Consider the following 53,689-nt stretch of genomic DNA (forward strand, 5'->3'; position numbering starts at 1 on the left):
GCCCTCCGCTGCGAGAAAACCCTCACCGCATTCATGGGATTCGTCCATCTCGCTTGCGCGATGATCTGGATAAAATGAATGCAGACAGCGCCTAGTGCACCCGAGACGAGTGACTGGAACTTCAGCTACGATCTGACGCTGAGCTACAGACTGCAGACGACGTGCTGACCTATGCCACCTATGCAAAGAGCTTCAAGACCGTCGGCATCAACCAGAACGGATTGCCCACGGATGCCGACGGCAACCCGATCCAGGCGGCCGGTCAGATCAAGCCGGAGAAGGTCGACCACTTCGAAATCGGTATCAAGGCGCAGTTCTGGGACCGCCAGGCAACGCTGAACCTCTCTGCCTTCCGCACCGAAATCAGAGACTATCAGGCGACGGTGAACAACGGGCAGTTCGGCGTGCTGCGCGGCTATCTGGCCAATGCCGACAAGGTACGCTCGCAAGGCTTCGAAGCGGATTTCTCGATCCGGCCCAGCGAACGCTTCAATGCTTACGTCAACGGGGCCTACACCGACGCCACATATCGGAAGTTCGTCGATGCACCGTGCCCGCCGGAACTGGCAGGCGGAACCGCAGCTGGATCCAATCCGCCCAGTGCTCCCGGCACGCCCGGCGGATTCAGCCCGGCCAATTGCGATATTTCCGGGCAGCGCCTGCCCGGCGTATCGAAGTGGTCGTTCTCGTTCGGCGCCGAAGCCAATGCGCCGGTCAGCCTGCTTGGCCAGGACGGTGAGGCTTATCTGGGTTACGACGGCAGCTACCGTTCCAACTTCTCGTCCAACGCCTCGCCCTCAGCCTACACTTGGGTCAAGGGCTACAGCATCTCCAACTTCCGGGTTGGTTTCCGCGCTGACGACGGCTTCGATATCTCGGCCTGGGTACGCAACGCCTTCGATGCGAAATATTTCGAGCAACTGTTCGTCGGACCCGGCAGCACCGGCCTGATCGCCGGTCTTCCCGGTGATCCCCGCACCTGGGGCGGAACCGTCAAAGTGGCGTTCTAAAGAGAAAATGCGCCTGTCCGGATGCGCTCCGGACAGGCGCATACCAGGCTGAGGGAACCAAACGCTCCGTTGCGACATTCCCCATGGTGTGGACGGGTAACATTTGCCGACGCGTCAGTTCTTTCCATCATCAGCGGAGACGAAGGACATGCGAGGCTGGATCCTCTTCCACCGCGAACTCGATCCTGCGCTGCCGGAAGTTCCGGAAATCTTCCGTTTTCAGGAAGCTGCCTCTGCGATGGGTCTGGAACTCGAGGTTCTTCAGCCACACGCGTTCGAGCTCGTTGTCGGCGCTGATGATGACTGGGCGGTGAAATATCGGGACGGCCCCATAGACCGACCCGATTTCATCATTTGCCGGACGGGCGCCGAGACGGACTATTTTACGCTTGCACTGCTCCGGCACTTCGAGCGGCGCGGCGTTCGCCTCATCAACGACCCTGCCGCGATCGAACGCGTTGCGGACAAGCTCCATTCGCTCCAGATTCTGATCCGCGCGGGCCTTCCAATCCCGCGGACCATCCTCGGCAGATTTCCAATGGATATCGGCCTTGTTGAACGTGAACTCGGATTTCCGGTCATCGTCAAAACGTTGAAGGGAACACGCGGGGCGGGCGTGCTGAAATGCGAGAATCGCAGCCAGTTCGAGGATCTGGCCGGACTTCTCGAAAGTGCCGACGCGAAAGCCGATTTCATCCTGCAACACTATGTCCGCGCCAGCCACGGACGCGATGTTCGTGTTCTGGTCGTGGGCGGCCGCGTTGTCGCTGCGATGGAGAGGCGGTCTCTTACAGGCAATTTCAAGTCCAACGTCTCTCTGGGCGGCGTCGGCGCGGCATACAATCCGCCGCCGGAGATGGCAGACCTCGCCGTGCAGGCCGCCGATATTCTCGAACTCGACATCGCCGGTATCGACATCCTGTTCGACGAGGACGGCTACCGCATCTGCGAGGCGAACTCGGCCCCCGGTTTTGAGGGGCTGGAACGCGCGTCAGGTCTGGACGTACCCACTGCCATGCTGGACTGGATCATCTCCACGCAGAACGCACCTTCACCCGCTCCGCCGGTCGCGGAAAGCACCGCGCTTGCGGAACTCGCATTCGGCGGGCGCAGCGGCCTGCGTGCCATCAGTGACCGCAGCAAGGGATATCGGCGCTTTGCAAGCGCTGTCGGTATCAGGCTCGTCGGTGCCGGGATTTCCACGCTCACGCAGGCCATTATGCCCTCGGCACTCATCGACGCGAAAGGGCGCACGCACCGAGGGCTGCGCACATTGTTCGAAGGCCGGGTCCGCACCAATCTGGCAGCGCTCGACGCCTGGGAGCAGGAGCGGACGCTTGTCGTCGTTCTTGGCGTTTCGATCTGGGCAGCCATGCTTCCGTGGCTTGCCGGCGCCCACGCGATGCTGAGCGGAGGGCTGTCGGTGCTTGCCCTCGCCTTCCCGGTCCTTTTCCTGGTCACAACGCCTGCCGGTCGTAGCCGCCGCTCGACATCCGGCCGTCTGAAACACCGGAGCGAGCAATGAGCTTTGCAATTCCCTGGTCGGAGCTCGCGCCGTTCCTGCTTATCGGCTTCGCCGCGCAGCTCGTGGACAGCGCGTTCGGCATGGCGTTCGGGCTGGTTTCCAATGCACTGTTGACGTTTCTCGGATTCCCGCCGTCGGCAGCATCGGCAACCTCGCGCACGGTAGAAAGTTTCGCGAGCGGTATTTCCGGGCTCAGCCATGCCCTCCAGCGGAACATCGACTGGCCTCTGTTCGGGCGTCTCGTCATACCCGGCATTCTCGGGGGCCTTGCCGGCGTCTGGTTTCTCTCTGTTATCGACACTCAAATCACCCGCCCCGCCATGCTCGTCTACATGGCGGCAATCGGCGTGTACCTGATCTGGCGGGCGCCGCGGCGACCGCAGACTTTTCGCCGCATGCGATTCGTCGGCCCACTCGGCGCCGTGGGCGGCTTCCTCGACGCCTCGGCGGGCGGCGGTTGGGGGCCGGTCGTAACGGGCAATCTGCTGGCACAGGGGATGACGCCCCGCATGGCCATCGGAACGGTGAACGCCGCGGAATTCTTTGTCGCCGTCACCGTCCTCTCGGCGTTCATAGGGACACTTGGCCTCGCCGCTTTCACGATTGCAACAACCGGACTCCTTGTCGGCGCAATCGTCGGCGCACCGCTCGGCGCCTGGCTCACCGGCCGGATCGCGCCGCGACAACTGCTCATGGGCGTCGGCGCCATCCTGATCGCGATCAGCCTCTACGGGCTGATTTCCCTGATGTTCGAGCCTCTGCCGTCCTTCATGCGACTGTAGGCGAACGAGGCCGGGCTGGTTGCACCTGTCCAAAATACGGCTTGTCTACATATATCTAAAAGTCATATTCTGCTGATGAACAGAAGGAGGATATGATGAAAACGCGGATCACCGAGCTTTTCGGCATTCAGCACCCGATCATTCAGGGCGGTATGCATTTCGTGGGCTTCGCGGAAATGGCGGCTGCCGTTTCGAATGCAGGTGGCCTCGGCATCATCACAGGTCTTACGCAGCGCACCCCCGCCGACCTTGCGAACGAGATCGCGCGCTGCCGTGACATGACCGACAAGCCTTTCGGCGTGAACCTGACCTTCCTGCCCATCGTCAACACGCCCGACTATCCCGGCTATGTGCGCGCGATCATCGAAGGCGGCGTAAAGGCCGTGGAAACCGCAGGAAACAATCCGCAACAGGTGCTGCCCTACCTGAAGGATGCGGGCATCAAGGTGATCCACAAGTGCACCTCGGTGCGCCATTCACTAAAAGCCCAGTCGATCGGCTGCGACGCTGTTTCAGTGGACGGCTTCGAGTGCGGCGGCCATCCGGGCGAGGATGACGTGCCGAACTTCATCCTGCTGCCGCGCGCCGCCGAAGAGCTTGATATTCCCTTCGTCGCCTCGGGCGGGATGGCCGACGGACGCAGCCTCGTCGCCGCGCTCGCGCTCGGCGCCGAAGGCATGAACATGGGCACCCGCTTCATCGCCACGAAAGAAGCGCCCGTACACGAGAAGGTGAAGCAGGCGCTCGTCGCGGCGGGCGAACTCGACACCCGCCTTGTCATGCGCCCCCTGCGCAACACCGAGCGCGTGCTCAACAACGCCGCCGTCGAACGTCTGCTCGCAAAGGAGAAGCAGCTGGGCGACAACCTGAAATTCGAAGACATCATCGAAGAGGTGGCTGGCGTCTATCCGCGCATCATGAAGGACGGCGACATGGACGCGGGCGCGTGGAGCTGCGGCATGGTCGCCGGGCTGATCCACGATATTCCCACATGCAAAGAGCTTATCGACCGGATCATGGCGGAAGCCGACGCGATCATCCGTCAGCGGCTCGCCGGCTTCGCCGCCGCGTAGGTCGTTTCAAAGAGCAGGTGTTTCCGTCTCACGACTTTCCCTATTTTGGAAGCGCTTTCAGGGCCGCCTGAGCAGCGCCTGCACAACGTCGATACCGGCCGACCGGAAGCCGCCTTCGCAGTACATCAGGTAATAACGCCAGATCGTATCGAAGGCGGCATCGAACCCGGGCGGGAGGCGGTTTTGATGCCGCGCGGCGTCGTAGCGTTCGCGCCACTGACGGAGCGTTTCGGCATAGTGCCGGCCGTATCCCTCCGCCCCTTCCCACCGAAAACCCGCGTTTTCCGCAGATGACCGCAGGCGCGGTTCGCTCGGCAGGATACCGCCGGGGAAGATGTAGGTCTGGATGAAGTCCGCGCCGGAGCGGTAGGCCGGGAACACCGCCTCGTCGATGGTGATGACCTGCATCGCCGCGCGCCCTCCCGGTTTCAGGGCGCGGAAGGCAGAGCGCATGAAGGTCTTCCAGTAGCGTGCGCCCACCGCCTCGAACATTTCCACCGACGCCATGTGATCGAAACGGCCGATATCCTCGCGGTAGTCCGCGATGCGCAGGTCCACCTGATCCGAAAGTCCGGCAGCGGCCATGCGGCGCCGGCCATATTCGAGCTGTTCGCGGCTGAGCGTGATGCCGGTGACGTGAACGCCGTATTCCTTCGCCGCAATCTCGGCGAGGCCGCCCCAGCCGCAGCCGATTTCCAGCAGGCGCTCGCCCGGTTTCATCTGCAGCCGGTCGAGCAGCACGCGCACCTTGCGGCGCTGCGCCTCGGCGAGAGTTTCCTCCGGTGATCCGAAGATCGCCGATGAATAGGCCATCGTCTCGTCGAGCCAGGCGGCGTAGAAATCGTTGCCGAGATCGTAGTGGAACTGGATGTTGCGCCGCGCGCCGGTCAATGTGTTGGCCTGCAGCGCCCGCATCAGCCGGTTGACGAGGCGGCCCGGACGCGCGCCCCGCCCCGTGCTGCCGAGTTCGCGGCGGTTCAGCATCATCACTTCGAAGAACGCCGGGACGTCCGGGCTGGTCCAGTCGCCGTCGAAATACGCCCTCGCCCAGCCCGCCGATCCGCCTGCGGCGAGACGCAGCAACGGACGCCAGTTGCCGAGGCGAAGCTCCGCCTGCGGACCCGGTGCGCGGCCACCCAGCCGCTGGACACGGCCATCCGGTTCGATCAGCGTCAGCGTGCCGCGAGCCAGCCCGGCGTCGACGCGTTCGATGAGACGTTGGCGGCTTCCGGCGAACAATCGTGCAGGAACACCGCCGATCCAGAACCGGCGGTCCGCTTCGACGACGCGCGCGCCGCGCGTTCCCGGATGTGTCGCCATCCGTCTCTCCCCGCCGGTGAGTATGCGGCATTTCCATGCGAATTCAAAGCCTAGCGAATCATGGAGAGCGCAGCGAGCGCCCGCTCCCGCGCCGCGCGGTGTCCGATGCGCTTTTCGGGATAGGCGGCGGGCCGCGCGCCGTGCTCGCCGGGGTCGTGGATCACGGCATCGTCGAGCCCGGAGAGTTCCGGCACCCAGCGGCGGATATAGTCCGCCGCGCCGAACTTTTCGGACTGGCTGAGCGGGGCCATGATGCGCACGAACATGTTGGCGTCGATGCCCGTGCCCGCGCTCCACTGCCAGTTGACGCTGTTGCTGCCGTAATCGGCATCGACGAGCGTATCCCAGAACCAGCGCTCGCCCTCGCGCCAGTCGATGAGCAGGTGCTTGACGAGGAAACTCGCCGCGATCATCCGCACGCGGTTGTGCATCCAGCCGGTCGCCCAAAGCTCGCGCATCCCGGCGTCGACGATGGGGTAGCCCGTTTCGCCGCGGCACCAGGCGCGGAAATCCGCCGCGACTTCGGGATCCGCCACGTCTCGCCAGGGGAACGGATCGAACGCGGGCAGGCCGTTCGCCTTGCCGTAATCCGGGCGGGCGAGGATGACGTTTTGCGCGTAATCACGCCACGCAAGCTCGCGCAGGAACGGTTCGGCCCCCGGCCCCGACGCGCGGCGCCAGACCTCGGCGACCGAAATCTCGCCGAAGTGGAGGTGCGGCGACAGATACGAAACGCCTTCCTCCGACGGCAGATTCCGCGTGGCATCATAAGCGGCGACGTTCGGCAGGAACGCCTCCAGCCTCTCCGCAGCGCCGGTTTCGCCGGGTGTCCAGACATCGAAGCCGCCTGCCCAATCGGGACGGGTCGGCAGCAGCGCCCAGTCCTCCAGCCTGTCGGACGCGGGCCACTCTTGCGGTGTTCCAAGGCGTTCGGGCGCCGGAATCGATGCGGCGGGGGGCATCCGGTCGCGCAGGGCGCGCCAGAACGGCGTGAAGATCTTGTAGAGATCGCCCGCCCCCGTCCGCACCTCGCCGGGCGGGAGCAGGCAGACGCCGTCGTGGAGGACGAGATCGACCTTGTCGGCGAGCGCGCGCTCGGCATTGCGCCACCACGGCGCATAATGGCGAAGCGCATGGACCCGCCGCGCGCCGGTTTCGGCGGCGAGATCGGCGAGGACATGCGCCGCCACGCCGCGCCGCAGAACGAGGCGGGAGCCGCGCTTGCGGAGATCGGCGTCGAGGCTTGCCAGGCTGCGGTGCAGCCACCAGCGCTGCGCGCCGCCGATGCGGCGGTGGCGGGGCGTTTCATCATCGAGCACGTAAACGGGGATCACCCACCCCTCGCGCGCCGCCGCTGCGAACGCGGGCTGGTCGGCGAGCCGCAGATCCTCGCGCAGCCAGACGATCGCGCCGCTCATGCTTTTGCCTTCATCACAGCTTGTTCTTCCCTACCCCGAGCACTACTCACAGGCTCAAAATCGCTCCCGAAAACGGCCCGGAGTCGCAACGATAGAATGTCTCGCATCGCTTACGTCAACGGTCGCCTCGTGCCGATCGCCGATGCCACGGTTCACATCGAGGACCGCGGCTTCCAGTTTGCCGACGGCGTCTATGAAGTGGTCGCCGTACTGAACGGCGCCATGCTCGACTGGCCGCAGCACGCCGCCCGGTTCGGGCGCAGCCTGCGTGAACTTTCCATCACCGCGCCGATGAGCGAGGCCGCGCTTTCCATCGTTGCCCGCCGCGTGCTCGCCGCCAACAGGATCCGCGACGGGCTGCTGTATGTGCAGGCGACGCGGGGCGCGGCGCGGCGCGACCACCCCTTCCCCGCCCACGCCGTGCCGACGCTGGTGATGACCGCGCGGCCTTTCGATTTCCGGGTGCGGACCGCACAGCAGAAAACCGGCATTTCCATCGTCACCCAGCCCGAAAACCGCTGGCAGCGCCGCGATATCAAATCGATCGCCCTGCTTCCCAACGTGCTTGCCAAACAATCGGCGCGCAATGCCCGGGCCTTCGAGGCCTGGTTCGTGAACCCGGACGGCACGGTGAGCGAAGGCGCGTCCACCAACGCCTGGATCGTTCGCAAGGACGGCACCATCGTTACGCACCCGGCCTCCGAAAGCATTCTTCACGGCGTGATGCGCGGCACGCTGCTCGCGCTCGCCCGGGAGCACCAGATCCGGGTGGAGGAAGCCCCCTTCACGGTCGCCGACGCGCTGGATGCCGCCGAGGCCTTCATCACCTCGACCAGCGTGCCCTGCCTGCCGGTCATCAGCATCGACGGCAACCCGGTCGGGAGCGGCGTTCCCGGCCCGGTGACGGCCCGGCTCGCCGAAGCGCTTTGGGCCGAGGTCGAGCGCCAGACCGGCTGGCGGCGCTGAACGATCAGCCGTTCCGGCCCGGTTCGACGGGTTCGGGCGGCGCGGCGACGGGCGGTATCGGCGGGATCACGATCCAGAGGCTGCCGGTTTCCTTGGTGACGCGCAGCATATCCTTGCGCATCTTTTCCATCTCCCGCTTCATGCGCTCGGCATCGATGCGGCTGCGCTGCTGCGCGTCCTTCATGCGTTCACGCGCGCGGGCGAGGTGCTGGATCATGCGCTCCTCCTGCGCCCGCATCCCGTTTGCAAACGCGCGGCGATCCTGAAGCGAGAGGCGCTGATAGGCCTTGAGCATCTTTTCCTGGGCGCGCGCATGCTCCTTGATCGCGAGCGCGCGCTCCTCGGCCTGCGCCTTGCGGATCGCATCGATATCGAGCCTTTCGGCCGAGATCAGATCGAGCACCTTCTGCCGCGCCTTGCGCACCTCTTCCGCGTTCGAAGGGATGCGCTGCGCCTGCAGCGCCTGCGCAATGATCGCCGCGCCCTGCGGCGACATCTCGGCGAAGGGCGCTTTCCATTCGAGCCGGTGGCCCTGCTTCTGCGCGCGCGGATCATCGCCCGCAACCGCCGCCGTCGCGCCCAGCACGGCGACAGCCAGCATCGCGCCTGCGAACGCTGCTTTCATAACACCATCTCCTCTTCGGGGGTGGGCGTGAACACGTTCCCCCACACCAGCATGTCGTGCGCCGCCTGCGCATCCTCGCCGAGCGGATCGCCGAGCGCGACCTGAACGGGCGGCGGCGCATCAGGCGCAGCCGGGCCCGGCACGGCATCGGGCCGCGACAGCAGCACGGCGCCGATCGCCAGCGACGCGGCGATCGCCCCGCCGAACGCGGCGCGCATCCACATGCGGCGCGGCGCGCCCGACAGATAAGCCTCCGCAAGCGCCCGGTCCGCCGCCGCATCGGCCTCGGCATCGGTGGCGGGAACCAGTTCGCAGGCCCAGTCGCGCAGCAGACGATCGACGCCGCGCGCTTCGTTCATCGCGGCGGCGAGCGGCGCATCCGACAGAACGAGCCGCTCCGCCGCCGCGCGCTCTTCGGGCGGCCACGCGGCGGGATAGCCGCCGTATGCCGCGATGATTTCGATCACTCTTGCCCGTTCCATCACTTCACCTCTTCGGCGAGCGGCCGCAGCCGCTCCGCAAGTTCGACGCGCGCACGCGCCAACAGTCCCTCCACCGCCTTCGTCGTCGTCTCCAGCGCCTCGGCGATCTCGTTCATCGTCGCGCCCTCGCCGTAAAAGAGCGCGATCGCCGTGCGCTGCCGCGCCGGAAGATGCGCCATCGCGGCGGAAATCTGCCGCGAACGGGCGTTTTGCCCGGCCAGCACCTCCGGATCGGGGTCGTCGCTCGCCCGCTCCGCCACCAGCTCCAGCGGCTGCACCGGCTTCAAGGCCCGCTTCCGATCGATGCAGGCGTTGACGACGATGCGGCGGAACCAGGTTTCCACCTTCGCCTTGCCCGCATCGAACGACGCGGCCTGCCGCCACAGCTTCACCAGCGCCGCCTGCACCGCGTCTTCCGCCTCGGTCCGGTCGCCCAGAACCTTGGTCGCGATGCCGATGGCAGGGCCGTAAAGGCGGCGGGCGAGACGGCGAAAGGCATCCTCGTCGCCGCTCTGCACGGCAACCATGAGCACCCCCGGCTCGTCCGATCGCTCGGCGCCCCTATTCACCTGCAACATCGTGAAAGGATACGCGGGCGACCGCCGGAGTCCCCCGCAGGTTTTTCGCGGCGATCACCGACCGGGCGAAGTTGACGAAGTTGAGAGATGCCACGGGATTTCAGGCGGACGCTCGCCGCCGCCGGTTCGCGCAGCGGCGCGGGCGTCCGGGTCGGGGTGCTGATCGTTATCGGGGGCATCGTCTTCATCGTCGTCATCGTCGGCGGCAAACGGATCGTAGGCAGCGTCGTCGCCGTCGTCCACCTCGTCGATGAGACCGCTATGATAGGCGCGTTCCCACTGATCGGCGGTCCAGTCTTCGCTGTTCGCCGGATCGAGATCGGACGTGTCGATGTCTTCGGGGCGCATCGCGGCATAGGCCCTCCGGCGCTGCGCTTCGGTGAGCGTGTGCATGAGGCCGGGGTCCGCAAGCGCAGGTTTCTGCTGCCCGAGCGGGGCGCGCCGGTGCGCGGCGGCGAACGCGGCTTCGGCCTCTGTATCGCCCGTTTCCACGCAGTCGAGCAGCGCCTCGAAATCGTCCGCGACGGTGGTGACGGTGCGCGCGGCATCGTCGAGCTTCTCCGCCTCGCGATCGAGCCGGGTGAGCATGGCCATCGACAGGCGATTGTCGAAGCGGTGGCGCGTGATGACCTCGTCGCCGCGCTCGACCGTTTCGGTGCAGCCGTGCATGGCGCGCGAAAGCAGCTCGTCCGCCAGCCGCTCGCGCGCATGGCGGAGCGCAGCGGCCCAGCCGAGCGCGAACAGCGCGCCGGACTTGCGCTGACGCAGCGCATAGGCGCTCGCCGGGCTCATCCCGACGGCGCGGCAGGCATCCTGCACGGTGCCGCATTCGGCGAGCTTTTCGAGGAAGAGGCGCTGGCGGTCGGGGGTCCAGCCGTCGTGGCGTTGGGGGGCGGCGCGGGGCGGGAGGGCTGCGGGGGCTTGGGTCATGTGCCGGAGGGAGGCACAGGTTTTCCTATTATGGAAGCGTGGGGGTGTGTGGAGGCGGTCGGTTAAGCCTTGGAAGGGTCTGGGCGCCTCGGCAGAGCCCGCTTGGAGTCGGTCTGACGTCGAAGCGATCGCCCGTGTGTAACAGCCGTCGAGACGTATCAGGTTTGCATTCTATCCCATCTCCGTCACCCCGGCGAAGGCCGGGGCCCATTCGACCGTTGCATGGGTACCGGCCTTCGCCGGTATGCCGCGTGTGTGTGGAGGCGGTCGGTTAAATCTTGGAAGGGTCACGGCGCTTCGGCAGAGCCTGCCTGGAGGCGGTCTGACGTCGAAGCGATCGCCCGTGTGTAACAGCCGTCGAGATGTATCAGGTTTGCATTCTATCCCATCGCCGTCACCCCGGCGAAGGCCGGGGCCCATTCGGCCGTTGCATGGGTACCGGCCTTCGCCGGTATGACGCGTGTGTGTGGGGGCGGTTGGTTAAACCTTGGAAGGGGTCATGGCGCCTCGGCAGAGCCTGCTTGGTCGGTCTGACGTCGAAGCGATCGCTCGTGTGTAACAGCCGTCGAGACGTGTCAGGTTTGCATTCTATCCCATCGCCGTCACCCCGGCGAAGGCCGGGGCCCATTCGGCCGTTGCATGGGTACCGGCCTTCGCCGGTATGACGCGTGTGTGTGGAGGCCGGGTTATTCCTCGCGCTTGTGCGCCTCGACGTGCTTTTCCAGACGCGCAGTCTCATCCTTCGCCGCGCGCTTCTCGGCGAGGGTTCTTCCGTGGAGGTGGCGGTTTTGGGTGGCCTTCACCTCCGCCTCGGCGCGCATCTTCGCCTTGCGCCTTTGGCGGAGGTTTATGAGTTCGGCCATGGGGACTGCCCCCCCCCGTCTCGTCCGGTCAGTCACGCCGTTCGGTGACTTCCCAGGTCTGGCCCTTGCGGATCAGCGCGGAGAGGTCGGCGATCTTGCCTTGCGTCAGCGTCTTCGTCTGTTCGACGAGCGCGCTTTCGTAGCTGGGGGCGGGCGAGCAGAAGATGACACCGAGCGCGATCGGGAAGCCGGGGAACGGCATGTCGATCAGCATCTGCGCGACGCCCTTGTTGGTTTCATCGTGGACGATGACGCCCGCCGCTTCCCAGTTTCCGTCCGCGACCTCGACGACTTCGAGGCGCAGATCCTGGCGGTTGAGCGTGAGGCCCCTGGTGCCGCCCGCGAACAGCATCGGCTTGCCGTGCTCCAGCCAGATCTGGCTTTCCGAGGCGTTCGCCTTTGCGGTGAACGCCTCGAACACCGCATCGTTGTAGACGATGCAGTTCTGGTACAACTCCACGAAGCTGGTGCCCTTGTGCGCGTGGGCGCGCTTCAGGATGCCGGGCATTTCCTTCTGCGAGGTATCGATGCAGCGCGCGATGAAGCGCGCGCCCGCGCCGATGGCGAAGGCGCAGGGGCTCGCGGGGCGATCCACCGAGCCGAAGGGCGACGTGGGCGTGCGCGTGCCGATGCGGCTGGTGGGCGAATATTGCCCCTTGGTGAGGCCGTAGATCTCGTTGTTGAACAGCAGCACCTGGCAATCGAGATTGCGGCGCAGCAGGTGCAGCAGGTGGTTGCCGCCGATCGACAGGCCGTCGCCGTCGCCCGTGACGAGCCACACGTCCAGCTCCGGGTTCGCCAGCTTCACGCCGGTCGCCACCGCAGGCGCGCGGCCGTGGATGGTGTGGAAGCCGTAGGTCGCCATGTAGTACGGAAAGCGCGACGAGCAGCCGATGCCGCTGACGAACACGGTGTTTTCAGGCCGCGCGCCGATTTCCGCCATCGTGCGCTGCACGCCCTTCAGGATCGCGTAGTCGCCGCAGCCGGGGCACCAGCGCACCTCCTGATCGGTGGCGAAGTCGGCGGGCTTGAGCGGGGTCTGGACGTTCATGCGAGGGCTCCCTCAATCGCGGCCTCGATCTCGGCGATCTTGAACGGCTGGCCGGAGACCTTGTTGAGCGGCCTGGCGTCGACCAGGAACTGATCGCGCAGCAGGGTCTTGAGCTGGCCGGTGTTCATCTCGGGGACGAGAATCCGGTCGTAAGTCTTCAGAAGTGCGCCGAGATTTCTGGGCAGCGGCCAGATGTGGCGGATGTGGATGTGCGCGACGCTCGCGCCGTTCGCGCGGGCGCGGCGGACGGCCTGATGGATCGGGCCGAAGGTGGAGCCCCAGCCGACGACGGCGAGCTTTTCGCCCGGTGCGCCGAGGCAGACGTCCTGCTCGGGTATGTCGTTCGCGATGCCGTCGATCTTCGCCTTGCGCGTGTCGGTCATCTTCTGGTGGTTTTCGGGCGCGTAATCGATGTGGCCCGAATTGAAGCTCTTTTCGATGCCGCCGATGCGGTGCATCAGGCCGGGCGTGCCGGGCTTGATCCAGACGCGGGCGAGCTTTTCGTCGCGGGCATAGGGGTTCAGCTCTGTGCCTTCGGCCGGAAGCTCTTCATGGAACGTGACAGGAAACTCTTCGTACGTGCTGATATCGGGCACTTTCCACGGTTCGGCGGCGTTGGCGATGTAGCCGTCCGTCAGCAGCATCACGGGGGTCATGTACTGCACCGCGATGCGGCATGCCTCGATCGCGGCATCGAACGCATCGGACGGCGAGGACGCGGCGATCACTGCGAGCGGCGCGTCGCCGTTGCGGCCGTAGACCGCCTGATAGAGATCGGACTGCTCGGTTTTGGTGGGAAGGCCGGTCGAAGGCCCGCCGCGCTGCGAATTGACGATGATGAGCGGAAGCTCGGTCATGATCGCGAGGCCCATCGCCTCGCCCTTGAGCGCGATACCGGGGCCCGACGACGAGGTGACGCCGAGCTGGCCCGCATAAGACGCGCCGATCGCGGCGCAGATCGCGGCGATCTCGTCTTCCGCCTGGAACGTGGTGACGCCGTACTCCTTGAGACGCGCGAGCGTGTGCAGGATCGAGGAGGCGGGCGTGATCGGGTACGAGCCGAAGAACAGCGGCAAATGCGCAAGGTTCGCCCCGGTGACGAGGCCGAGACTGAGCGCTTCGGCGCCCGTGACGGTGCGGTAAAGCCCCGCCTCGGCCGCGGCGGCATCCACCCTGTAGCGCGCGAACGTGCCCATTTCGGCGGTTTCGCCGTAGGCGTGGCCCGCGTTCAGCGCCGCGACGTTCGCGTCGGCAAGCACCGGATTTTTCGAGAACTTGGTGTTCAGCCAATCGATGAGCGGCTGGCGATCGCGATCGAACATCCAGAGCGCGAGGCCGAGCGTCCACATGTTCTTGCAGCGCAGCGCTTCCTTGTTGCCGAGGCCGAAATCGGCGACCGACTGCATCGTGCGCGCGGAAATGTCGAACGCGACCAGCCGGTAATCGGAAAGGCTGCCGTCGGTGAGCGGATCGACCTCGTAGCCCGCCTTCTTGAGATTGCGGGCGGTGAATTCGCCGCTGTCGGCGATGATGAGCCCGCCGGGACGCAGTGCCGACAGGTTGGTCTTGAGCGCCGCCGGGTTCATCGCGACGAGAATGTCGGGCGCGTCGCCCGCGGTTTCGATCGCGGTGGAGCCGAAATTGATCTGGAACGCCGACACGCCGAAGGTCGTGCCCTGCGGCGCGCGGATCTCCGCCGGAAAGTCCGGGAAGGTGGCGAAATCGTTGCCGGCAAGCGCGCTCGACAGCGTGAACTGCCCGCCGGTGAGCTGCATGCCGTCGCCCGAGTCGCCTGCAAAGCGGACAACGACGGCGTCGCGCGCGATCGCCGCGCCCTCTGCGGGCATGGGGTCTTTGAACTTGGTGGCCATTGGCGATCCCGGGACTGTGTATGCTTTCGCTGGAATCTCTAAGCCTGCAAGGCCGCCTCGGCAAAGTAGATTTTATGTGAGGCTCCCAAGGTCAGGCTTGCTGTCGGCATCCTGTCGATAGCGCGACTTGCGGCGCCGGGGGCGGACGCCGATAGTTCGCGGCGTATCGGCGACACATGGGGAGATTCGAGACATGGCATTCGTTCGTCCAGACGTGCAGGCGTTCCTCGACATGCTGAACGCGCAGCCGGGGCCGAAGCTGCACGAGCTGGATCCCGCCACGGCGCGCCAGATGATGGGCATGATGGTGCAGATGGCCGAAGTGCCGCGCGGCGACATCGCGCGCGTGGAGGACATGTCCATCGACGGGCCGCACGGCGAACGCATCCCGCTGCGCCTCTACAGCCCGCGCCGGGCGGGCGGACCGCCGCAGAGCGTGCTGATGTTCTTCCACGGCGGCGGCTGGGTGGTCGGCGACCTCGAAACCCACGACGGCGTCTGCGCCGAGATCGCGCGCAGCCTCGATATCACCGTCGTTTCGGTGGATTACCGCCTCGCCCCCGAACACGCGTTTCCGGCGGCGGGCGAAGACTGCATCGCCGCGACGCGCTGGGCGGCCGCCTCGCCGCGCGAGATCGGCCACGCCGTGACGAGCATCGTGGTGGCGGGCGACAGCGCGGGCGGCAACCTGGCGGCGATCACCGCGCAGGAACTGGCGGGCACGCTCGCCGTGCCGATCATCGCGCAGTGGCTGATCTATCCGGGCGTGGACATGACGGCGAGCACGGGATCGATGGAGGATTATGCCGACGGATACCTGCTGACCGCCGAGAGCATGGCGTGGTTCATGCGCCACTATATCGGCACCCTCCCCGACCCCGCCGACCCGCGCGCATCGCCGCTGCATTCGCCTGCGCTGGACAGCCAGCCCGCCGCGCTCGTCTTCACCTGCGGGCTCGACCCGCTGCGCGACCAGGGCCGCGCCTATGCCGCGAAGCTGATCGCAAGCGGCGTGCCCACGGTGTTCCGCGAAGCCAAGGGCCAGATCCACGGCTGCCTCACGCTGCGGCAGGCGATCCCCTCGGCGCAGGGCGACCTTGCCGGATGCCTTACGGCGCTGAGGGACATCATCAACGAAGCCGGGGCCGACCTCACCATGATGAAGGCGGCAGCCGAGTGAAAGAACGCGTCCACCCCTCCGGGCTTCCGTATCGGCCGTGTGTCGGGATCATGCTGCTCAATCCGAAGAAGCACGTCTTCGTGGCGAAGCGGATCGATATGATCGCCGAAGCCTGGCAGATGCCGCAGGGTGGTATCGATCCGGGTGAAGACCCGGTGGAAACGGCGGTGCGCGAACTGGGCGAGGAGATCGGCACGAACAAGGCCGAGATCATCGCGGAGAGCGCGGGCTGGTACTGGTACGACCTGCCCGACGAGCTGATCGGCAAGATCTGGAAGGGCCGCTATGCCGGGCAGCGGCAGAAGTGGTTCGTGATGCGCTTCACGGGCACGGACAGCGATATCGACATCGAGACCGAGCACCCCGAGTTCAGCGAGTGGAAGTGGGCTGAGCCCGCCGTGCTTCCCGACCTGATCGTGCCGTTCAAGCGGCAGCTTTATATCGATGTGCTGGAGGAGTTCGCGCCGCTTCTGGCGTAGCGGCGGGGCGGTGCGTCCCTCGACTTCGCTCGGGATGATGGGCGTAGAGTCAAAAGGGTTTTTGCTGTAGCGTCTCACCTTCAATCGGGGAGATTTGCCATGCGTGTATTCGCTCGGGTTCCCTTTGCTTTGCTTGCCCTGCCAGCCCTCGCCGCCATTCCCGCATCGATCCCCGCCTCCGCCGCGCTGACGCCTGAGGCGCTGCGGCTGCTGGACCCCTCCACGGCGTTCGGGCAGGCCTGCGGACAGGGCAAGAAGCGATCGCTGCTGCCGCAGCGCATCCAGTATGCGATGGCGAACACGCTGCCGCAGTTCGACAGCGAACCGCCGCTCTACGAAGGGCTGGGCAGTGTCAACTTCCCGATCACCACGGCGAATGCGGAGACGCGGGCCTTCTTCAATCAGGGGCTGATGCTGGTTTACGGCTTCAACCATCAGGAGGCGATCCGCGCCTTCCGCGCCGCCGCCCGACGCGACCCCGACTGCGCGATGTGTTACTGGGGCGAGGCCTTTTCGCACGGATCCAACGTCAACGCGCCGATGGACCCTTCGACCAACGAAGCGACATGGGCCGCGCTGCAGAAGGCTGTGGCCTTGAAGGACAGAGTGAGCCCGCGCGAGCGCGCGCTGATCGAGGCGCTGCAGACCCGCTACGCCGAGACCCCGCCCGCCGACCGCAGCGCGCTCGACAAGGCGTTTTCCGTGGCGATGATGAAGGTGGCGGCGGATTATCCGCTGGACAACGACATCGGCGTTCTGGCGGCGGAATCGGCGATGACATCGTCGCCTTGGAACTATTGGGAGCCGGGCGGGCTGACCCCCTACCCGCATATCGTGCCCGCGATCCGGCTGGTGGAGCAGGTGATGGCGCGCGACCCGTATCATCCGCAGGCGGCGCATCTTTATATCCACCTGCTCGAAGCCTCCGCGCGGCCCGCGCAGGCCGAAGCGGCGGCGGACCGGCTTGCGAAGCCGCTGGTGCCCTCCGCCGGGCACCTCGTCCACATGCCGGGGCATCTGTTCTACCGTGTCGGGCGCTACGGCGACGCGATCCGCGTGAACATCGACGCCGCGAAGACCGACGAGGCCTATCTCAAATCCTCGCCGCTCGCGGGCATCTACCGGTTCGGATATTATCCGCACAACGTCCACTTCATCGTGAGTGCCGCGCAGATGGCGGGCGACATGGAGACGGCGATTTCGCAAGCGACGAAGCTGCGCGAGATCCTGAACGCGGACGTGACGGTGACGATCCCGTTCGTGCAGCCCGTGGATGCCGCGCCCTATCTCGCCTACGCGCATTTCGCGACGCCCAAGGAGATCATGGCGCTGCCCGCGCCCGACGCGCGGCTGCCCTATGTGCAGGCGATGTGGCGCTATGCGCGCGCCGTGGCGCAGGCGGATGCAAGGAATGACAAGGGGTTCAGGGCCGAACTTGATGCGATGCGTGACATCGGGCGCACGGCGGACTGGAAGCCGCTGACCGACGGGCTGGTGCCTGTTCCCGCGCTGCTGGAGGTCGCCGAGAATGTCGCGCTCGGGCGGCAGGCGATGGCGAAGAAGCGCTACAAGGCGGCGGCCGCCTTCTATCGCAAGGGCGCCGAGGCGGAGACGCGGGTGAACTACACCGAGCCGCCCTACTGGTATTATCCGGTGAACCAGTCGCTGGGCGGCGCGCTCTACATGGCGGGGGACTACAAGGGCGCGGAGGCCGCGTTCCAGAAGGCGCTGGTGCAGTATCCGGGCAATGCGTGGGCGCTGTGGGGGCTCGGCGAGACGCAGGCGCGGACGGGTGACAGCGCGGGCGCGACGGCGACGCGGGCGGCGTTCGCCAAGGCGTGGATGGGGAAGGCGGATTGGCTGACGATGGCGCGGCTTTAGCCCTGCCCTCACCAACTTCGCTGGCCCTCACCAACTTCGCCTACGCCTTTCGGCGAAGGCTTTGTATCCTCTCCCGCGGGCGGGAGAGGAATAAAGAAAACGGCCGGGCCCTTGGTGGACCCGGCCGTTTTTCTTCGTGCTAGGCGTCAGACTCTGTCGCCGAGGGCGCCTTTGACCTTGCCCTTGGCGTTCTGAACTTCGCCCTTGCGCTCCTGCGCAATGCCTTCGCCTTCGAGGCGGGGGTTGTTCGTTGCCTTGCCGACGGCCTGCTTGACGTTGCCTGCCGCCTCGTTGGCGAGGCCTTTCGCGCGATCCTTGAATTCGCCCATGATTTTACTCCTGAAATTGCTCATGCGCCGGGGGATGCGCACCTCAGAAGAATGCTCGGGACCGCTGCGCAGTTCCTCGGTTCGTCGCAAAGCCTCAGATGAGACCGCCGAGCGGGCTCGACGGATCGGCATAGAGCCGCCGCTGCATCCGGCCCGCGCGGTAGGAAAGCCGCCCGGCTTCGACGGCATGGCGCATGGCGCGCGCCATCATCACCGGATCCTTCGCTTCCGCGATCGCGGTGTTCATCAGCACGCCGTCGCAGCCGAGTTCCATCGCCACCGCCGCGTCCGACGCCGAGCCGACGCCCGCATCGACGAGAACGGGCACCTTCGCCTGCTCGATGATAAGGCGGATCATCACCGGATTCTGGACGCCGAGGCCCGAGCCGATCGGCGCGCCGAGCGGCATGATCGCGGCGGCGCCGGCATCCTCCAGCTTCTTTGCGGCGATGGGGTCGTCCGCGCAGTAGACCATGACGTCGAAGCCGTCCTTCACCAGTTCTTTCGTGGCGCGGAGCGTCTGCTCCATGTCGGGGTAGAGCGTCTTCGCCTCGCCGAGCACTTCTAGCTTCACGAGATTCCAGCCGCCCGCCTCGCGCGCGAGGCGCAGCGTGCGCATCGCCTCGTCCGCCGTGAAACAGCCCGCCGTGTTGGGCAGATAGGTGTAGCGTTTCGGATCGACATAATCGGTGAGAAGCGGCTGCGAGCGGTCCGTGAGGTTCACGCGGCGCACGGCAACAGTGACGATTTCGGCGCCCGAGGCTTCGACCGCGGCGGCGTTCACCGCATAATCCTTGTACTTGCCGGTGCCCACGATCAGCCGCGAGGTGAAGCGGCGACCGGCGACTTCCCAGCCGTCATCCTCGCTGCCTCCACCGACGAAATGCACGATTTCCAGGCGATCACCATCCATCAGCAGGACATCGCCGTAAGCGGACTTCGGCACGATTTCGAGGTTGCGCTCCACCGCGACCCGTTTGGGATCGAGATCCAGATCGATGACGAGCGATGCGATGCTGGCCCCGGAGGCAATGCGGCGCAGATCGCCGTTCACGGTGATGCTGATGGTCATCGGTCCTTATCTTCTCAGGCTTCCCTGTCGCGCGGAGCGTCCATATAAGGACCGCTTTCGTCCTAGGCCAGTGCTCGGGAGCATTGGGGGACAAAGGGGCTTCGAATGGCAAAATCGCCGCTGGTGCTGGTCCTGAACGGGCCGAACCTCAATCTGCTCGGCACGCGCGAGCCGGAGATCTACGGCGCCGACACGCTCGACGACGTGGCGGCGATGCTGGAGGACCGTGCGAAGGCGCTAGGGCTGGAGATCGACATGCGCCAGTCGAACCACGAAGGGCACCTCGTCGACTGGATTCAGGAAGCCGGATCGCGCAAGGCGAAAGCCGTGATCCTGAACGCAGGGGCGCTTACGCACACCTCCATCGCCATCCGCGACGCCATCAAGGCGATTGCGGTTCCGGTGATCGAGGTTCATATCTCCAACCCTCACGCCCGCGAAACCTTCCGTCACCTGAGCCATGTGGCACCGGTCGCGAAGGGATCGATCACGGGCCTGGGAATCCACGGATATGCGCTGGCGCTGGACGCCGCCGCACACTTATAACCCCCTCCATAACAACAAGATCGAGGACGCAACGTGACCAATGGCAAGACGGGCATGAACGTCGATACCAAGCTGGTTCGCCAGCTCGCGGAACTGCTGGATGAAACCGGCCTTACGGAAATCGAAGTCGAGGACGAGGGGCGCCGGATTCGCGTCGCGCGGCAGGTGAGCAGCGTCGTCGCCGCCGCGCCGGCCGCCGTCGCGGCCGCGCCCGCAGCGCCCATGGCCGCTCCCGCCGCTGCCCCCGCTGACGGCGACCTGAAGAGCCATCCCGGCGCGGTGAAATCGCCGATGGTGGGCACGGTGTACCTCTCCGCCGACCCGAGCGCGCCGCCGTTCGTGAAGGAAGGCAGCAGCGTTTCGGCAGGCGACACGCTGGTGATCGTGGAGGCGATGAAGGTGATGAACCCGATCGTCGCGCCGAAATCGGGCAAGGTCGTGAAAATCTGCGTGGCGAACGAACAGCCCGTGGAATACGACCAGCCGCTGGTGGTCATCGAATAACGATGTTCGACAAAATCCTCATCGCGAACCGCGGCGAAATCGCGCTTCGCATCCACCGCGCATGCCATGAAATGGGCATCAAGACGGTCGCCGTCCATTCGACCGCCGATTCCGACGCCATGCACGTGCGCCTCGCCGACCAGGCCGTGTGCATCGGACCGCCGAGCGCGACCGAATCGTACCTCAACATCCCGGCGATCATCTCGGCGGCCGAGATCACGGGGGCGGACGCGATCCACCCCGGATACGGCTTCCTCTCCGAGAACGCGCGCTTCGCGGAAATCGTCGAGGAGCACCAGATCGGCTGGATCGGCCCCTCGCCCAAACACATCCGCATGATGGGCGACAAGGTGGAAGCCAAGCGCACCGCCGCGCGCCTCGGCCTGCCGCTGGTGCCGGGCAGCGACGGGCCGATCACCGACCTTTCGGAAGCCGAGACCGTGGCGTTCGAGATCGGCTATCCCGTGCTGGTGAAGGCCGCATCGGGCGGCGGCGGGCGCGGCATGAAGGTCGTCGACAGCCCCGAAAAGCTGGGCACGCTGATCGCGCAGGCGCGCGCCGAAGCGAAGGCCGCGTTCGGCGACGACACCGTGTATCTTGAAAAATACCTCGGCAATCCGCGCCATATCGAATTCCAGGTGTTCGGCGACACGCACGGCAACGCCATCCACCTCGGCGAACGCGACTGCTCGCTGCAACGCCGCCACCAGAAGGTGCTGGAGGAAGCCCCCTCGCCCGCGCTCAACGCCGCGCAGCGCGCGGAAATGGGCGAGATCGTGCGCAAGGCCATCGCCGGCCTCGGCTATCGCGGGGCCGGGACGATCGAGTTCCTGTACGAGGAAGGCCGCTTCTACTTCATCGAGATGAACACGCGGCTGCAGGTGGAGCATCCCGTCACCGAGATGATTACCGGCATCGACCTCGTGCGCGAGCAGATCCGCGTGGCGGCGGGGCTGCCGCTTTCGGTGAAGCAGGAAGACATCCGCTTTGCCGGCCACGCCATCGAGTGCCGCATCAACGCCGAAGACCCGGCGACGTTCACGCCTTCACCCGGCAAGGTGGAGCACTACCACGCGCCGGGCGGGCTTCATGTGCGCGTCGACAGCGCGCTCTACAGCGGCTATCGCATCCCTTCGAACTACGACAGCCTGATCTCCAAGCTGATCGTTTACGGATCGGGGCGCAACGACTGCCTGATGCGGCTGCGCCGCGCGCTGGAGGAATACATCATCTCCGGCCCGAAAACGACGATCCCGCTGCACCAGGCGCTGATCGAAGACCCCGAGTTCCAGAACGGCGACTATACGATCAAGTGGCTGGAAAACTGGCTGGAGACGAAGCGCAGCGCAGAGTGATCATTCGTTTCCAGCAATCGGGCCCGCGCCGCGCGTTTCGGCTGCGCGATAGACGGCATTGCGATCCCGCCGACCGACAGCCACGACCACGACGATGACCTCCGAGTCGCGGACCTCGTAAACGAGGCGATAGCCGATGTGCCGCAGCTTGATCTTGTAGCGATCCCGGCTTCCCGAAAGGCGGGCGGAGGGTACGCGGGGATTTTCAAGACGCTCGATCAGCTTCTTGCGAAAATGCTCGCGCGTCTGGCTGTCGAGCTTGCGCCATTCCTTGAGCGCAGGCTCAAGGAACCCAAGCTCAAAGGTCATCGAGCGCGACTCTGACGACCTTTTCGCCAGCACGCGCGTCGGCAATCGCATTCAGTTCGAGGTCTTCGAGCCGGTCCAGCATGGCTTCGAACGCCTTCGCCGGCACGCAATAAAAGGCCGGTTCGTTCCGGTTCAGGATCGCGACGGGGAAGCCCTCTCCCGCAGCGACCGTGCCCATGGGATTCTTCTTCAGTTCGGATACGCTGGCCGTGGTTTCCGCGAGGACCGTGTGTGTCATGCTCACATTCCATATCTTTAAGAATGCTCTATATAGCACTCTTATTCGGTCTTTTCCATATCCTCCATTCTGTCAGTTTGCATCCTCGGGCGGCGGCTGAGACAGTCCCGCCATCCGAATCGGGGGAGGTCTGCATGGCTTTGGTTTCACGTCGCCGTTTTCTGGAAGCGGGCGGCGCGCTTGCGGCGCTTTCCGCGTGCCGCCAGACCACCGCGCCCAAGGCCGCGCCAAGCACGTGGAGCGACGCTGTTTCGCAGGCGCAGGCGGTGCGCGAGGGCAAGGTGCAGCCCGCCGCGCTCGTCGAGGCGGCGATCAAGCGGCTGGAAAGCGTGAACGGCAAGATCAACGCCGTGAAATTCCCGAACTTCGCGCGCGCGCGCGAAATGGCGGCAAGCGGCGTGAAAGGTCCGCTCGCGGGCGTGCCGACGCTTATCAAGGACAATGTCCACCAGGACGGGCTGCCCTACACGCAGGGCAGCCGCGCGCTCGCGACGATGATCGCCGACAAGACCGACGCCTACCCGGCCGCGATCGAGGCGGCGGGGCTCGTTTCCATCGGCCGCTCGACACTGCCCGAATTCGGCGCGACGGCGACGACCGAACCGCTGCTGACGGGCGTGACGCGCAACCCCTGGAACCTCGACCATTCGACGGGCGGATCTTCCGGCGGTAGCGCGGCTGCGGTGGCGGCGGGCGTCGTGGCGGTGGCGCACGCGAACGACGGCGGCGGATCGATCCGTATCCCGGCAAGCTGCTGCGGGCTTGTGGGCCTGAAGCCCTCGCGGCGGCGGATGGCGGGCGATGCGGCCTCCCCCGATATCGCCACGCACCTGGGCGTCGACGGCTGCGTTTCGCGCACCGTGCGCGACACCGCCGCGTGGTTCCACGCGACACAGGCGCGCGGCGAAGGCGCGGCGTTCCCGGAAGCGGCGCTCGTCACGGGCGCATCGAAAGACCGGCTGCGGGTCGGGCTGCGGCTGGAACACCCTTCGGGCGGCCTCCCCGACGAAGACGTGCAGCGCGTGTTCGGCGAAGCCTCCGCACTTCTCCAGAAACTCGGCCACATGGTGAAGGACGTGCCCGCCCCCTACAAGGGCGACGTGGTGATCCCCGCGTTCATCGCGCTGTGGGAATCGGGCGCAGGGCAGATCGCGGCGGAGATCGCCAAGCGGGCGCCGGGTGTCGACCCCGCGACGATCATGGAACCGCTGACGCTCGGCATGGCCGCGCAGGCGGCGACATATACGCCCGAACAGATGCAGGTGAATTTCGCCGCGCTCGACGAGGCGATGGCAACCTACCGCGCGCAGTTCAAGGACATCGACATCTACGTGACGCCGGTGCTGGGCAAGGCGCCCGTGCCGATCGGCTATATCGCGCCGACGATCCCCTGGCCGGAGCAGCGCGAGAAGTTGATCGCCTACGCAGGCTACACGGGCGTGGAGAACGTGACGGGGGCTCCCTCCATCGGGCTGCCCATCGGCGAATCGAAGGACGGGCTGCCCATCGGCATCCAGTTTGCCGGTGCGCCGGGAGACGAGGCGCGGCTGCTTGCGCTTGCTTATGAACTCGAACGCGAACTTTTATGGTATGATCGCAGACCCGGCATCTGGGCCGGCGAAATCTGAAGCGATCGGAGGCGTGATGCGCGTTATCGTCTGGTACAATCCCCGCTGCGGAACAGCCCGCAATGTGCGCGACTATCTGACCGAGCACGCCATCCCCTTCGACCTGCGCGAGTATCTGGAAGACATCCCTTCCCGCCCCGAAATCGAGGACGTGCTGCGGAAATCGGGCATGGCGGCGCATGAACTGCTGCGCGCGAAGGAGCCGCTCGCCAAGGAGATGGGCCTTCTGGAACCCGGCGTTACCGAAGAGCATATCATCACGGCGATGCACGAGAACCCGATCCTCATCAACCGGCCGGTCGTGATCGACGGAAAGCGGGCGAAACTGTGCCGCCCTTCCGGGGTGATCGCGGAGTTTCTTCCGCCCCCGGACTTGCGGCGTCCCGGTAAAGCGCTGTAAGGCCCCGCACCCATTGAGGTCGGTGAGGGTCTCCCTATGCAACTCGTGATCGTTGAATCCCCGGCGAAGGCGAAGACGATCAACAAGTATCTGGGCTCGGACTACAAAGTCCTGGCCTCGTACGGCCATGTCCGCGATCTGCCGCCCAAGGACGGATCGGTCGATCCCGACCACGACTTCAACATGAAGTGGGAGGTTTCCGCCGACCGGTCGCGCCAGCTGAAGGAAATCGCCGACAGCGCGAAGACCGCCGACACGCTGATCCTGGCGACCGACCCCGACCGCGAGGGCGAGGCGATCAGTTGGCATCTTTACGAGCATCTGAAGGCCAAGAAGGCGCTGCCCGCCAAGGTGCAGCGCGTGACCTTCAACCAGATCACCAAGAGCGCCGTGACGCAGGCGATGGCCGCGCCGCGCGAACTCGACGCGCCGCTGATCGACGCCTACCGGGCGCGGCGCGCGCTCGACTATCTCGTCGGCTTCACGCTTTCCCCCGTGCTGTGGCGCAAGCTGCCCGGCGCGAAATCGGCGGGGCGCGTGCAATCGGTGGCGCTGCGCCTGGTGGTGGAGCGCGAGCGCGAGATCGAGGCGTTCCGGTCGCGCGAATACTGGTCCGTCGACGGCCAGTTCGAGACCGCGACCGGGCAGAGCTTCACCGCGCGGCTGACGCACTGGCAGGGCAAAAAGCTCGACAAGTTCTCGCTGAACAATTCCGCGCTTGCGAACGAAGCGCGCGCGGACGCGGCGGCGGGCGACTATGTGGTCGCCTCGGTCGAGAAGAAGCCGGTGTCGCGGAACCCCGCCCCGCCGTTCACCACATCCACGCTGCAGCAGGAAGCCGCGCGCAAGCTGGGGTTTTCCGCAACGCAGACGATGCGCACCGCGCAGACGCTGTATGAAAGCGGCCACATCACCTACATGCGCACCGACGGCGTCGACATGGCGCCCGAAGCGATCGCCGCCGCGCGCGACGTGATCGCCGAGGATTTTTCGGGCCGCCACGTGCCCGACAAGCCGCGTTTCTATACGACCAAGGCGAAGAACGCGCAGGAAGCGCACGAGGCGATCCGTCCCGTGGAGATGAGCCGCCGCCCTGCGAAAGCCGGTCTTTCAGGCGACGACGCGCGGCTCTACGAACTGATCTGGAAGCGCACGCTGGCGAGCCAGATGGCGGCGGCGAACCTTGAGCGCACGACCGTGGACCTGAAGGACAAGAACGGCCGCGCCGACCTGCGCGCGACCGGCCAGGTCACGATCTTCCCCGGCTTCCTCGCGCTCTATCAGGAAACCGCCGACGATCCCGACGACGAGGACGGCGACGACGGCAAGCGCCTGCCCAAGATCGACAAGGGCGACACGCCCGCCATAAAAGGCGCGCACGCCGACCAGCATTTCACCGAGCCGCCCCCGCGCTATTCCGAGGCCAGCCTTGTGAAGAAGATGGAGGAACTCGGCATCGGGCGTCCCTCCACCTATGCGTCGATCCTGCAGGTGCTGAAGGACCGCGCCTATGTGCGCATCGATCAGAAGCGCTTCCACCCCGAGGAGAAGGGGCGGCTCGTCACCGCGTTCCTCGAACGCTTCTTCGAACGCTATGTGAGCTACGACTTCACGGCCGGGCTGGAGGAACAGCTCGACGAGATTTCCGCCGGGACCATCGACTGGACGGCGGTGCTGCATGCGTTCTGGAAGGATTTCCAGCCGAAGACCGCCGAAATCCTGGAGCTGAAACCCTCCGAGGTGACGACGGCGCTCGACGAATTCCTCGCGCCGCTGCTGTTCCCCGATGCCGGCGACGGCAAGGATCCGCGCGTCTGCCCGGTGTGTGGCAACGGGCGGCTGAGCCTGAAAACCGGCAAGTTCGGCGCGTTCGTCGGCTGCTCCAACTATCCCGAGTGCCGCTTCACACGGCCCTTCGCGAGCGAGAACGGAAGCGGCGGCACAGGCGAAGGCGGCGACCAGCCGCGCCTGCTCGGCGAGGACGCCGGGGAGCCGATCACGATCCGCTCTGGCCGCTTCGGCCTGTTTATCCAGCGCGGCGAAGGCGAGAAGCCGCCGCGCGCCTCGATCCCCAAGGACATGGACGCGGCAACGATCGAACTCGACATGGCGGTGAAGCTGCTCGCGCTGCCGCGCGAGGTGGGGACGCACCCCGAAACGGCAACGCCGATCACCGCCTCCATCGGGAAATACGGCCCGTATCTGTTGCACGACGGCAAGTATGCGCGGCTCACCTCCACCGCCGAGGTGTTCGAGATCGGCATGAACGCCGCCGTCGTGAAGCTCGCCGAGCAGAAGAAGGGCTTCGAACGCAAGGCCCCCGCCGCGCTGAAGGAACTCGGGGCGCACCCGACATCGGGCGCGACGATGAAGGTGATGGACGGCCGCTACGGCGCCTATGTCACCGACGGCACCACCAACGCGACGCTGCCCAAGGGCACCGACCCGCAGGCGCTGACGCCGGAGGCCGCCGCGACGCTGATCGACGAGAAGGCCGCCAAGGGCCCCGCGAAAGGCAAGGGGCGAAAGAAGGCGCCTGCCAAGAGCGGAGCGGCGAAAAAACCTGCGGCGAAGAAAGCCCCGGCGAAGAAGAAGGCGAAATAGCGCCGCTGCGGCTATTCGAGGTGTCGTTCCACGTCCATCCGCTGGTGCAGGATGCGCACGACCACGATGTCGGTTTCGGCGATCCGGTAGATGACGAGGTGGGAGCCGACGGCATATTTGCGGTATGCGCCGGGGATATCAAGCGGCTGCCCGGAACGCTCCCCGCTGCCGAGCCTTTCCAGGCCCGCCATCAAACCGGCATGATAGTCCTGGGCCTGCATGAACGACCAGCGCTGGACCGTGTAGGCGAAGATGTCTTCGAGATCGGCTTCGGCGCGGGGGGTTAGGCGGAAACCTCCGCCCCTATCCGCCATGCCGGGCGCGCATCCGGTTCAGAAAGGCCGTATTGTCGAAGGGGCGCGGCTCGCCCGATGCCTCCCCTTCCGCAAGCGCCATCTGCAACGCACGCACCTTTGCCTCGCGCTCTTCGAGAAGCCGCAAGCCTGCACGCACGACATCGCTTGCCGAGCCGTAGCGGCCGCTGCCGACCTGCGTGTCGATGAAGCCGCTGAAATGGTCGCCCAGCGAAATGGATGTGTTTCGTGCCATGACCTCTCCTTGTGATGCCAATATATACCAATATGTGGTAGTTTCAACAGACTTGACCCTCGCGTCCCCCGCCGCCAAATAAGACCCGCGAGGCCACGTCCTCCCCCTTCATGGGTAGAAGTCCGGGACGGCCCGGCTCTTTTGAAGAGGAGCGCCGTCATGGCCTGGGTGTATCTTGGAATCGCGGGGCTGCTGGAGATCGTCTGGGCCTTTTCGATGAAGCAGTCCGACGGTTTCACGCGGCTTGCGCCGAGCGTCGTCACCATCATCGCGATGATCGCGAGCTTTGCGCTGCTTTCCATTTCGATGAAATCGCTGCCGCTGGGCACCGCCTATACGGTGTGGACCGGGATCGGCGCGGTGGGCGCGTTTGTGGTGGGCGTCGCGGTGCTCGGCGAAAGCATCAGCCCGATGCGCGTGGTTGCCGCCCTGCTGATCGTCGGCGGGCTGGTGCTGATGAAGGTTTCGGAGGGTTAGGGCTTGCCGCCAACGGCCGAAGGCCCGACAGGGGAGAGAATGGCGAAACGACCCTCCCCCGGCCTCCCCACCCGCGAACAGATTCTGGCTTTCGTCGACGAGGCGCCGACGCCGGTGGGCAAGCGCGAAATCGCCAAGGCCTTCGGGCTGACCGCGCAGGACAAGATCCTGCTGAAGGCGATGCTGAAAGACATGGCGAACGAAGGCCTGCTCGACAGCGGGCCGGGCCGGAGCCTCCACAAGAGCGGCGGGCTGCCCAAGGTGACGGTGCTTAAAGTGGTCGGCATCGAAGGCGGGCGCGCGGTCGCGGTGCCCGAAGGCTGGGCGAACGATACGCCTGCGCCGAAGATACGCATCGTCGAGGGGCGGAAGCGCGCGGCGCTTGGCGTCGGCGACCGCGTCCTCGCGCGCATCGAGGAGACCGGGCGCGGACACCTTGCCCATGTTATGAAGAAGATCGGCGCGTCATCCGAAGACGCGCTGCTCGGTGTGCTGCGGCGCGATGCCTCCGGCTGGTTCCTTGTGCCGACGGATAAAAGGCTGCGCTTCGACCTGAAGATCACCGACATCGGCGAAGCCGACGCGGGCGATCTGGTGCTTGCCGAACAATCCGGGCGCGGGGCGCGGGCGACGGGCCGCGTGTTGCAGCGGCTGGGCGATCCGATGGCGCCGCGCAGCTTCTCGCTGATCGCGATCCACGAAAAGGGCATTCCGCACACGTTTTCCGACGAGGCGCTCGCGGAGGCGGAAAAGGCCGCGAAACTGCCGCTGGGCGAGCGCGAAGACCTGCGCGACCTGCCGCTGCTCACCATCGACCCCGCCGACGCGCGCGACCATGACGACGCGGTGTGGGCCGCGCCCGACGACGCCGCCGGAAACCCCGGCGGCTTCAAGGCGATCGTCGCGATCGCGGACGTGAGCTTCTACGTGCGCCCCGGCACCGCGATCGACCGCGAGGCGCGCGAGCGGGGCAACAGCGTCTACTTCCCCGATCAGGTGGTGCCGATGCTGCCCGAGGCGCTCTCCACCGACGCCTGCTCGCTCAACGCGAACGCGGACAAGGCGGTGCTCGCGTGCCACCTGACCATCGCGGGCGACGGCACGGTGAAAGACTGGCGCTTCACGCGCGCGGTGATGCACGGCGTCGCGAACCTTGCTTACGAGACGGTGCAGGACGCGATCGACGGCAAGATCGAACACGAACTGACCGAGAGCGTTCTGAAACCGCTGTGGGCGGCCTGGACTGCGCTGAAAGCCGCGCGCGACAGGCGCGACCCGCTGGCGCTCAACATGCCCGAGCGGCGCGTGATCCTGGACGAGCAGGGCCGCATCGCGGAAATCCGTCTGCGCGAGCAGCTTCCCGCGCATCAGTTGATCGAAGACTTCATGATCGCGGCGAACGTCGCGGCGGCGAAGGCGCTGGAGGCGAAGACCTCGCCGGTCGTCTACCGCACCCACGAGCGGCCGAGCCGCGAGAAGCTGGTGGCGCTCGGCGACTATGTGAAATCGCTGGGACTCAGCCTGTCGCTCGGGCAGGTGGTGACGCCGACGACGTTCAACCGGCTGCTGGCGAAGATCGAAGACCCGGCGCTGCTGGAGCAGGTTTCCACGCAGGTGCTGCGCAGCCAGGCGCAGGCCTTCTACGGCACCGACAACCTCGGCCACTTCGGGCTCGCGCTCGGCAGCTACGCGCACTTCACATCGCCGATCCGGCGCTATTCGGACACGCTCGTCCACCGGGCGCTCGTTCGCGCCTACAAGCTGGGCGACGGCGCGCTGACCGACGAGGAGATGCGCGCCCTGCCCCGCACCGCCGAGCATATCTCGATGACCGAGCGGCGCGCCATGGAAGCCGAGCGCGACACCATCGACCGCTACGTGGCGGCCTATCTCGCGGCGCAGGTGGGCCAGATCGTGCGGACACGAATCAGCGGCGTGACGCGCTTCGGGCTGTTCGCGAGCGTCGAGGGCATCGGGGGCGACGGGCTGATCCCGATGTCGATGCTGGGCGCGGAGCGTTTCCACTTCGACGAGGCGACGAAAACCATCGAAGGGCTGACGACCGGGACGACGTACCATGTCGGGCAGAGGCTGGAGCTGAGGCTTGCCGATGCGAACCCGATCAGCGGCGCGCTGCGCTTCGAATTTCCCGACGGACCGGCACCGCGCGCGGGCCGCGAGGGTCGGCCGGCGCAGCGCAAGGGCCGCCCGCCGCTTCCCAGGGGCGCGGGCAAGGTGCGGCGGAAGCGGTAGGGATGACGGTTAAGGTCAGGCCGCGTCGAGCAGGCGGAACATGCGGTCGAGGTGCGGCTGGAGCGTTGCGACGTTCGCCGGTGTTTCCTCCGCCGCATGAACTTCTGCGGCGAAATCGTTGAAGCCGAAAGCCTTCGCGATCCCCTTGAGCGAATGCAGCTGACGCTGCACCTCGCCGTAGCTGCCCGCGAGCAGCAACAGCTGGATATCCTCCAGCTTGTCGGACAAATCCTGATGCAGCGATTCGAAATCTTCGTCGATCATGTTCGAAGGCTAGTGCGAAAGTCGTTAGAACAGGGTTAAGCACCGCGCCCCGGAATCGCATTCGAATGCACGGCCCCGCTTGACTCTGCCGGCCGGTTTCGGCATTAGCCCGCCCGTAAGCGCGGCGCACAAACGCCGCGTTCTTTTTTGTAAATCGCACGATAAAGCGCAAGGACTGCCGGGCCATGGCCAAACCAACCACCGTCAAGATCAAGCTCGTCAGCACGGCTGACACCGGCTTCTTCTACGTGACGAAGAAGAACCCGCGCACGCAGACCGAGAAGTTCACCTTCCGCAAGTACGATCCCGTCGTGCGCAAGCATGTCGAGTTCAAGGAAGCGAAGATCAAGTAAGGCGGCGCGTCGGGCGCCCTGTAAAGCGTAGGCTTTCAGGCGTACTGGCGGACGGTTTCGATAAAGCGCATCACCGAGATCGGCTTGGCGATATACGCCTCGCAGCCGCCGGCCTTGATGCGCTCTTCATCCCCCTTCATCGCAAACGCGGTGACTGCGACCACGGGGATGTCGCTCAGCGCCGCGTCGCTCTTCAGCCAGCCAGTGACCTCCAGCCCCGAAACTTCGGGCAGCTGGATATCCATGAGAATAAGGTCCGGGCGGTCGGCCCGCACCAGATCCGGCACGCTGCGCCCGTCGCGCGTTTTTATGGTGCGATAGCCGTGCGCTTCCAGAAGGTCGCAGAACAGCTTCATGTTGAGGTCATTATCCTCGACGACGAGGACTGTTTTCTGCATGGTCCCTCTTCGCAAGCCTGCCGCATTTCAGAGCCCCGCGGATCGGCCTGCTGAACAATCGCCTTGGCGAATGGTTTATGCAATCTTAATTGTCCAGAGTTAATGACATCTTACCAAACAGCCCTAACGCGCGAAGATGCCGAGGTGATGGCGCTGCAGGCGCTTGCCTGGATCGCAAGCGATGAACGGCTCGGGCCGCGCCTGCTCGCGCTGACCGGCCTCGATGCGCCGACGCTGAGGGCGCGCGCGGGAAGCGCCGAGCTTCTGGGCGCGACGCTCGATTTCCTTGCCGCGCACGAAGCCGACTTCATCGCCTGCGCCGAAGCGATCGGCGCGGAGCCCGCCCGGCTCGCGGCAGCGCGGGGAGCGCTCGGACGATGACGAAACCGCTGCTGATCTGCGACTGCGACGAGGTGCTGCTGCACTTCGCAGGCCCCTTCCGCACCTATCTCGACGAGGCGCACGCGCTGGAGCTGAATTTCGAGAGCTTCGCGCTTTCGGGCAACATCCGGCGCAAGGCGGACGGCGGCCTTATCGCGCGCGGCGAGGTGAGCGGGCTCGTCGATGGTTTCTTCGCGAACGCCATGGAAGGCCAGCCGGTCGTCGACGGCGCCGTCGATGCGCTGGCGACGCTGTCGGGCCATTACGAGATCGTGATCCTCACCAACATCCGCGATACGTACCGCGACCGCCGCCGCGCGCAGATCGCCGCGCTCGGCATGCCCTTTCCGGTGTATGTCAACGACGGCCCGAAAGGCCCCGCAGTCACCACGCTGATGCGCGAGCACAGCCGCGACGCCGCCGTGTTCATCGACGACTTGCCGCCGCACCACAGTTCGGTAAAGCGGGACGCGCCGCATGTTCACCGCCTGCACATGGTCGCCGATCCGGAGCTGAGGCCCCTGATCCCGGCTGCGGACGATGCGCATGCGCGGATCGATATCTGGTCTGAGGCATTACCGTATCTGCTGAGGCAGGCGGCGCCGTAACAACCTGGAATGCAACGAAGGGGACTATCCTGTCATGAGTATTGAAGCGCGCCTTGCCGAACTCGGAATCACGCTGCCCAAGGCCGCCGCACCCGTCGCGAACTATGTGCCGACGGTGCTGCACGGAAACACGCTGTATATTTCCGGGCAGATCCCGTTCCGCGAAGACGGCACGCTGGTGCTCGGACGGCTGGGCGAGGACATGGATATCGAAGCCGGTCAGGCCGCCGCGCGGCTCTGCGGCATCGGCATTCTTGCGCAGGCGCAGGCCGCGCTCGGCAGCCTGGACCGCATCGAGCGCGTGCTCAAGCTCGGCGCATTCGTTTCGTGCGTGCCGAATTTCTTCGATCAGCCGAGTATTGCCAACGGATGCAGCGACCTTATGGTCGAGGTTCTGGGCGACGCGGGACGCCATGCGCGCAGCGCGGTCGGCGTACCGGCCCTGCCGCGCGGCGTCGCCGTTGAGGTTGATGCCGTTATCGCCGTGAAGGTTTGACACGGAGCCGCCTTTTGAGAAACACGCCCCGCGATCTCGACTTCCTCACCCGCCAGCCCTTCGCGCACAGGGGCCTGCATGGCGTGCAGGGCGCGCCTGAAAACAGCGGCGCGGCGTTCGCGCGTGCGATCGATGCGGGGTTCGGCATCGAACTCGATGTCCGCCTGACCGCAGACAAGGACGCGGTGGTGTTTCACGACGCCGAACTGCCGCGCCTCGTGAACGCGGGCGGGCGCATCGCCGACCTTACCGTCGGCGAGCTGGGCGCGTTCCGCCTTTCGGGCACGGACGAGCCGATCCGCACGCTGCGCGAGGTGCTGAGCGAGATCGGCGGACGCACGCCGACGCTGGTGGAGGTGAAATCGCCGGGGCGGCGCGGATGCGGCAGCCTGTGCCGCGCGGTGCGCCGCGCGCTGGAAGGCGCAAACGGCTGGGCGGCGGTGATGTCGTTCGATCCGCGCATCGTGCGCTGGTTCCGTGAACACAGCCCGCAAACCGTTCGCGGGCTCGTGGTGACGAAGGAGGGAAGCCGCAACGCAGGCGTTCGCGGCTGGCTTTCCCGCCACCTCGCGGTGCGCAGCACGCGCCCGCATTTCCTGGCCTTCGATATCAACGCGCTGCCGTGCAGCTTTGCCGAACGTCAGCGGCGCAAGGGCCGCCCGGTGCTGACCTGGACGGTGCAAGGCGAAGCGCTTCGCGCGCGCGCGCGGGCGAACGCCGACCAGATCATTTTCGAGGGCACGCCGGAACCTGCATGACCGGCGCTCCGGCGGCCTTGCGTATCGTCACCTCGGCCTCCGGCATCCCGGCGGACGCGTGGAACGCCTGCGCCGGGGACAATAACCCGTTCACGCTGCACGCCTTCATCTCCGCGCTTGAGGATTCGGAAAGCGCGTCGGCCGCCGCCGGGTGGCAGGCGGTGCATGCCGTGCTCGAAAGCACCGAGGGCGACATTCTCGGCATCGCGCCCGCCTACGCCAAGTCCCACTCGCAGGGCGAGTACGTGTTCGACCAGGGCTGGGCCGATGCGTTCCAGCGCGCCGGGGGGCGTTATTATCCCAAATATCAGATGGCGGTGCCGTTCACGCCCGCGACCGGCCCGCGCCTGCTGCTGAAGGATGCCGCGCATGCGCCCGTGCTGATCGCCGGAATCGAAGACTTCTGCGAGCAGCAGCAGATCTCGTCTGCCCACGCCACGTTCATCGCGCCCGAGCAGGTGCCGCTGTTCGAAGCCGCGGGCTGGCTGATCCGCCACACCGAGCAGTTTCATTGGCACAATGCCGGATACGGCAGCTTCGAGGATTTTCTCGGCACGCTCGCCTCTCGCAAGCGCAAGACGATCCGGCGGGAACGGCGCGAGGCTGCGGAATGCGGGCTGCGCATCGTGGCCGTGACCGGCGCGGACCTGCGCGAGGCGCACTGGGACGCGTTCTGGCATTTCTATCAGGACACGGGCAGCCGCAAATGGGGCCGCCCCTATCTGACCCGCGCCTTCTTCAGCCTGCTCGGCGAACGCATGGCGAACCGCGTGCTGCTGGTGCTGGCGATGGACGGCGATACGCCCGTGGCGGGGGCGCTGAACCTGATCGGCGGGGACTGCCTTTACGGGCGCTATTGGGGCGCCGCGATCGATCTGCCCTTCCTGCATTTCGAACTGTGCTATTATCAGGCCATCGACTACGCGATTGCGCATCGCCTCGCCCGCGTGGAAGCAGGCGCACAGGGGCCGCACAAGCTCGCGCGCGGTTATGCGCCCGTGGTGACGACATCGGCCCACCACATCCTGCATCCCGGCCTCAGGCGGGCGATCGAGGCGTATCTGGAGAGCGAACGACCGGCGATCGCCGCCGACATCAGCGCAATGGCGGCCTTCACGCCCTATCGGCGCGGCTCGTAAGGCCGCACGCAGGCGCGGCCCGCCTGCTTTGCCGCATAGAGCGCAACGTCTGCCGCCTTGGAGAGCTCGGTCGCCGTCGCCGCATGATCGGGATACAGCGCGACGCCGACGCTCGCCGTGCTTTCGCCCGGATCGCCGCCGCTCGTCCCCGCGTATATCGCCTTCTCCGCAAGCGTCATCACATCATCGCCGTGCCGCCCGGCATCGGGAACGATGATCGCGAATTCATCACCGCCGAGGCGCGCGACACAGCCGTTGCTGAACGCATCACGCAGGCGCCGCGCCGTGCGCCGCAACAGCGCATCGCCCACATCGTGGCCGAAACTGTCGTTGACGCCCTTGAAGTGATCGAGATCGACGAGCATCAGCGCCATGCGTCCGCCGCGCGCATCGGTTTCGCGCATCGTCGCCAGCAACAGCTCCTGAAAGCGGCCCCGGTTCGGCAACTCGGTGAGCACGTCGTGCGCCGCGAGCCAGCGCAGCCGGTCATCGCGTTCGCGCTGTTCGGTCATGTCGGTTCGGGTGCCGATCATGCGCAGCGCGCGCCCGTTCGCATCGCGCTCCACCACGCGGCCACGCTCCGCGACCCACACCCAGCCGCCATCCTTGCCGCGCAGGCGATGTTCCAGGTTCACCATCGGCTGATCGCCTTTCAGACAGGCGGTCATCGCGCGATGGAGTTCGGCAAGATCATCGGGGTGAACATAATGGGCGATGCCTGAGGCGTGCCCCTTCACCTCGCCCTTGGCATAGCCCTGAATGCCGAGCGCACTGTCGCTGAGCCATACGTCGCCCGACGTTATGTCCCAGTCCCACACGCCGACGCGCGTGCCGTCGAGCGCGAGCGAGAGACGCGTTTCGAGACCTTGCAGCGTTTCCGTCGCCGCGCGGCGCTCGCTGACATCGATAACGGCGCCGACATAGCCGTCGTAGGCCCCGTTTTCATTGAAACGGGGGGCGCCCATGTTGAGCACCCAGGCGATCGAGCCGTCCGCCCGCTGCGTGCGGTATTCCACCGCATAGCGTTCCCGCCGATCGGTGGCGGTGACCAGTTCCTCGACGACGCGGCGGCGGTCATCAAGGTGAACCGTGGTGATCCAGTTGCCGAGGTCGTGCTGGTTGGTGCCGGTGAGATCGTACCAGTTGTCGCTGATGAAGGTGACGTTGCGGCGCTCGTCGGCCATCCAGATGACCATCGGCAGCGATGCGGAAAGTTGACGAAGCTGGGTCTCGTAGCGTTGGCGAAGTGCCTTTTCGCGCGCCAGCTCTGCGCGCAGCACAAGAAGCTCGTCTTCACGCGAATCGGAAGACTTCGGCGGAAATGCTTTGATTTCCGATACTTTTCCGGACAATTGCGTCGCCAAGGCGCCAGTCCCCCTGCTGCTCATGACAGCAAGTATACCAAACAGTCATTTCGCTTTTATTTGCAAGCCCCAGGCGTTTGATTTCGCAGGCTTCCAGTGATTCGGCGATCCGCTAGTGGCGCGTCTGCATCAGGAATGCGCGGGCCCCGCGCTGCGCCGCCGCGACTTCCGCGGGCGTCATCGACGCTGCGACCTCGCTGCGATCGAGCTGTGCGCGCTCGTCCCCCGACATGGCGGCAAGGTTGAACCACTTGTGCGCCTCGACGAGATCGATGTCGACGCCGCTGCTGCCGACCGCATACGCGACGCCAAGCTCGTAATACGCATCGGGCTGGCCGGCCATTGCCGCCGCCATCTGCGCGTGGAGAAACTGGACTTCAGTGACCGGATGACTTGCCATTCGAAAATCCCCCTCGATGAGGGACATTTGGCGCGGCTTGTTCAAGAAATGGTTAACGCCGAAAATCTGGCTGAATCCCTTCAAAATCAGCCGAACAGGGAATTGGCCCGGCGGAAGGCGAACGCCTCCTGACGGCCGCGCCGGTCCAGACGGACGCGTCCCGGCGGCATCGTGACCACGGCGCGCGTGCCCCGTCCCGGCGACGACAGCAGCTTGAAACTGCCTTCGTGAAGCTCGGTGAGCGCCTTGACGAGCGGCAAGCCGAGGCCGCTGCCCGCCAGCATGCCCGTGTCATCCTGCCCGCGCGCGAAGGGCTTCATCGCCGTTTCGATCGCGCGGGGCGACATGCCCGGCCCGCTGTCGCGGACCTCGATGAGCATGCGTTCGGCGCGATCGACCCGCGCCGCGATCGTGAGCCTGACGTTTTCGCCGCCGTACTTGAGCGCATTGTTGGCGAGATTGACGAGTATCTGGCGGAGCATCCGCGCATCGGCATGAAGCAGCGGCAGATCCGCAGGCATCTCCACGGCAACGCCTGCGCCGCGCGCCTCCGCCATCGTCGCCAGCATCCGCAGCACCGATGTCGCAAGCTGCCGGATATCGACGTCGGTTTCATCGAGCGGCGCAGCGTCCGCCTCTATGCGCGCGAGATCGAGGACGGAATCGAGCGTGGAAAGCATGCCCTGCGCGGCTTCCCAGATCACCGCGTTCTGGCTGGCCGCCGCATGCGTGCGGCCGCATTCGAGGCCGAGCGCCACGAGTTCGCTATAGCCGCTGATGGCGTTGATCGGCGTTTTCAGTTCATGGCTGAGATTGGCCGCGAGCATCCGCCGGTCGCGGCGCAGGCGGCGGACTTCGTCGCGCGCGGTGCGGGCCTCCCGATCCGCGATCTCGACAGCGCGCGCAAGCGCCTGCGCCAGCCGCGCGCCGGAAATGCGCCCGACCGGCTCCGAGCCCATCACCACGGCGACCCCGCCGGTGAGACACAGCGCGATATCGGGACCGGACAGGAGCGCGGCAGGCCGGATCGACGTATCGACGGCCCGGCCGGGAAGATCATCCCCCGGGGGTTCCATGGCGTCAGTCAGCCAGTCCTGCATCCAGATGCTCCGCTGCAACGGCCGGAATCCGCACGATAGCGGGTCTCCGCCGGGCTCCCTGCAACGGGGTTAATCGTTATTGATAAACCCTAATGAAAAGTTAACGCGGGCGGATTCAGGCGGTTTCTACGGCCAGATTGTCGATAAGACGCGTCGAGCCGAGCCGCACCGCCGACAGGATGCGCGCCGGGCGTTCCAGCGAACGCACCGGCTCCAGCGTTTCGGCATCACGAAGCGCCACGTAATCCGGCACGAGCCCGGCCGCGCGGAGCGCAGCCTCCGCCTCGGCCAGCGCGGCTTCGACCGCCGTTCCGGCGCGAACGGCGTCGCGCGCCGCGATCAGCGTCTTTGGGAACAGCGCGGCGCGGGCGCGCTCGTCGGCCGAGAGATAGGCGTTGCGCGACGACAGCGCGAGACCGTCCGCCTCGCGCACGGTGGGCACGCCGACGATCTGCGTGGCGATGTCGAGGTCGGCGGCCATGCGGCGGACCGTCAGCAGCTGCTGATAGTCCTTCTCCCCGAACATGGCGAAATCGGCCTGTGCCTGGTTGAGCAGCTTCGAGACCACGGTTGTCACCCCGTCGAAGTGGCCGGGGCGGTGCGCGCCGTCGAGATCGGCGGTGAGGCCCGCGACATGGACGCCGGTGGCGAACCCCGCCGGGTAAACATCCTCCGGCGCGGGCGCGAACAGCAGGTTGCACCCGGCCCCCGCGAGCGCGGCCGCATCTTCCGCCTCGCGGCGCGGATAGCGGGAGAAATCCTCGTTCGGACCGAACTGCTTTGGGTTCACGAAAACGCTGGCGACGACCCGGTCGGCGCGGGCGAAGCCCGCCGCGACGAGCGCCAGATGCCCCGCGTGAAGCGCCCCCATCGTGGGCACCAGCGCGACGCTGCGGCCCGCTGCCCGCCACTCGCGCACGCGCGCGCGAAGCGCCGCGACTGTCCGCACGGTTTCGAAAGCCTCCGGAATCTTGCCTCTCCTCGATTGACTCCCCGGCGCCCGTGAATGAAACAGTCCGCCGTTAAACGGAATCCAGCCATCGGGGGCGCGTTCGTTTTATGGCCAAAGCCCATGTCATCGTTCTTGGCAATGAAAAAGGCGGGACAGGCAAGTCCACGACCGCAGTGCACATCGCTGTCGCGCTGATGCACAGCGGCCGCAAGGTCGCCGCGATCGACCTCGATTCGCGCCAGCGCACCTTCACGCGCTACATGGAAAACCGGCAGGCCTTCTCCGACGGTCATGGGCTGGGGCTGAAGACGCCGCGCCTGCAGGTGATCGACGACAACGACAGCCACGGCGAAACGCTGCTGCGCACCACGCTCGACGCCTGGGCGCCGGTGGTGGACGTGATCGTCGTCGATACGCCGGGCCGCGACAGCCCGCTCTCGCGCGTCGCGCTCGGCCGCTCCGACACGCTCATCACGCCGATGAACGACAGCTTCGTCGATTTCGATCTCATCGGGCAGGTCGACCCCGACACGTTCAAGGTCAAGCGCCCGAGCTTCTATGCCGAGCTGATCTGGGACGCGCGGAAGGCGCGCGCGAAGTCGGACGGCGGCACTGTGGACTGGGTGGTGCTGCGCAACCGCATGTCCTCGCTCGCGGCCAAGAACATGATTCGCGTGGGCAGCGCGCTCGACGAGCTTTCCAAGCGCATCGGCTTCCGAATCTCGCCGGGGCTTTCCGAACGCGTCATCTACCGCGAACTTTTCCCGCGCGGACTGACGCTGCTCGACATCGGCGTGATCGACGACGTGAACATGAGCCACATCGCCGCGCGCAACGAGCTGCGCGAGCTGGTGAACAGCCTGGCCCTGCCCGAAGCCGAGGAAGCGCAGAGCCTGGCCAGCTGATGATCGTGGTTCTCGCCCTCGCGGCGGGTGCTCTCGGCGCGCTGTGGTATGCCGGTGCGCTGACACCGGCACGGCTGCGCTGGATCGGCCTGGCCGCCGCCGCCACCCTCGCGCTGCGCTTGCTGATGACCGGACAATGGCTCGGCGCGCTCGCCGTTGCAGGCGTGACGGCCTGGCTGGCGCTGGACCGGCTGCCCCGCCGCCGCAGTTCCGACATGTCGCCCCAGGAAGCCGGACGCCTGCTCGGCCTCTCGCCCGAAGCGGGTGCGGTGGAGATCAATGCGGCGTGGCGGCGGCTCATCACGGAGGCACACCCCGACAAGGGGGGATCCGCCGAAGCCTCGGCACGGATCAACGCGGCGAGGGATACGCTCCTGAAACATCTTCGCGATACGAAGCGTTGACGCGATACAGTCGCGACTCTCACAGCAAGGGCAGTATTTTGGGCAGTATCCTGGACCGGCACGACTTCCACCCGACTTCGCTTCGCGAATACGACATCCGCGGCATCATCGACGAAACCCTTGGCGAGAACGACGCCTACGCCATCGGGCGCGGGTTCGGGACGCGGGTGCGCCGTGCGGGCGGAACCAGCGTCGCCGTGGGCTACGACGGACGCCATTCCTCACCGTCGCTCGAAGCGGCGCTGGTGCGGGGGCTTGAGGATGCGGGCTGCGAGGCGCTGCGCATCGGCCTGGGGCCGACACCGATGCTCTACTTTGCGGTGCACCACCTCGACGCGGGCGGCGGCGTGATGATTACGGGAAGCCACAACCCGCCCAACTACAACGGCTTCAAGATGATGATCGGCCACGGGCCGTTCTACGGCGCCGACATCACCGGGATCGGCACGATGGCGGCGGCGGGCGACTGGGAAAGCGGAACGGGATCGAACCGGACGGTGGACGTGTCGCAGGCCTATGTGGACCGCATGCGCGTCGATGTCCCCGCGCGCGGTTATCGAATCGCGTGGGACACGGGGAACGGCGCCGCCGGACCGATCGTGGAGCGCTTGACCGCCGTGATGCCCGGCGAGCACCATCTGCTTTTCACCGACGTCGACGGTGACTTCCCGAACCATCACCCGGACCCGACCGAGGAAAAGAACCTCGAAGACCTCCGCCGTGTCGTCGCCGAAAAGGGCCTCGATTTCGGGCTCGCCTTCGACGGCGACGGCGACCGCATCGGCGCCATCGACAGCACCGGGCGCATCATCTGGGGCGACCAGCTGCTGATGATCCTGGCCGAAGACGTACTCCGCGATGTGCCCGGCGGCACGATCATCGCCGACGTGAAGGCAAGCCAGGCGCTTTACGATCGCGTCGCAGAACTTGGCGGCAAGCCGTTGATGTGGAAGACGGGCCATTCGCTCATCAAGGCGAAGATGAAGGAAACCGGCGCGCCTTTGGCGGGCGAGATGAGCGGGCATATCTTCTTCGCGCACCGCTATTACGGCTTCGACGACGCGATCTATGCTGCGGTGCGGCTGATCGGCGCGGTGGACCGCAGCGGCACGTCGCTCACCGAGCTGCGCGGCGCGATGCCCGCGATGGTGAACACGCCGGAGCTGCGCTTCCCCTGCCCCGAAAGCCGCAAGTTCGCGGTGATCGATGAAGTCCTCGCGCGGCTTGAGGCCAGCGGCGCAAACGTGAACCGCACCGACGGCGCGCGCGTCAACACGCCCGACGGCTGGTGGCTGCTGCGCGCCTCCAACACGCAGGATGTTCTGGTTGCGCGCGCGGAGGCTGTGTCTGAGGCGGCGCTGGAGCGGCTCGTCGCCGCGATCAACGAACAGCTCTCCGCATCAGGTCTCGCGACCTTGACCGGACACTGAGCAGCCCTCACATTTCACTTATGTTGCAGTGCACAAAAGTGCCTTGACGGATCGAGGTGTCGCCCCTATGTTGCAGTGCAGCATAAGGTGCGCGCGGAGATCACGATGGCTGAAGCAGCAAAAGTGGAAGTGAAAGTGGAACCCGTCACCGCGGCGCCGGCGAAAGCCGTCGTCGCGCCGAAGGCAGAGCCCGCGCCGGCCGCAAAGCCGGTCGCCAAGGTTGAAACGAAGCCGGCACCGAAAGCCGCTGCAAAGCCGAAGGCAAGCCCCAAGGTCGTAGCGAAGCCGGTGAAGCCGGCCGCTGCCAAAATCCAGGCGAAGGCTGCGAAAGCACCGACACCGCCGAAGTCGACACCCAAACCCAAAACTGTGGCCGCCGCAGCTGTATTCGCGAAGGCCAGCGTTCCCCCGAAGCAGAAGGCAATCATCATGACCATGAACGACACCGTAAAAAAGCAGGCCGAAACCGCGATGGCGCAGGGCAAGGCTGCCGTCGACCAGTTCCAGACGAAGACGCGCGAAGCGATGGAAAAGAGCACGAAAGCCGCCGAGGAAATGGGCAGCTTCACGCGCGAAAACGTCGAGGCGTTCGTCGAATCCGGCAAGATCGCCGCCAAGGGCTTCGAAACGCTGACGCAGTCCGCGCTGGAGCTTGCCAAGAAGAACGGCGAAGCCGCCACGACGGCCTTCAAGACGTTCTCCTCGGCCAAGAGCGCCAACGAACTGCTTCAGCTGCAGAGCGATTTCGCACGCAGCCAGTTCGACAAGTTCATTGCCGACAGCAGCAAGATGACCGAAGCGTTCGTGAAACTTTCGAACGACATGTTCGAGCCGATTTCCGGCCGCTTCGCGGTTGCGGCCGACAAGCTGAAGACGGTCGCCGTCGCCAAGTAAGCGACACAGCGGACACGTTGGAATACGAAGGGCGGTCGCGATTGCGGCCGCCCTTTTCGTTCATGGTCTTGTTATCGCGGCCCCAACTGCAATATTATGGGCCTGTGCGAAACCTCGTGAGTGAGCGGATGAATGACTGATCGCGAGTCAGACGACCGGAACGGTTCCGGCACCGACACCGGCGTCGCGACGAAGACCAAGCCCAAGACCAAAAAGCCTGCGCTTTACAAGGTCTTGATGCTGAACGACGACTATACCCCGATGGAGTTCGTGGTGGAGGCGCTGCGGCGCTTTTTCCGCATGTCCACCGAAGACGCGACCCGGGTGATGCTGCAGGTTCATCACAAGGGTGTGGGCCTGTGCGGCGTATTCACGTATGAAGTGGCGGAAACCAAGGTGAACCAGGTTCTCGATTTCGCACGACAGAATCAGCACCCTTTGCAGTGCACGCTTGAAAAAGCCTGAAACGCCTTTGTTTCATTGAAATTTTGATTGCAGTCAATGAGATAATCCATTGGCGACGGCTTTGGATTTCCTCCACGATGCCCTGATGAAAGGAAACACCATGTCCGACACAGAATCCAATATCGGTATCGCCGCAGAGGGCCGTGCCAAGATCGCCGACGGCCTCGCGCACGTTCTGGCCGACACCTATTCTCTCTATCTGAAGACCCACAATTTCCACTGGAACGTGACGGGTCCGATGTTCAACTCGCTGCACGCGATGTTCATGACGCAGTACAACGAGCTGTGGCTCGCGACCGACGAGATCGCCGAACGCATCCGCGCGCTCGGCCACTTCGCGCCGGGCGGCTACAGCGCATTCGCGAAGCTGACCAGCATCAAGGAAGCGCCCGAGCAGCCGCCCGAGGCGATGGAAATGGTCAAGCAGCTCGCCGAGGGCAACGAAGCCGTCGCACGCACGGCGCGCAAGATTTTCTCGACCGTGGAAGACGCGGGCGACGAGGTTTCGGTCGATCTGCTCGTCGGCCGGATGCAGTATCACGAAAAAACCGCGTGGATGCTGCGCTCGACGCTCGGCTGATCGCCCTGCCCTATTGATTCGGGTGAGTTGACGCGCTCGGCGCCTCGCCCGAATCTGGGCGCGCGGTTGCCCCCGGTCGGCACCGGAGGAGACATCGCGATGGACCTGTCGTTCAGCCCGCAAGACGCTGCCTTCCGCGAGGAGGTGCGCCGCTTCATCGAGGATAATTACCCCGAGCCGCTGAGAGGCAAGCTCGACGAGGGCGAGGAGTGGTCGAAGGAAGACTATCTCTCGTGGCACCGCATTCTGGGCAGAAAAGGCTGGGTCGCACCCGCATGGCCCGCCGAATACGGCGGACCGAGATGGAGCGCGACGCAGCGGTACATCTTTTCCGAGGAACTGGCACGCGCCGACACGATCCCCATCCTGCCCTTCGGCATCAGCATGGTGGCGCCCGTGATCTACACGTTCGGCACGCCCGAACAGAAGGCGCGCTTCCTGCCGCGCATCCTTTCGGGCGAGGACTGGTGGTGCCAGGGCTATTCGGAGCCGGGCGCGGGCTCCGACCTCGCCTCGCTGCGCACCAAGGCCGAGCGCGACGGCGACCATTATGTCGTTAACGGCCAGAAGACGTGGACGACGCTTGCCCAGCACGCCGACTGGGGCTTCTTCCTCGTCCGCACCGATGCTTCGGTGAAGGCGCAGGAGGGGATTTCCTTCCTGCTGATCGACATGAAAACGCCGGGTATCACCGTGCGCCCGATCATCACGCTCGGCGGCGAGCACGAGGTGAACGAGGTGTGGCTGGAAAACGTGCGCGTGCCGGTCGAGAACCGCGTGCATGACGAGAACAAGGGCTGGACCTGCGCCAAGTTCCTGCTCGCGCACGAGCGCACCGGCATCGCGGGCGTCGCGCGATCGAAGCGGGGCATCGAGAAGCTGCGCGCGATCGCGGCGGCGGAACTGGACGGCGACCGGTCGCTCATTGAAAACCCCTTCTTCAGGCGCAAAATCGCCGAACTGGAAATCGATCTCGCCGCGCTGGAATTCACCGAGCTGCGCGGGCTTGCCGCGCTCGCGGCGGGCAAGCCGCCGGGAGCGGAATCCTCGCTGCTGAAGATCAAGGGCACCGAAATCCAGCAGCGCATCACCGAACTGACGCTCGAAGCGGTGGGCCACTACGGCGCGCCCTGGTTCCGCGACTTCGGCGACAACGAACACGCCATCGGGCCGGACTATGCGCTGCGCGCGGCACCGACCTATTTCAACATGCGCAAGACCTCCATCTACGGCGGATCGAACGAGATTCAGCGCGGCGTCATCGCGAAGATGGTTCTCGGGCTTTAGGGGGGCGGACAATGGATTTCAGCTACACCGAAACGCAGACGATGGTGCGCGACACGCTCGCGCGCTTCCTTGCCGACCGCTACGACCACGAAGCGCGCATGAAGATATCGCGCGGCGAGGGTTGGTCGCCCGGCATCTGGCGCGCCTTCGCGGAGGAACTCGGCATCCTCGCGGCGCCGTTTTCCGAGAGCCTCGGCGGGCTCGGCGGCGGCGCGGTCGAGAACATGATCGTGATGGAAGAGCTGGGCAAGGCGCTGGTGCTGGAACCCTATCTCTCCACCGTGGTGATCGGCGGTGGCTTCGCGCGCGAGACGGGCCGCAACGACCTGATCGAGGCGATCATCGCGGGCATGATGACGACAGCGTTCGCGTGGGCCGAACCCAGGGGCCGCTTCGATCCGGCGAACGTCGCGACCGCCGCGAAAAAATCGGGCGGCGGATGGACGCTTTCGGGGCACAAGGCCGTGGTGCGCGACGCGCCGTTCGCGAGCCACCTGATCGTCACCGCGCGCACGGGCGGCGGGCAGCGTGAGCAGGCCGGCGTGAGCCTGTTCCTGATCGAGAACGGCGCGAAGGGCGTGGTGCGGCGCGATTATCCGACCGCAGACGGCGGGCGCGCCTCCGAGGTCTATTTCGAAAACGCCGAGGTGCCGGGCGACGCGCTGCTCGGCGAGGCGGACGGCGCGTTCCCGCTCGTCAGCCGGATCATCGACGAGGCCACCACTGCGCTTTGTGCCGAAGCCGTGGGCGTGCTGCGCGAACTCCACCGGCAGACGCAGGACTATGCCCAGCAGCGCAAACAGTTCGGCCAGCCGATCTCCAAGTTCCAGGTGCTCCAGCACCGCATGGTCGACATGTTCATGGAGGCCGAGCAGGCGGCATCGATGGCGCTGATGGCGACGCTGAAACTCCCCGACCCCGCCGCCGTTTCAATGGCCAAGGCGAAGATCGGCAAGGCGCTGACGCTGAGCGGACAGGAAGCCATCCAGATCCACGGCGGCATGGGCATGACCGACGAACTCGCGGTCGGCCACTACTTCAAGCGCGCGACGATGATTGAAAGCCAGTTCGGGAATACGGACTGGCATTTGCAGCGTTATGAGGCGCTGGCGTTCGGGGAGGCAGCGTAACGCGGCGCCCTTTCTGCCTCTTCAAGCACGACAAAATTGTTTTAAAACCCGTTGTGCGATAACCGATTCAGGTCAATTGCCGACGTTGCAAGATAATACTACCCTTCCGAGCAATTAAGTTCTTTTGATGAGAGCGGCCAGTGAAAGTCTATATCGCCATTCGCGACTGGGTAGATCGTCAGTGGCGCGCCCCGGGATTACGGTTCAAAATACTACTCTTGCCAGCAATGTTACCGCTGCTGCTGATCCCCGTGACCGGAAACACCCCTACATTGACCATGACGGTGTGCGTTTGGTTTATAGGTTGGAACCTCTTTGTATTCTGGCGCTATTGGATTTTCCTGAAGGTTGTATCGCGCAAAGCTGACGAACAATATGATAAGGTTGGAAAATTCAATTTAGCAAACGAGTATCACGACACAGAAAGCGCTACTGCTGCAGGCGAGAGGAAACGACGGGGCTGACTGCACTCACTTTCCGGCCCTTGGTCGCGCGTGCAGTTCTTTTTTGCGGGGCATCAAATGTGCGCTCCTCGCCATAAGTCGCCAACGACATAATCGCCATCAATCCTCGATCGCGGCGTAGACCATCGTCTTGAGTTCGCGGCGGACGGGGTAGGACGATGAGGGGATGAGCTGGGTCATGAAGATGCAGATGAGGTCTTCGACCGGGTCGATCCAGAATGCCGTGGAGGCGGCGCCGCCCCAGAAATAGTCGCCGGCCGAACCCGCGATCATCGTTTTTGCCGGGTCCATCGTCGTCGCGAAGCCGAGGCCGAAGCCGATGCCGTTGTAGTTCGCTTCCGAGAACAGCGAGACCGACAGCGCGGGCAGGTCGACGCCGCCGGGCAGGTGGTTCGCGGTCATCAGGTCGAGCGTCTTGCGGCTGATGTAGCGGCGGCCGTCCGCCGCGCCGCCGCTGAGCAGCATCTGCGCGAACTTCAGATAGTCCTGCGCGGTGCCGACGAGGCCGCCGCCGCCCGAGACGAACGCGGGCGGTTTCAGGAAGCTGGAAAGCGCGGGATCATCTTGCAGGATCGTGCGCCCGCTCGGCGTCAGCGCGTAGCAGGCGGCGAGGGGGTGTTCCGCGCCCGCGCGCACCTGAAAGTCCGTGTCGACCATGCCGAGCGGGGTCAGCAGGCGTTCGCGCAGGTAATCCTCGAAGGCCTGCCCGGAGATGCGCTCGATCAGGTAGCCGAGCACGTCGGTCGCCACCGAATAGTTCCACTTCTCGCCGGGCGAGAATTCCAGCGGCAGCCCGGCCAGCCCCGCGATCATCCGATCGAGCGTGATCGCGCCCTTCTCGATCTCGCCGATCCCGCGCGTTCGGTAGGCGGCGTCGACGTCGGTGCGGTTCTGGAAACCATATGTGAGACCCGCGGTGTGACGCAGCAGATCGATGACGAGCATCGGACGGGCGGGCGCGGTCGTCTCGAACCCGGCCGTTTCATCGCCGCCCGCATAAACGCGAAGGTCGCGCCATTCCGGGATATGAAGATGGACGGGATCGTCGAGCGCGATGCGCCCCTCCTCCACCAGCATCATGAACGCGACCGAGGTGATCGGCTTCGTCATCGAATAGATGCGGAAGATCGTGTCTTCGGCAAGCGGCGTGCCGCGTTCGCGATCGGCAAGCCCGCGCACGCCGAGATGGGCGATCTCACCCCTGCGCGCGACGAGCGTGAGCGAACCGGGAATCTTGCCGGACGCCACGTATTTCCGTTCGAGGAAATCATCGATCCGCGCAAGGCGCTCAGGCGACATGCCGTGTCCCCGACCCATTCCCGTCTCCTTCGCCTTTTACGGTCGGCACCGTACACGGATGCACTCGCCAATGTCATCGGTTTCGCGTATCCGGCCCGGCTGCTTTGGACACCGGATCGATCGACATGCTGAAGACAAGAATACCCGCGCGCGGAAGCCTTTCCGAATTGCTGGCGCTCGCCTCGCCGGTGATCCTGTCGCGCCTCGGCATCATGATGATGGGGCTGACGGACGCGATCGTCGTGGGGCACTACAGCTCGATCGAACTCGGCTATCACGCGCTCGGCTGGGCGCCGACGATGATCGCGCTGACGACCGGCGTGGGCCTGCTGGCGGGTGTGCAGGTGCTGACAGCGCAGCGTATCGGTGAAGGCCGCCCGCAGGACGCGGGGGCCGTGCTGCGGCGCGGGTTGCTGTTCGCAGCCGTCGTCGGCGTGGCTTTCGGCGCGGCCCTGTGGTTCGGCGCCGCCCCCGCGATGCACGCCATCGGCCTAGACCCCGCGCTCGCCGAGGGCGCGGCGGCGGTCGCACGAACCTTTGCACTGTCGATACCCGCCTATCTGCTCTCGATCGCGCTGATCTACTGGCTTGAAGCGCTGGGCCGCCCGGGGCCCGCCGCAGCGCTGATGTGGGGTGCCAACATCGTCAATCTCGCGGCGAACCTCTGGCTCGTGCCGGGCACGTCGCCCTTTGCGATCGAAGGCGCGGTGGCATCGGCGGCCGCGACGTTCATCGCGCGCACGGCGCTCGTCGTGGGGCTTGCCGCCTATCTCGTGATGTGGGCCGACGCCCGCCGGAAATACGGCCTCTTCGCCGCAGCGCCCGGCGCGCCGGGGTGGAAGCCGCTGATCTGGATCGGCGGCGCGTCGGCGGCGTCGCTGTTCGTCGAAACCAGCGCCTTTGCGGGGATGAATGCCATCGCGGGCCTGCTCGGCGGGCTGGAGGCGGCGGCATGGGCGGTGGTCTTCAACGTCTCGGCGATCGTCTTCATGGTGCCGCTCGGTTTTGCCTCCGCGACTGCAGTGCTCGTGGGGCGCGGCTACGGCGAGCGCTCTCCCGACGCCGTACGCCGGTCCGGCCTGCTGGGGTTTGCTGCGGCCGGATCCGTGCTCGTCGTGATCGCGGCGGTCGTGGCGCTGCTGCCCGAAACGATCGTCAGCGCCTATACGGCCGATCCGTCGCTGATCGTGCTTGCCGTGCCGGCACTCGCACTGGCTTCCCTGTTTTTCGTCGCGGACGGGCTGCAGGTCGTGGCCGCCAACGCGCTGCGCGCGCGCAATGACGTCTGGCTGCCCACGCTCACCCACACGATCAGCTACGCAGGCGTGATGCTGCCGCTCGGCTATGTGCTGGGGCTGCCGATGGGCATGGGGCTGGTGGGGCTCGCCTGGTCGGTGGTGATCGCCAGCCTGTTCTCGGCGGGCTTCCTGCTCACGCGCTTCTGGTGGCTCTCGCGCCGTTCATTCGTCCCGCAGGCGGAGGCTCTCCAAAGCCTCGCGTAAAAGCGGCGGCAGCGGTTCGCTGCCGTGTTCACCCCGGTGGACGAGCACCGAATCGCAAAGCCCGATGCAGACGCCGCGCTGGAACAAGGCAAGGCCGAGGCGGTAGGACGAACCGCCGATATGCACCACGCCGACGCCGATCTGCGCCGGATCGGGCCAGTGCCCCTCGGCGAGATAATCGATCGCAAGGTGCGCGATGAAACCCCGGAAGCGATCAAGCCCCGGCCGGTGGTGCAGATCAAAATGAAAGCGGACGCGCCCTTCCTCGTAGAAGCGCGCGACGGCGACATTGTTGAGATGGTTGTTGAGATCCATGTCGCCGAAGCGCGGCACCATGTCGATCCGAAACGGATAGGCGCCCAAATCGCGGCGGCGCGGATTGTCTCTCATGCGTGCGTCATTCCTTGGCTGTAGAGCCGGCGAGACATGGCAGGTTGAACGCGGCGGGTCCGCCCTTCATTCCGGGAGGGTGGTGTCTACCAGACGATTTCGCAAGGGAATGCGCTGAGCGCCGGGTCGCGGCTCACGATCGGCATGCCTTCGATTTCGGCCTGTGCCGCCAGCATCCGGTCGAATGGGTCGCGATGTGCAGAATCGTACGTTTCAGCGCGGATGGCATGGACCATGGTGATGGGCAGTGCGATGAAACCGTCGGCGGCAAGAAGCTCGGTGAAACGCGCTGCGGCCATCTCCAGACCCGGCAGCTTGCCGAGCCGTGCCTTCGTCGCCACTTCCCAGGCGCTTGCCACGCTGACGACGATCTCGTTTGCGGAATCCGCGATGCGGTCGCGCGCCGATGACGGGAGCGCGGCGTCATCCGTCCACCACCAGAGCAGCGCATGCGTATCGAGGAGGAGCTTCACCGCCCTTCCCATGCGGCCAGTTCGTCATCCGTCAGCGGATCGAAGAATGTCTCCGGCAGCCGGCCCTTCAGGCGCCCGGGTTGCCGCGCGCCCATATCCGCCGCGAGCGGCATGAGGCGGGCGTACGGCTTCCCCGCCTTGGCGAGGATGATTTCCTGACCCGCGTGCGCGCGATCGAGCAGCTTCGAGAGATGCGTTTTCGCTTCGTGGACATTGATGACGACAGCCATCATTCAGACTTAGCTTAGTCCGAAGACTTAGTCAATCTGAGCAAGCAGCCGCTCGACGATCGCATCCGCCGCCGCTTCCGGCGTCATCTGCGTCGTGTCTATGCGGATTTCCGCATTTTCCGGGGCTTCGTAAGGGCTGTCGATGCCGGTGAAGTTGCTCAGTTGTCCGGCGCGGGCCTTTTTGTAGAGGCCCTTCACGTCGCGCTTCTCGGCCTCCGCGAGCGGCGTATCGACGAACACCTCGATGAAGTCGCCTTCGGGCAGCATCGCGCGGACCATCTGCCGCTCGGCGCGGAACGGCGAGATGAAGGCGGTAAGCACGACAAGGCCCGCGTCTGTCATCAGTTTCGCGACCTCGCCGACGCGGCGGATGTTCTCCACGCGGTCGGCCTCGGTGAAGCCGAGATCCTTGTTGAGGCCGTGGCGCACATTGTCGCCGTCGAGCAGGAAGGTGTGCTTGCCGAGCGCGAACAGCTTCTTTTCCACAAGGTTCGCGATCGTCGACTTGCCCGCGCCCGAAAGGCCGGTGAACCAGAGCAGCTTCGCCTGCTGGGCCTTCTGCGCGGCATGCGCCTCGCGCGTTACGTCCGCCGTCTGCCAGTGGATGTTCTGCGAGCGCCTGAGCGCGAAGTGGATGAGCCCCGCGCCGACGGTGGCGTTCGTCATCCGGTCGATGAGGATGAAGCCGCCGAGTTCGCGGCTTTCGGCATAAGGCGCGAACGGGATCGGCTTGCCGAGCGCGATGTTGACGACGCCGATCGCGTTCAGGTCGAGCGTCTTCGCGGCGAGCTTTTCGAGCGTGTTGACGTTCACCTCGTACTTCGGCTCGGTGATCGTCGCGGACACGGTGGTGGTGCCGAGCTTCAGCCAATAGGGACGGCCGGGCAGCATCTTCACGTCCGACATCCACACGACGGTCGCTTCGAACTGGTCCGCGACTTCGAGCGGTGAGTCCGCCGAAACGATCACGTCGCCGCGCGAACAATCAATCTCGTCGGCAAGCGTCAGCGTGACCGATTGGCCCGCAACAGCTTCATCGAGGTCGCCGCCCGCCGTGACGATGCGCGCGACGCTGGAGGTCTTGCCCGAAGGGACGACGCGCACGGCATCGCCCGGCTTCACGCTGCCCGCTGAAACGAGACCTGCGAAGCCGCGAAAATCGAGATCGGGACGGTTCACCCACTGCACGGGCATCCTGAGCGGCCCGGCCTGACGCGCGGCGGCATCGACCTCGACCGTTTCGAGATGTTCGACGAGGCTCGGGCCTTCGTACCACGGCGTGTTCTCGCTGCGGCTGCCGATGTTGTCGCCGCCCAGACCGGAAATCGGGATCGCCTTGAAGCGCGTGACGCCGATCTCGGTTGCGAACGACCGGTATTCGAGCACGATACGGTCGAAGACGGCGCGGTCGTAGCCGACAAGATCCATCTTGTTGATGGCGAGCACGAGGTGGCGGATGCCGAGCAGGTGCGCGAGGTAGGAATGCCGCCGCGTCTGCGTGAGCACGCCCTTGCGCGCGTCGATGAGAATGACGGCGAGGTCGGCAGTCGACGCGCCCGTCACCATGTTGCGCGTGTACTGCTCGTGGCCCGGCGTGTCGGCGACGATGAACTTGCGCTTGTCGGTCGCGAAAAAGCGGTAGGCGACGTCGATGGTGATGCCCTGCTCGCGCTCGGCGGCGAGGCCGTCCACCAGCAGCGCGAAATCGAGCGCGCCGCCCTGCGTGCCGACGGTCTTCGAATCCGCCGTGAGCTTGGCGAGCTGATCCTCGAAGATCATCTTGGAATCGTAGAGCAGCCGGCCGATCAGCGTCGATTTGCCGTCGTCCACGCTGCCGCAGGTGATGAAGCGCAGCAGCGACTTGTTCTCGTGCTGCTCCAGATACGCCTCGATATCGCGCTCGATGAGGTCCGAGGAGCCGTAAACTTCGAGGGCCATCAGAAATACCCCTCCTGCTTCTTCTTTTCCATCGAGGCGGCCTGATCGTGATCGATGGCCCTGCCCTGCCGCTCCGACGTCGTCGTCAGCAGCATCTCCTGGATGATCTCCGGCAGCGTCGCCGCCGTGCTTTCGACAGCGCCCGTCAGCGGATAGCAGCCGAGCGTGCGGAAGCGGATCGAGCGCATCTCGGGCGTCTCGCCGTCGAGCGGGAAACGGTCGTCATCGACCATCAGCAGCAGACCGCCCCGCTTCACCGTGGGGCGCGGCGCCGAGAAATATAGCGGCACGATGGGGATGTTTTCGCGGTGGATATATTGCCAGATGTCCAGCTCGGTCCAGTTCGAGATCGGGAACACGCGGATGCTCTCGCCCTTGTTCTTGCGGACGTTGAACAGGTTCCAGAGTTCGGGGCGCTGGTTCTTCGGATCCCAGCGGTGCGTGGCGGTGCGGAAGCTCATGATCCGCTCCTTGGCGCGGCTCGCCTCCTCGTCGCGGCGGGCGCCGCCGAAGGCCGCGTCGAAGCCGTGGTGATCGAGCGCCTGCTTCAGCCCTTCGGTCTTCCACATATCGGTGTGCAGCGAGCCGTGATCGAACGGATTGATGCCCTGCGCCTGCGCCTCCGGATTGTGCCAGACGAGCAGTTCCATGCCCGCATCCGCCGCAGCCTTCTCGCGCAGATCGTACATGGCGCGGAACTTCCACGTCGTGTCGACATGGAGCAGCGGGAACGGCGGCGGCGCCGGATAAAAGGCCTTCTTCGCCAGATGCAGCATCACGGCGGAGTCCTTGCCGATCGAATAGAGCATCACCGGCTTCTCGCACTCCGCGACGACCTCGCGGAAGATGTGCAGGCTTTCGGATTCCAGGCGGTCGAGGTGGGTCAAGGGCTTCATAGCACGGCTCTATGCGCGAACTGCCCTTACCAAACAAAGTACAAAGTCTTTTGCGCGGCCTAGCCCAGTTTTCAGCTCGGTCCGAACGTTGTCACAAAACTGTAATAATTCATTTACACGACTGTCATAAAACTGTAATGTTCGATTCAAGATGAGTTTACCGAGTCGAGGGAGGTTCGCCATGAAACTTGCTTTTGCTGCTGCCGCCGCCGCGCTCCTTGCAGGCTGCACCACGTCACCCACGCAGCAGGCCGAAATCGGCTACACGCCGGGCGCGCTCGGCTATGCCGCGATGATGAAGGGGGACTTGCAGAAGGCCGAGACGCAGTTGATGCGCACCGATGCCGACGATCCCGCCCGCCTGCTCAATCTTGCGCAAATCTACCGCATGACCGAGCGCGACCTCGCGGCGCGCGACCTCTATGCGAAGGTGCTCGAGAACGACGACATGCAGCTCGTGCTTTCGAACGGACGCGTCGTTTCCGCGCACACGGTCGCGAAATCGGCGCTGCAGACGACGGCAACCGCCGCGCGTAACTAAAGCATCGTGCGGAAAAGTGGGAACCGGTTTTCCGCAAAAACGATGCGTCCACAAAGATTTAGAGCGGGCAGCGTGCTGCCCGCTCTAACGGCAGCCGATCAGGCCGAACACGGGGACCACGACGGAGCCGCTCGCGGACTGCCAGGTCAGCGTGCCTTCGGGAATGATCGCCCCCGAGAGAAGACCTTCGCGCTGCTCGATGCGGACTTCGATGACGAGGCTGCGCCCGGCGCCCGCGAAGCGCTGCAAAGGCGCGTGCCGGGCGATCGCATCGCCTTCCGACGACGTGCGCGCGAGCGCGATCACGTCTCCTGAATCGACAACACGCGCGCTGGGCGGCTCGTCCAGAA

General features: G+C 65.6%; 61 protein-coding genes and 1 pseudogene (1 of these 62 cut by a window edge). 33 read left to right on the plus strand and 29 right to left on the minus strand.

Annotation, left to right across the window (positions count from 1 at the left end):
* Positions 1–93 precede the first annotated feature (93 nt).
* The 4 genes and pseudogenes from GGQ98_RS07315 to GGQ98_RS07330 all read left to right on the plus strand — a co-directional run.
* A pseudogene (locus GGQ98_RS07315) lies at positions 94–1,010 on the plus strand (TonB-dependent receptor); the annotation flags it as partial.
* Between the two features lie 148 nt (positions 1,011–1,158).
* Entirely contained in the window at positions 1,159–2,535 is a 1,377-nt protein-coding gene (locus GGQ98_RS07320; RefSeq protein ID WP_184067308.1) for an ATP-grasp domain-containing protein, read from the plus strand.
* Complete coding sequence (locus GGQ98_RS07325; RefSeq protein ID WP_184067311.1) at positions 2,532–3,317, plus strand: sulfite exporter TauE/SafE family protein; 786 nt, start codon at positions 2,532–2,534, stop codon at positions 3,315–3,317. Before GGQ98_RS07320 ends, GGQ98_RS07325 begins: the two co-directional genes overlap by 4 nt.
* 95 nt (positions 3,318–3,412) lie before the next feature.
* Complete coding sequence (locus GGQ98_RS07330) at positions 3,413–4,390, plus strand: NAD(P)H-dependent flavin oxidoreductase (RefSeq protein ID WP_184067314.1); 978 nt, start codon at positions 3,413–3,415, stop codon at positions 4,388–4,390.
* Between the two features lie 57 nt (positions 4,391–4,447).
* Here GGQ98_RS07330 and GGQ98_RS07335 read toward each other — a convergent pair whose 3' ends face one another.
* Together GGQ98_RS07335 and GGQ98_RS07340 are read right to left on the minus strand one after the other, a co-directional pair.
* Positions 4,448–5,710: an SAM-dependent methyltransferase gene (locus GGQ98_RS07335; protein ID WP_184067316.1), complete on the minus strand. Its 1,263-nt coding sequence runs from the start codon at positions 5,708–5,710 to the stop codon at positions 4,448–4,450.
* A 50-nt stretch (positions 5,711–5,760) separates the two neighbouring features.
* Positions 5,761–7,128, minus strand: a complete 1,368-nt coding sequence (locus tag GGQ98_RS07340) for a cryptochrome/photolyase family protein (RefSeq protein ID WP_184067319.1) — start codon at positions 7,126–7,128, stop codon at positions 5,761–5,763.
* A 96-nt stretch (positions 7,129–7,224) separates the two neighbouring features.
* On the opposite strand from GGQ98_RS07340, the gene GGQ98_RS07345 reads away from it, so the two are divergent.
* Positions 7,225–8,094: a D-amino-acid transaminase gene (locus tag GGQ98_RS07345; RefSeq protein ID WP_184067322.1), complete on the plus strand. Its 870-nt coding sequence runs from the start codon at positions 7,225–7,227 to the stop codon at positions 8,092–8,094.
* A gap of 4 nt (positions 8,095–8,098) precedes the next feature.
* Here the strand turns inward: GGQ98_RS07345 and GGQ98_RS07350 are convergent, their stop codons facing one another.
* The 7 genes from GGQ98_RS07350 to GGQ98_RS07380 all read right to left on the minus strand — a co-directional run bounded on the left by GGQ98_RS07350 (position 8,099) and on the right by GGQ98_RS07380 (position 14,494).
* Positions 8,099–8,719: a hypothetical protein gene (locus tag GGQ98_RS07350; RefSeq protein ID WP_184067325.1), complete on the minus strand. Its 621-nt coding sequence runs from the start codon at positions 8,717–8,719 to the stop codon at positions 8,099–8,101.
* Positions 8,716–9,201 carry a hypothetical protein gene (locus GGQ98_RS07355; RefSeq protein WP_184067328.1) on the minus strand — a complete coding sequence of 162 codons (486 nt, stop codon included), beginning with the start codon at positions 9,199–9,201 and terminating at the stop codon, positions 8,716–8,718. The genes GGQ98_RS07350 and GGQ98_RS07355 overlap by 4 nt, the downstream gene beginning before the upstream one ends.
* Complete coding sequence (locus GGQ98_RS07360; protein WP_184067331.1) at positions 9,201–9,770, minus strand: sigma-70 family RNA polymerase sigma factor; 570 nt, start codon at positions 9,768–9,770, stop codon at positions 9,201–9,203. Before GGQ98_RS07360 ends, GGQ98_RS07355 begins: the two co-directional genes overlap by 1 nt.
* Positions 9,771–9,833: 63 nt before the next feature.
* Positions 9,834–10,709 carry a hypothetical protein gene (locus GGQ98_RS07365; RefSeq protein ID WP_184067334.1) on the minus strand — a complete coding sequence of 292 codons (876 nt, stop codon included), beginning with the start codon at positions 10,707–10,709 and terminating at the stop codon, positions 9,834–9,836.
* Positions 10,710–11,395: 686 nt separating this feature from the next.
* On the minus strand, positions 11,396–11,572 hold the full coding sequence (locus tag GGQ98_RS07370; protein ID WP_184067337.1) for a DUF4169 family protein: 177 nt from the start codon (positions 11,570–11,572) through the stop codon (positions 11,396–11,398).
* 28 nt (positions 11,573–11,600) lie between these two features.
* Positions 11,601–12,623 (minus strand): 2-oxoacid:ferredoxin oxidoreductase subunit beta, encoded by a 1,023-nt coding sequence (locus GGQ98_RS07375; protein WP_184067340.1) that lies wholly within the window; start codon positions 12,621–12,623, stop codon positions 11,601–11,603.
* The gene (locus tag GGQ98_RS07380; RefSeq protein WP_184067343.1) at positions 12,620–14,494 is read right to left on the minus strand and encodes a 2-oxoacid:acceptor oxidoreductase subunit alpha; all 1,875 of its coding nucleotides are present in this window, start codon (positions 14,492–14,494) and stop codon (positions 12,620–12,622) included. Before GGQ98_RS07380 ends, GGQ98_RS07375 begins: the two co-directional genes overlap by 4 nt.
* 193 nt (positions 14,495–14,687) lie before the next feature.
* Here GGQ98_RS07380 and GGQ98_RS07385 point away from each other — a divergent pair, with 193 nt between their 5' ends.
* The 3 genes from GGQ98_RS07385 (at position 14,688) to GGQ98_RS07395 (ending at position 18,034) form a co-directional block, all read left to right on the plus strand.
* The gene (locus tag GGQ98_RS07385) at positions 14,688–15,674 is read left to right on the plus strand and encodes an alpha/beta hydrolase (RefSeq protein WP_184067346.1); all 987 of its coding nucleotides are present in this window, start codon (positions 14,688–14,690) and stop codon (positions 15,672–15,674) included.
* Positions 15,671–16,153, plus strand: a complete 483-nt coding sequence (locus tag GGQ98_RS07390) for an RNA pyrophosphohydrolase (protein ID WP_341534158.1) — start codon at positions 15,671–15,673, stop codon at positions 16,151–16,153. The genes GGQ98_RS07385 and GGQ98_RS07390 overlap by 4 nt, the downstream gene beginning before the upstream one ends.
* 99 nt (positions 16,154–16,252) lie before the next feature.
* Positions 16,253–18,034, plus strand: a complete 1,782-nt coding sequence (locus GGQ98_RS07395; RefSeq protein ID WP_243451751.1) for a tetratricopeptide repeat protein — start codon at positions 16,253–16,255, stop codon at positions 18,032–18,034.
* A gap of 146 nt (positions 18,035–18,180) precedes the next feature.
* Here the strand turns inward: GGQ98_RS07395 and GGQ98_RS07400 are convergent, their stop codons facing one another.
* A complete protein-coding gene (locus GGQ98_RS07400) occupies positions 18,181–18,363 on the minus strand; it encodes a CsbD family protein (RefSeq protein WP_184067352.1) in 183 nt (60 codons plus the stop codon).
* A 94-nt stretch (positions 18,364–18,457) separates the two neighbouring features.
* A complete protein-coding gene (thiS, locus tag GGQ98_RS07405) occupies positions 18,458–19,435 on the minus strand; it encodes a sulfur carrier protein ThiS (RefSeq protein WP_184067355.1) in 978 nt (325 codons plus the stop codon).
* 105 nt (positions 19,436–19,540) lie between these two features.
* Here thiS and aroQ point away from each other — a divergent pair, with 105 nt between their 5' ends.
* Genes aroQ through accC form a run of 3 tightly spaced genes read left to right on the plus strand, consistent with a single transcriptional unit; the run spans position 19,541 to position 21,840 of the window.
* Positions 19,541–19,981, plus strand: a complete 441-nt coding sequence (gene aroQ / locus GGQ98_RS07410; protein WP_184067358.1) for a type II 3-dehydroquinate dehydratase — start codon at positions 19,541–19,543, stop codon at positions 19,979–19,981.
* Positions 19,982–20,035: 54 nt separating this feature from the next.
* On the plus strand, positions 20,036–20,485 hold the full coding sequence (gene accB / locus GGQ98_RS07415; protein WP_184067531.1) for an acetyl-CoA carboxylase biotin carboxyl carrier protein: 450 nt from the start codon (positions 20,036–20,038) through the stop codon (positions 20,483–20,485).
* A 2-nt stretch (positions 20,486–20,487) separates the two neighbouring features.
* Positions 20,488–21,840 carry an acetyl-CoA carboxylase biotin carboxylase subunit gene (gene accC / locus GGQ98_RS07420; RefSeq protein WP_184067361.1) on the plus strand — a complete coding sequence of 451 codons (1,353 nt, stop codon included), beginning with the start codon at positions 20,488–20,490 and terminating at the stop codon, positions 21,838–21,840.
* On the opposite strand, the gene GGQ98_RS07425 is transcribed toward accC, so the two are convergent.
* The gene (locus tag GGQ98_RS07425; RefSeq protein WP_184067364.1) at positions 21,841–22,149 is read right to left on the minus strand and encodes a type II toxin-antitoxin system RelE family toxin; all 309 of its coding nucleotides are present in this window, start codon (positions 22,147–22,149) and stop codon (positions 21,841–21,843) included.
* On the minus strand, positions 22,139–22,387 hold the full coding sequence (locus GGQ98_RS07430; RefSeq protein WP_184067368.1) for a type II toxin-antitoxin system Phd/YefM family antitoxin: 249 nt from the start codon (positions 22,385–22,387) through the stop codon (positions 22,139–22,141). The genes GGQ98_RS07425 and GGQ98_RS07430 overlap by 11 nt, the downstream gene beginning before the upstream one ends.
* A gap of 134 nt (positions 22,388–22,521) precedes the next feature.
* Here GGQ98_RS07430 and GGQ98_RS07435 point away from each other — a divergent pair, with 134 nt between their 5' ends.
* Genes GGQ98_RS07435 through topA form a run of 3 tightly spaced genes read left to right on the plus strand, consistent with a single transcriptional unit; the run spans position 22,522 to position 27,019 of the window.
* Complete coding sequence (locus GGQ98_RS07435) at positions 22,522–24,015, plus strand: amidase (RefSeq protein WP_184067371.1); 1,494 nt, start codon at positions 22,522–22,524, stop codon at positions 24,013–24,015.
* A gap of 16 nt (positions 24,016–24,031) precedes the next feature.
* The gene (locus GGQ98_RS07440; protein ID WP_184067374.1) at positions 24,032–24,415 is read left to right on the plus strand and encodes an ArsC/Spx/MgsR family protein; all 384 of its coding nucleotides are present in this window, start codon (positions 24,032–24,034) and stop codon (positions 24,413–24,415) included.
* Between the two features lie 36 nt (positions 24,416–24,451).
* Positions 24,452–27,019, plus strand: coding sequence for a type I DNA topoisomerase (topA, locus tag GGQ98_RS07445; RefSeq protein ID WP_184067377.1), 2,568 nt, complete (start codon positions 24,452–24,454; stop codon positions 27,017–27,019).
* 11 nt (positions 27,020–27,030) lie between these two features.
* Here the strand turns inward: topA and GGQ98_RS07450 are convergent, their stop codons facing one another.
* Positions 27,031–27,333, minus strand: a complete 303-nt coding sequence (locus GGQ98_RS07450) for a type II toxin-antitoxin system RelE/ParE family toxin (RefSeq protein ID WP_184067381.1) — start codon at positions 27,331–27,333, stop codon at positions 27,031–27,033.
* Positions 27,323–27,568 carry a type II toxin-antitoxin system ParD family antitoxin gene (locus tag GGQ98_RS07455; RefSeq protein ID WP_184067383.1) on the minus strand — a complete coding sequence of 82 codons (246 nt, stop codon included), beginning with the start codon at positions 27,566–27,568 and terminating at the stop codon, positions 27,323–27,325. Before GGQ98_RS07455 ends, GGQ98_RS07450 begins: the two co-directional genes overlap by 11 nt.
* A gap of 159 nt (positions 27,569–27,727) precedes the next feature.
* On the opposite strand from GGQ98_RS07455, the gene GGQ98_RS07460 reads away from it, so the two are divergent.
* Together GGQ98_RS07460 and rnr are read left to right on the plus strand one after the other, a co-directional pair.
* Positions 27,728–28,045 carry a DMT family transporter gene (locus tag GGQ98_RS07460; RefSeq protein WP_184067386.1) on the plus strand — a complete coding sequence of 106 codons (318 nt, stop codon included), beginning with the start codon at positions 27,728–27,730 and terminating at the stop codon, positions 28,043–28,045.
* 39 nt (positions 28,046–28,084) lie between these two features.
* Positions 28,085–30,298 carry a ribonuclease R gene (gene rnr / locus GGQ98_RS07465; RefSeq protein WP_184067390.1) on the plus strand — a complete coding sequence of 738 codons (2,214 nt, stop codon included), beginning with the start codon at positions 28,085–28,087 and terminating at the stop codon, positions 30,296–30,298.
* Between the two features lie 15 nt (positions 30,299–30,313).
* Here the strand turns inward: rnr and GGQ98_RS07470 are convergent, their stop codons facing one another.
* Positions 30,314–30,562 carry an Hpt domain-containing protein gene (locus GGQ98_RS07470; protein WP_184067393.1) on the minus strand — a complete coding sequence of 83 codons (249 nt, stop codon included), beginning with the start codon at positions 30,560–30,562 and terminating at the stop codon, positions 30,314–30,316.
* A gap of 185 nt (positions 30,563–30,747) precedes the next feature.
* On the opposite strand from GGQ98_RS07470, the gene rpmG reads away from it, so the two are divergent.
* Positions 30,748–30,915, plus strand: a complete 168-nt coding sequence (gene rpmG / locus GGQ98_RS07475) for a 50S ribosomal protein L33 (RefSeq protein WP_157174781.1) — start codon at positions 30,748–30,750, stop codon at positions 30,913–30,915.
* Between the two features lie 35 nt (positions 30,916–30,950).
* Here the strand turns inward: rpmG and GGQ98_RS07480 are convergent, their stop codons facing one another.
* Positions 30,951–31,313, minus strand: a complete 363-nt coding sequence (locus tag GGQ98_RS07480) for a response regulator (RefSeq protein ID WP_184067395.1) — start codon at positions 31,311–31,313, stop codon at positions 30,951–30,953.
* A 102-nt stretch (positions 31,314–31,415) separates the two neighbouring features.
* Here GGQ98_RS07480 and GGQ98_RS07485 point away from each other — a divergent pair, with 102 nt between their 5' ends.
* Genes GGQ98_RS07485 through GGQ98_RS07505 form a run of 5 tightly spaced genes read left to right on the plus strand, consistent with a single transcriptional unit; the run spans position 31,416 to position 34,695 of the window.
* Positions 31,416–31,694, plus strand: coding sequence for a DUF3572 family protein (locus GGQ98_RS07485; RefSeq protein WP_184067398.1), 279 nt, complete (start codon positions 31,416–31,418; stop codon positions 31,692–31,694).
* Positions 31,691–32,302: an HAD family hydrolase gene (locus GGQ98_RS07490; RefSeq protein ID WP_184067401.1), complete on the plus strand. Its 612-nt coding sequence runs from the start codon at positions 31,691–31,693 to the stop codon at positions 32,300–32,302. Before GGQ98_RS07485 ends, GGQ98_RS07490 begins: the two co-directional genes overlap by 4 nt.
* A gap of 34 nt (positions 32,303–32,336) precedes the next feature.
* Entirely contained in the window at positions 32,337–32,798 is a 462-nt protein-coding gene (locus GGQ98_RS07495; protein WP_184067404.1) for a RidA family protein, read from the plus strand.
* A 14-nt stretch (positions 32,799–32,812) separates the two neighbouring features.
* Entirely contained in the window at positions 32,813–33,556 is a 744-nt protein-coding gene (locus GGQ98_RS07500; RefSeq protein ID WP_243451752.1) for a glycerophosphodiester phosphodiesterase family protein, read from the plus strand.
* A complete protein-coding gene (locus GGQ98_RS07505) occupies positions 33,553–34,695 on the plus strand; it encodes a GNAT family N-acetyltransferase (RefSeq protein ID WP_184067410.1) in 1,143 nt (380 codons plus the stop codon). Before GGQ98_RS07500 ends, GGQ98_RS07505 begins: the two co-directional genes overlap by 4 nt.
* Here GGQ98_RS07505 and GGQ98_RS07510 read toward each other — a convergent pair.
* From GGQ98_RS07510 to panC, 4 genes are all read right to left on the minus strand, one after another.
* Positions 34,677–36,047: a diguanylate cyclase domain-containing protein gene (locus GGQ98_RS07510; protein WP_184067412.1), complete on the minus strand. Its 1,371-nt coding sequence runs from the start codon at positions 36,045–36,047 to the stop codon at positions 34,677–34,679. The two genes, GGQ98_RS07505 and GGQ98_RS07510, sit on opposite strands and share 19 nt — an antisense overlap.
* 124 nt (positions 36,048–36,171) lie before the next feature.
* Positions 36,172–36,459, minus strand: coding sequence for an SEL1-like repeat protein (locus GGQ98_RS07515; protein WP_184067415.1), 288 nt, complete (start codon positions 36,457–36,459; stop codon positions 36,172–36,174).
* An 86-nt stretch (positions 36,460–36,545) separates the two neighbouring features.
* Positions 36,546–37,559, minus strand: a complete 1,014-nt coding sequence (locus GGQ98_RS07520) for a sensor histidine kinase (protein ID WP_184067418.1) — start codon at positions 37,557–37,559, stop codon at positions 36,546–36,548.
* A 115-nt stretch (positions 37,560–37,674) separates the two neighbouring features.
* Positions 37,675–38,508, minus strand: a complete 834-nt coding sequence (gene panC, locus GGQ98_RS07525) for a pantoate--beta-alanine ligase (protein WP_341534159.1) — start codon at positions 38,506–38,508, stop codon at positions 37,675–37,677.
* A 110-nt stretch (positions 38,509–38,618) separates the two neighbouring features.
* Between panC and GGQ98_RS07530 the strand changes: the two genes are divergently transcribed.
* Genes GGQ98_RS07530 through pgmG form a run of 3 tightly spaced genes read left to right on the plus strand, consistent with a single transcriptional unit; the run spans position 38,619 to position 41,250 of the window.
* Positions 38,619–39,416: a division plane positioning ATPase MipZ gene (locus GGQ98_RS07530; protein ID WP_184067420.1), complete on the plus strand. Its 798-nt coding sequence runs from the start codon at positions 38,619–38,621 to the stop codon at positions 39,414–39,416.
* Entirely contained in the window at positions 39,416–39,820 is a 405-nt protein-coding gene (locus GGQ98_RS18330) for a J domain-containing protein (RefSeq protein ID WP_184067423.1), read from the plus strand. The genes GGQ98_RS07530 and GGQ98_RS18330 overlap by 1 nt, the downstream gene beginning before the upstream one ends.
* Positions 39,821–39,858: 38 nt before the next feature.
* Positions 39,859–41,250, plus strand: coding sequence for a phosphoglucomutase/phosphomannomutase PgmG (pgmG, locus tag GGQ98_RS07540; RefSeq protein ID WP_243451753.1), 1,392 nt, complete (start codon positions 39,859–39,861; stop codon positions 41,248–41,250).
* Positions 41,251–41,315: 65 nt separating this feature from the next.
* Here the strand turns inward: pgmG and GGQ98_RS07545 are convergent, their stop codons facing one another.
* Complete coding sequence (locus GGQ98_RS07545) at positions 41,316–41,687, minus strand: hypothetical protein (protein WP_184067426.1); 372 nt, start codon at positions 41,685–41,687, stop codon at positions 41,316–41,318.
* Between GGQ98_RS07545 and GGQ98_RS07550 the strand changes: the two genes are divergently transcribed.
* From GGQ98_RS07550 to GGQ98_RS07575, 6 genes are all read left to right on the plus strand, one after another.
* Entirely contained in the window at positions 41,680–42,144 is a 465-nt protein-coding gene (locus tag GGQ98_RS07550; RefSeq protein WP_184067428.1) for a phasin family protein, read from the plus strand. The genes GGQ98_RS07545 and GGQ98_RS07550 overlap by 8 nt on opposite strands.
* A gap of 132 nt (positions 42,145–42,276) precedes the next feature.
* Positions 42,277–42,609, plus strand: coding sequence for an ATP-dependent Clp protease adapter ClpS (gene clpS / locus GGQ98_RS07555; RefSeq protein WP_184067431.1), 333 nt, complete (start codon positions 42,277–42,279; stop codon positions 42,607–42,609).
* Between the two features lie 100 nt (positions 42,610–42,709).
* On the plus strand, positions 42,710–43,189 hold the full coding sequence (locus GGQ98_RS07560) for a Dps family protein (protein WP_243451754.1): 480 nt from the start codon (positions 42,710–42,712) through the stop codon (positions 43,187–43,189).
* Positions 43,190–43,288: 99 nt separating this feature from the next.
* Positions 43,289–44,476, plus strand: a complete 1,188-nt coding sequence (locus GGQ98_RS07565; protein WP_184067434.1) for an acyl-CoA dehydrogenase family protein — start codon at positions 43,289–43,291, stop codon at positions 44,474–44,476.
* Positions 44,477–44,487: 11 nt separating this feature from the next.
* Positions 44,488–45,606 (plus strand): acyl-CoA dehydrogenase family protein, encoded by a 1,119-nt coding sequence (locus GGQ98_RS07570; protein ID WP_184067437.1) that lies wholly within the window; start codon positions 44,488–44,490, stop codon positions 45,604–45,606.
* Between the two features lie 140 nt (positions 45,607–45,746).
* On the plus strand, positions 45,747–46,070 hold the full coding sequence (locus GGQ98_RS07575) for a hypothetical protein (RefSeq protein ID WP_184067440.1): 324 nt from the start codon (positions 45,747–45,749) through the stop codon (positions 46,068–46,070).
* A 99-nt stretch (positions 46,071–46,169) separates the two neighbouring features.
* Here GGQ98_RS07575 and GGQ98_RS07580 read toward each other — a convergent pair whose 3' ends face one another.
* Positions 46,170–47,387: a serine hydrolase domain-containing protein gene (locus tag GGQ98_RS07580; protein WP_184067443.1), complete on the minus strand. Its 1,218-nt coding sequence runs from the start codon at positions 47,385–47,387 to the stop codon at positions 46,170–46,172.
* Between the two features lie 107 nt (positions 47,388–47,494).
* Here GGQ98_RS07580 and GGQ98_RS07585 point away from each other — a divergent pair, with 107 nt between their 5' ends.
* Positions 47,495–48,871: an MATE family efflux transporter gene (locus GGQ98_RS07585; protein ID WP_184067446.1), complete on the plus strand. Its 1,377-nt coding sequence runs from the start codon at positions 47,495–47,497 to the stop codon at positions 48,869–48,871.
* Here GGQ98_RS07585 and GGQ98_RS07590 read toward each other — a convergent pair.
* From GGQ98_RS07590 to cysD, 5 genes are all read right to left on the minus strand, one after another.
* Complete coding sequence (locus GGQ98_RS07590; RefSeq protein WP_184067449.1) at positions 48,830–49,261, minus strand: acyl-CoA thioesterase; 432 nt, start codon at positions 49,259–49,261, stop codon at positions 48,830–48,832. The two genes, GGQ98_RS07585 and GGQ98_RS07590, sit on opposite strands and share 42 nt — an antisense overlap.
* A gap of 86 nt (positions 49,262–49,347) precedes the next feature.
* Complete coding sequence (locus GGQ98_RS07595) at positions 49,348–49,734, minus strand: PIN domain-containing protein (protein ID WP_184067452.1); 387 nt, start codon at positions 49,732–49,734, stop codon at positions 49,348–49,350.
* Entirely contained in the window at positions 49,731–49,967 is a 237-nt protein-coding gene (locus tag GGQ98_RS07600) for a type II toxin-antitoxin system Phd/YefM family antitoxin (protein WP_243451755.1), read from the minus strand. The genes GGQ98_RS07595 and GGQ98_RS07600 overlap by 4 nt, the downstream gene beginning before the upstream one ends.
* Before the next feature lie 24 nt (positions 49,968–49,991).
* Entirely contained in the window at positions 49,992–51,902 is a 1,911-nt protein-coding gene (gene cysN / locus GGQ98_RS07605) for a sulfate adenylyltransferase subunit CysN (protein ID WP_184067455.1), read from the minus strand.
* Complete coding sequence (gene cysD, locus GGQ98_RS07610) at positions 51,902–52,798, minus strand: sulfate adenylyltransferase subunit CysD (RefSeq protein ID WP_184067458.1); 897 nt, start codon at positions 52,796–52,798, stop codon at positions 51,902–51,904. The genes cysN and cysD overlap by 1 nt, the downstream gene beginning before the upstream one ends.
* 181 nt (positions 52,799–52,979) lie before the next feature.
* On the opposite strand from cysD, the gene GGQ98_RS07615 reads away from it, so the two are divergent.
* Positions 52,980–53,339 carry a tetratricopeptide repeat protein gene (locus tag GGQ98_RS07615; protein WP_184067460.1) on the plus strand — a complete coding sequence of 120 codons (360 nt, stop codon included), beginning with the start codon at positions 52,980–52,982 and terminating at the stop codon, positions 53,337–53,339.
* An 84-nt stretch (positions 53,340–53,423) separates the two neighbouring features.
* Here GGQ98_RS07615 and GGQ98_RS07620 read toward each other — a convergent pair whose 3' ends face one another.
* On the minus strand, positions 53,424–53,689 hold the 3' portion of the coding sequence (locus GGQ98_RS07620) for a hypothetical protein (protein ID WP_184067463.1). 199 nt of this gene lie beyond the right edge of the window; only the last 266 of its 465 coding nucleotides appear in the window; its start codon lies off the right edge, out of view; it ends in the stop codon at positions 53,424–53,426.

This window comes from Sphingosinicella soli, assembly GCF_014199685.1.
Classification (GTDB): Bacteria; Pseudomonadota; Alphaproteobacteria; order Sphingomonadales; family Sphingomonadaceae; genus Sphingosinicella; species Sphingosinicella soli.

Excerpts from the sequence above, each read along its gene's own strand:
- GGQ98_RS07460 (WP_184067386.1), top strand. The coding sequence starts at position 27,728 with ATGGCCTGGGTGTATCTTGGAATCGCGGGGCTGCTGGAGATCGTCTGG.
- GGQ98_RS07370 (WP_184067337.1), bottom strand. The coding sequence starts at position 11,572 with ATGGCCGAACTCATAAACCTCCGCCAAAGGCGCAAGGCGAAGATGCGC.
- GGQ98_RS07580 (WP_184067443.1), bottom strand. The coding sequence starts at position 47,387 with ATGGGTCGGGGACACGGCATGTCGCCTGAGCGCCTTGCGCGGATCGAT.
- GGQ98_RS07425 (WP_184067364.1), bottom strand. The coding sequence starts at position 22,149 with ATGACCTTTGAGCTTGGGTTCCTTGAGCCTGCGCTCAAGGAATGGCGC.
- GGQ98_RS18330 (WP_184067423.1), top strand. The coding sequence starts at position 39,416 with ATGATCGTGGTTCTCGCCCTCGCGGCGGGTGCTCTCGGCGCGCTGTGG.
- GGQ98_RS07355 (WP_184067328.1), bottom strand. The coding sequence starts at position 9,201 with ATGGAACGGGCAAGAGTGATCGAAATCATCGCGGCATACGGCGGCTAT.
- GGQ98_RS07330 (WP_184067314.1), top strand. The coding sequence starts at position 3,413 with ATGAAAACGCGGATCACCGAGCTTTTCGGCATTCAGCACCCGATCATT.
- GGQ98_RS07440 (WP_184067374.1), top strand. The coding sequence starts at position 24,032 with ATGCGCGTTATCGTCTGGTACAATCCCCGCTGCGGAACAGCCCGCAAT.
- GGQ98_RS07375 (WP_184067340.1), bottom strand. The coding sequence starts at position 12,623 with ATGAACGTCCAGACCCCGCTCAAGCCCGCCGACTTCGCCACCGATCAG.
- cysN (WP_184067455.1), bottom strand. The coding sequence starts at position 51,902 with ATGGCCCTCGAAGTTTACGGCTCCTCGGACCTCATCGAGCGCGATATC.
- GGQ98_RS07545 (WP_184067426.1), bottom strand. The coding sequence starts at position 41,687 with ATGGTCATGATGATTGCCTTCTGCTTCGGGGGAACGCTGGCCTTCGCG.
- GGQ98_RS07590 (WP_184067449.1), bottom strand. The coding sequence starts at position 49,261 with ATGAGAGACAATCCGCGCCGCCGCGATTTGGGCGCCTATCCGTTTCGG.
- GGQ98_RS07365 (WP_184067334.1), bottom strand. The coding sequence starts at position 10,709 with ATGACCCAAGCCCCCGCAGCCCTCCCGCCCCGCGCCGCCCCCCAACGC.
- thiS (WP_184067355.1), bottom strand. The coding sequence starts at position 19,435 with ATGACCATCAGCATCACCGTGAACGGCGATCTGCGCCGCATTGCCTCC.
- GGQ98_RS07495 (WP_184067404.1), top strand. The coding sequence starts at position 32,337 with ATGAGTATTGAAGCGCGCCTTGCCGAACTCGGAATCACGCTGCCCAAG.
- GGQ98_RS07490 (WP_184067401.1), top strand. The coding sequence starts at position 31,691 with ATGACGAAACCGCTGCTGATCTGCGACTGCGACGAGGTGCTGCTGCAC.
- GGQ98_RS07470 (WP_184067393.1), bottom strand. The coding sequence starts at position 30,562 with ATGATCGACGAAGATTTCGAATCGCTGCATCAGGATTTGTCCGACAAG.
- GGQ98_RS07570 (WP_184067437.1), top strand. The coding sequence starts at position 44,488 with ATGGATTTCAGCTACACCGAAACGCAGACGATGGTGCGCGACACGCTC.
- GGQ98_RS07340 (WP_184067319.1), bottom strand. The coding sequence starts at position 7,128 with ATGAGCGGCGCGATCGTCTGGCTGCGCGAGGATCTGCGGCTCGCCGAC.
- GGQ98_RS07435 (WP_184067371.1), top strand. The coding sequence starts at position 22,522 with ATGGCTTTGGTTTCACGTCGCCGTTTTCTGGAAGCGGGCGGCGCGCTT.
- GGQ98_RS07615 (WP_184067460.1), top strand. The coding sequence starts at position 52,980 with ATGAAACTTGCTTTTGCTGCTGCCGCCGCCGCGCTCCTTGCAGGCTGC.
- topA (WP_184067377.1), top strand. The coding sequence starts at position 24,452 with ATGCAACTCGTGATCGTTGAATCCCCGGCGAAGGCGAAGACGATCAAC.
- GGQ98_RS07530 (WP_184067420.1), top strand. The coding sequence starts at position 38,619 with ATGGCCAAAGCCCATGTCATCGTTCTTGGCAATGAAAAAGGCGGGACA.
- GGQ98_RS07485 (WP_184067398.1), top strand. The coding sequence starts at position 31,416 with ATGACATCTTACCAAACAGCCCTAACGCGCGAAGATGCCGAGGTGATG.
- rnr (WP_184067390.1), top strand. The coding sequence starts at position 28,085 with ATGGCGAAACGACCCTCCCCCGGCCTCCCCACCCGCGAACAGATTCTG.
- GGQ98_RS07395 (WP_243451751.1), top strand. The coding sequence starts at position 16,253 with ATGCGTGTATTCGCTCGGGTTCCCTTTGCTTTGCTTGCCCTGCCAGCC.
- GGQ98_RS07385 (WP_184067346.1), top strand. The coding sequence starts at position 14,688 with ATGGCATTCGTTCGTCCAGACGTGCAGGCGTTCCTCGACATGCTGAAC.
- GGQ98_RS07325 (WP_184067311.1), top strand. The coding sequence starts at position 2,532 with ATGAGCTTTGCAATTCCCTGGTCGGAGCTCGCGCCGTTCCTGCTTATC.
- GGQ98_RS07350 (WP_184067325.1), bottom strand. The coding sequence starts at position 8,719 with ATGAAAGCAGCGTTCGCAGGCGCGATGCTGGCTGTCGCCGTGCTGGGC.
- GGQ98_RS07520 (WP_184067418.1), bottom strand. The coding sequence starts at position 37,559 with ATGCAGGACTGGCTGACTGACGCCATGGAACCCCCGGGGGATGATCTT.
- GGQ98_RS07565 (WP_184067434.1), top strand. The coding sequence starts at position 43,289 with ATGGACCTGTCGTTCAGCCCGCAAGACGCTGCCTTCCGCGAGGAGGTG.
- GGQ98_RS07600 (WP_243451755.1), bottom strand. The coding sequence starts at position 49,967 with ATGATGGCTGTCGTCATCAATGTCCACGAAGCGAAAACGCATCTCTCG.
- GGQ98_RS07400 (WP_184067352.1), bottom strand. The coding sequence starts at position 18,363 with ATGGGCGAATTCAAGGATCGCGCGAAAGGCCTCGCCAACGAGGCGGCA.
- GGQ98_RS07550 (WP_184067428.1), top strand. The coding sequence starts at position 41,680 with ATGACCATGAACGACACCGTAAAAAAGCAGGCCGAAACCGCGATGGCG.
- GGQ98_RS07455 (WP_184067383.1), bottom strand. The coding sequence starts at position 27,568 with ATGGCACGAAACACATCCATTTCGCTGGGCGACCATTTCAGCGGCTTC.
- GGQ98_RS07430 (WP_184067368.1), bottom strand. The coding sequence starts at position 22,387 with ATGACACACACGGTCCTCGCGGAAACCACGGCCAGCGTATCCGAACTG.
- GGQ98_RS07450 (WP_184067381.1), bottom strand. The coding sequence starts at position 27,333 with ATGGCGGATAGGGGCGGAGGTTTCCGCCTAACCCCCCGCGCCGAAGCC.
- GGQ98_RS07345 (WP_184067322.1), top strand. The coding sequence starts at position 7,225 with ATGTCTCGCATCGCTTACGTCAACGGTCGCCTCGTGCCGATCGCCGAT.
- clpS (WP_184067431.1), top strand. The coding sequence starts at position 42,277 with ATGACTGATCGCGAGTCAGACGACCGGAACGGTTCCGGCACCGACACC.
- cysD (WP_184067458.1), bottom strand. The coding sequence starts at position 52,798 with ATGAAGCCCTTGACCCACCTCGACCGCCTGGAATCCGAAAGCCTGCAC.
- aroQ (WP_184067358.1), top strand. The coding sequence starts at position 19,541 with ATGGCAAAATCGCCGCTGGTGCTGGTCCTGAACGGGCCGAACCTCAAT.
- GGQ98_RS07335 (WP_184067316.1), bottom strand. The coding sequence starts at position 5,710 with ATGGCGACACATCCGGGAACGCGCGGCGCGCGCGTCGTCGAAGCGGAC.
- GGQ98_RS07560 (WP_243451754.1), top strand. The coding sequence starts at position 42,710 with ATGTCCGACACAGAATCCAATATCGGTATCGCCGCAGAGGGCCGTGCC.
- GGQ98_RS07505 (WP_184067410.1), top strand. The coding sequence starts at position 33,553 with ATGACCGGCGCTCCGGCGGCCTTGCGTATCGTCACCTCGGCCTCCGGC.
- GGQ98_RS07585 (WP_184067446.1), top strand. The coding sequence starts at position 47,495 with ATGCTGAAGACAAGAATACCCGCGCGCGGAAGCCTTTCCGAATTGCTG.
- accC (WP_184067361.1), top strand. The coding sequence starts at position 20,488 with ATGTTCGACAAAATCCTCATCGCGAACCGCGGCGAAATCGCGCTTCGC.
- GGQ98_RS07380 (WP_184067343.1), bottom strand. The coding sequence starts at position 14,494 with ATGGCCACCAAGTTCAAAGACCCCATGCCCGCAGAGGGCGCGGCGATC.
- GGQ98_RS07320 (WP_184067308.1), top strand. The coding sequence starts at position 1,159 with ATGCGAGGCTGGATCCTCTTCCACCGCGAACTCGATCCTGCGCTGCCG.
- accB (WP_184067531.1), top strand. The coding sequence starts at position 20,036 with ATGAACGTCGATACCAAGCTGGTTCGCCAGCTCGCGGAACTGCTGGAT.
- GGQ98_RS07515 (WP_184067415.1), bottom strand. The coding sequence starts at position 36,459 with ATGGCAAGTCATCCGGTCACTGAAGTCCAGTTTCTCCACGCGCAGATG.
- rpmG (WP_157174781.1), top strand. The coding sequence starts at position 30,748 with ATGGCCAAACCAACCACCGTCAAGATCAAGCTCGTCAGCACGGCTGAC.
- GGQ98_RS07480 (WP_184067395.1), bottom strand. The coding sequence starts at position 31,313 with ATGCAGAAAACAGTCCTCGTCGTCGAGGATAATGACCTCAACATGAAG.